Here is a 57671-nt window from a genome sequence, read left to right on the forward strand (position 1 = left end):
CGCAGATCACGCCGGACGGCAATGTCGTGATCGACGTTGACGTCAACAAGGACAGCGTGGGCCAGGAAACCCGTTCTGGCTTTGCCATCGACACCAAGCACGTCAAGACCCAGGTCATGGTCGACAACGGTGGCACGGTGGTGTTGGGCGGCATTTACCAGCAAACCGAACGCAGCACCACCGACAAGGTGCCGCTGCTCGGCGACGTGCCCATCCTGGGCTATCTCTTCCGCAGCAACACCCGCACCAACGACAAGACGGAGCTGCTGGTGTTCATCACGCCCAAGATTGTGGCAGACAAGCTGTCGACGGCGCGGTAATTTGATTCACTTTGAATGAGGTGCGCTTCATGAAAAAAATCATTGGATGGCTGGGCGTGATGGCGTGCGCGGGCCTGCTGGCTGCGTGCGGCGGTGGTGGCGGCTCCCCGGGAACGAATAGCAATGGCCAGGCGCCGTCGAAAGCGGCCAGCGTGACGCTGACGGCCAGTGCCGCCACGATTGCCTCGTCCGGCCTGGATGGCACGGAAGTGACGCTGACGGTCATCGTCAAAGACGGCGGCGGCAATGCCTTGCCCAATGAAACCGTGAACTTCAATGCCAGCTCGGGCACCATCAGCAACCTGAACCGCCTGACCAACACTTCTGGCCAGGTGGTGGAAAAGCTCAGCGTCAAAGGAGACTCCTCGCTGCGCACCATTTCGATTACCGCCAGCGCGGGATCGATCAACTCGAACACCATCACGGTGCAGGTCATCAGTGCGGTGCCGACGCTGACGCTGACGACGGATTCCGGCACGCTGGCGTCGGCCGGCACCACCGGCAACGAGGTCACGGTTAGCGCGCTGGTGCGTGACGCCAACAATACCGTAATGCCGAATGTCACGGTCGACCTGAAGTCCGACTCGGGCGCGCTGACGCTGACCAACCGCGTCACCAATGCGCAAGGCATCGTGACGGAAAAACTGGGGACCGGCGGTGACGCCACCTCGCGCGCGATCAAGATTACCGCTACCGTGCCGGGTGCCGTGCCAGCCACCACGATCGTCAATGTCACGGGTAACCGGCTCACCATCAATGCCGCGCCAACCATCAATGTGGGCGCCAGTGCCGATGTGACGGTGAAGCTGGTGGATTCGGCCGGCAACGCGCTGGTCGGTAAAACGGTGAACTACAGCTCGAATGCGAATGCGTTGACGGTCAAGGGCGGCGGTACGCCGGTGACCAATTCGGGCGGGCAGCTGGTGCTGACCTACACGGCCAGCAGCGGCTCGGCGGACGTGATCACGGTCAAGTCCATGGGCGAGATTGCCTCGGTCGGCATCGCGGTCAATTCCTCCACCTTTGCCATGAAGGCGCTCGATAGCAGCGGCAATCCGGAAACCTCCGCTGCGATCGGCGGTTGCCAGCAGGTGTCCGTCACCAATGCGCCGGGCGCCACGGTGACCATCAGCACCTCGCGCGGCACGATTTATGCCGAATCGACGTGCCGCACCACACTCAGCAGTCCGCTGGCGGTGTCCGGCGGTGCGGCCTCGGCCTATGTGAATGCCACCAGCCCCGGCGTGGCGACGCTGACCGCCAATTCCGGCGGCCTCACCACGCAGACCGACCTGGAATTCGTGGCGCCAGTGACCAATGCCACCACCATTTCGCTGCAAGCCGATCCCGCCGTGATCGGCGTGAATACGGCGGGCAGCACCACCCAGCAAACCACGCTGCGCGCCATCGTGCGGGATGGCACGCCGCTCAACAACCTGGTCAAGAACGCGACCGTGGCGTTCTCCATCATCAGCGACCCGAGCGGCGGCACGCTGACCCAGCCGGCCGTGGTCACCACCGGCGCCGATGGCACAGCCACCACCAGCTTCATTGCCGGCACGGCCGCGACCGCGCTCAACGGCGTGCAGATTCAGGCCAAGCTGATCGGCGGCTCCGGTCCGACCGCCGCTGTCAACCTGACCGTGGCGCAACGCTCGCTGTTCATCAGCGCCGGCACCGGCAATACCGTTGGCGTGCCCAGCACCACGACTTACCAGATGGACTATGCGGTCATCGTTACCGACGCCGCCGGCAATGCCGTGCCCGGCATCAAGCTGACCGCCTCGGTGCTGCCGGTGACGTATTACAAGGGCGTGCAGCAATACACCTTGCCGGCCGGACCGTGGGAACCGGCCAGCCGCACCGCCTGCGCCAATGAGGACCTCAACAGCAACGGCATCCTGGATGCCGGCGAGGATGTCAATGGCAATGGCCGGCTCGACCCTGGCATTCCGGTGACGGTGACGCCGAGCGTGACCACCGACGCCAGCGGCCGCGCCTCGGTGTCGCTGATCTACCCGCGCGACAATGTTTACTGGCTGGATGTGAACCTGACGATACGCGGCCAGGCCAGCGGCACTGAGTCCAGCTACACCTCTCTGGTACACTTGATGGGATTAAGCGCAGATTACGCCATCAAGACCCAGGACCCACCGGGCCGTAGCAGTCCTTATGGTGTCGGTACGCTGTGCAGTAACCCCTTATAGTGGATGTTGAATGCAGAATGTGTTTCTAGTCGGCCTGATGGGGGCGGGAAAAACCACCATCGGCCGCATCCTGGCGCGCAAGCTGGGGCTGAGGTTTATAGATTCTGACCATGAGATCGAGGCCCGTACCGGCGCCTCGATCCCGTGGATCTTTGAAATCGAGGGCGAGGCGAGCTTCCGCCGCCGCGAGGCGGACGTCATCCGCGAGCTGACCGGGCAGGCGGGCATCGTGCTGGCCACTGGCGGCGGCGCCATTCTGAATCCGGACAACCGCGCCTTCCTCAAGGCGCGCGGCACCGTCATCTACCTGCGCGCCAGCGTCAACAGCATCCTGCAACGCACCGCGCATGACAAGAACCGGCCGCTGCTGCAGACCGCCGACCCGCGCAAAAAACTCGTGGAATTGATGGCGGTGCGCGAGCCCTTGTACATGGAAATTGCCGATTTGGTCATCGATACCGGCCGTCCTAACGTACAATCGATGGTTCAGACCATTTTGAACCAGATGGACGCCCTGGCTTGCGAAGCTGCGCCCAACTGCGTCACTCACGCCGAACCATCGATGAACGAACAATCCAACATCCTGTTAAACGTAGATCTGGGCGAGCGCAGCTACCCGATTTCCATTGGTCCCGCACTGCTCAACGACAGCGCGCTGCTGGCCCGCCATGTGAATGGCAGCAAGGTGGCCATCGTCACCAACACCACCGTGGCGCCGCTCTACCTGGAGCGCATCGAGACGGGGTTGCGTGATGCTGGCAAGCAAGTCACTTCGGTGGTGCTGCCGGATGGCGAGGAGTTCAAGAACTGGGCCAGCCTGATGCAGATTTTCGATAAGCTGCTGGAAACCAAGGCCGACCGCAAGACCACGCTGATCGCGCTGGGCGGCGGCGTGATTGGCGACCTGACCGGCTATGCCGCCGCCAGCTATATGCGCGGCGTCGATTTCATCCAGGTGCCGACCACCTTGCTGTCGCAGGTGGATTCGTCGGTGGGCGGCAAGACCGGCATCAACCACCCGCTGGGCAAGAACATGATTGGCGCGTTCTACCAGCCGCGCGCGGTGATTGCCGACACCTCGACCCTGGAAACCCTGCCGGACCGCGAACTGTCGGCCGGCCTGGCGGAAGTGATCAAGCACGGCGCCATCATTGACGCCGCGTTCTTTGACTGGATCGAAGCGAATATCGGCAAGCTGGTGGCGCGCGACAAGGGCGCGCTGGCATATGCGATTGCGCGTTCCTGCGAGATCAAGGCGGACGTGGTGCGCCAGGACGAACGTGAAGGCGGCCTGCGCGCGATCCTGAACTTCGGCCATACCTTCGGCCACGCGATTGAAGCGGGCCTGGGTTATGGCGTCTGGCTGCACGGCGAGGCCGTCGGCTGCGGCATGGTGATGGCGGCCGACCTGTCGCACCGCATGGGCCTGGTCGATGCGGCCACCGTGGTGCGTCTGCGCAACCTGGTCGCCGCAGCCGGCCTGCCGGTGAAGGCGCCGGACCTCGGCACTGCACAGTGGCTGGAGGCGATGGAAGTCGACAAGAAGAACGAGGGCGGCGCCATCAAGTTCATCCTGCTCAATCCGCTCGGCGCACCGAAGATCACCAACGCGCCGCAGGAGCTGCTGCTGGCGACGCTGGCAGCGCATATCTGACGGGGAGGCTGCGATGTCGCCGGAGGAATACCTCGCGCCGTACGCGGCGCATTCTGAAGGCGGCGTCGGCCGCCGCCATCCCGAGACGGCGCATGCGTCGCGCAGCCAGTTCCAGCGCGACCGCGACCGCATCATCCACTCCTCGGCGTTCCGCCGGCTGGAGTACAAGACCCAGGTCTTCCTCAACCATGAAGGCGATTTGTTCCGCACCCGGCTCACGCACAGCCTGGAGGTGGCGCAGATCGGCCGCTCGCTGGCGCGCAATCTGCGGCTCAATGAAGACCTGGTCGAGGCGATTTCGCTGGCGCACGATCTGGGCCACACGCCGTTCGGCCATGTGGGCCAGGACGTGCTCAACGAGTGCATGAAGGATTACGGCGGCTTCGAGCACAATCTGCAAAGCCTGCGTGTGGTCGATGAGCTGGAAGAGCACTACGGCGCGTGGAATGGCCTGAACCTGATGTTTGAAACGCGCGAGGGCATCCTCAAGCACTGCTCGCTGAACAATGCGCGCCTGCTGGGTCCGGTGGCGCAGCGCTTCATCGACCGCACCCAGCCGTCGCTGGAGGCGCAGCTGACCAATCTGGCCGATGAAATCGCCTACAACAGCCATGATATCGATGACGGCTTGCGTTCGGGGCTGATCTCGATTGCGCAGCTGGAGGAAGTCGATTTCTTTGCCCGCCTGTGGCGCGATGTGCAGCTGGCCTTCCCGGGCCTGTCCGGCCGGCGCGCGATTTATGAAACCTTGCGCCGGTTGATCACGGCCTTGGCAGACGACCTGATCGTGACCTCCACCAGCCGCATTGCCGATGCGGCGCCGCAGCATATCGATGACGTGCGCAACGCGCCGCCGCTGATCCGCTTCTCCGATGGCATGCGCAAGGATGCGACCGAACTCAAGCGCTTCCTGCATGCGAATCTCTATCGCCACTACAAGGTCAACCGCATGCGTGTCAAAGCCAGCCGGATTGTGCGTGAACTGTTTGACTCGTTCATGGCGGAGCCGGTGCTGCTGCCGCCGGATTATCAGGACCAGTCCGGCGACGTGAACAAGCAGGCGCGCAAGATCGCCGACTACATTGCCGGCATGACCGACCGCTACGCGATCCGCGAACACCGCCGCCTGTTCTCCCTCGACGAACTCTGATCTGCCTCAAGCTTCACTGTTCATTGCTGAGCTTGACCCACGCAATCGTGCGGCGGATGATGGTTGACAGGAGGCGGCCATGGATCAGCAAATCAGCGAACGGGTCAGTACACTGGAGACCGAGGTTGCCGTCATCCAGTCCACTTACGTGCGCAAGGACGAGCTTGCTGTATTCCGTGAAGAGATGGGCGTCGGATTCGCCAATACCGATACCGGATTTGCCAAAATACAGACAGAGTTCGCCAAAACAGAGACAGGATTCGCCAAAGCCAGTGCCAAGACCGATCTGGTATACGCTGATCTCAGTGGCAAAATTGATCTCGTGCGTACCGAGCTCAACGCCAAGATAGACAGCGTGCATACTGAGCTTAGTGCCAAGATAGACTTCGTGCGTACTGAGCTCAGTGCCAAGATAGACGGCGTGCATACTGAGCTCAGTGCCAAGATAGACGGCGTGCATACTGAGCTCAGTGCCAAGATCGACGTCGGGTTCGCGCAACTCGATACCAAAATTGCGCAATCAACGACTATGTTGCTGAAGTGGATATTCGCCTCCCAGATCAGCGTTGCCGCCATGTTTGTCGCGGCGATCAAGTATCTCTAGAACATCCGCTGCTGCGGCTCGCGGCGGTCGCCTACCAGGTCCAGCAGCAGTTTCTTGACCGGCGCGGGCAGGGCAGCTTCGGCAAGCTTGGCGGCGTCACACCAGACGTAGCCGGCCTCGGCCGCCATGGCCTGGCGGCGTGCCAGCGTGACCTGGTAGGGCGCAATGTGCAGTTTGTAATGCGTGAAGACATGCGTGACTGTCGACAACCGGTCATAGGATTCCAACTCACCGAAGCGGCCCACTGCCTGCGCCAGCGCACCGTGGTCAGCATCGGCGACCTCGTCGTCCTCGGCCGCGACATGGCCCGCCAGCTCCGGCAGCGACAGCAAGCCGCCCCAGATGCCGGTCGGCGGCCGTTGTTCCAGCAGCACCTGTCCGTTATCGACTATCGCCAGCATCACGGTGTGCTTTTCCGGCGTCGCCTTTTTCGGCTTGCGCACCGGCAGGTCCTTGGTACGCTGGGTGGCAAACGCCACGCAGCGCGGCTGCATCGGGCAGCGCTCACACGACGGACTGCTGCGCGTGCACAAGGTCGCGCCCATGTCCATCAGGCCCTGCGTGTACGACTCGATGCCCGTCTCCGGCAACAGCGCTTCCGCGCGCCGCCACATGGCGTCCTCGGTCTTTTTCTCGCCCGGATAGGTGTCGATGCCAAACACGCGTGCAAACACGCGCTTGACATTGCCATCCATGATGGCCGCGCGCCGGCCACTGGAAAACGCTGCAATCGCCGCCGCCGTTGAACGGCCGATGCCAGGCAACTCCGCCAGCAGCACGGGATCGGCAGGGAATACGCCGTCATACTCCGCCACCACGCGCTGCGCGCATTTGTGCAGATTGCGCGCCCGCGTGTAGTAACCCAGGCCGCTCCATTGCGCCATCACGTCCTCCACCGGCGCGGCGGCCAGATCGCGCAGGGTAGGGAAGCGCTCCAGGAAGCGCGCGTAATACCCGAGCACAGCCGACACCTGCGTCTGCTGCAACATGATTTCAGACAGCCAGATCAAATATGCGTCGGTGGTGTTCTGCCACGGCAGGGCGTGACGGCCATGGACTTTTTGCCAGCCGATCAGATCGGCCGAAAAACTGGGATCTGCAAAATTCTCTACTGCGACTACTTTCATCGTGTTCCTAATTAAGCGGCGGCGTCGAGCGCCACAAACTCCGCGTTGATGGCGATGCTGATGGCGCCGGCCAGTTCGTTGAGACGCATCTTCTGCGCTTCCAGCTCCTGCTGGCTGCGTTCAAACGCATCGATTTTCTGTTCCAGGCTGTCGGTCGCATCGTGGATGCGCTGGATCGACGCCAGCCGGTGTTTCAACTGATCCTTATGCTGCCGGATCTGCGCCTCCAGCGGCGCCATGATGACCTTGAGCCACGCTTCCGCATCGTTGTTGGCGGCCTTGAAGCAGCCGCGCACGCGCGAAGCGATGGTGTCGAAGAACTTTTCCATCAGCACCACGCGGCTGGTGGTAATCAGGGTCGCCGTGCCGAAGGTCTTGTAGTAGATTGCCTCGATGCTGGCCATCTCGTCGCGGTACGGCGCCAGCGAGAACGGCATCGGCAATGCCAGCGTCAGGCCGTGCTCGCTGGAGAAGCGGCGGTACATCACGCCCATCATCTCGGTGATCTCGATGGTCTTGCGCTCCGCTGCGTCCAGATTGGCGCGCGTGCGTTCGAAATAGCTGCGCACCGCATCGCGCACGCCGATGAAAAAGCGGCTGCGCTGCATCTCTTCGCGTACCTGCTCGATATCGTCGCGCACGATGTCCATGCCCATGCAGGTGTACAGCTCGGTCGACAGGCGCGTGAAGACCGCGCGCGTCGCCTGCAGCTTGAACAGGCTGGCGTCGAACTCCTTCTTTTCCACATCAATGCGGCGCATCATGTGCGCCACCACGCTGTGGTTCTTGCCGCGCAGGCTCTTCAGCTCGTGCAGCTGCTCGACGATGCCGCGGATGCGCGCGTTCAGCATGCCTTGCTGCGCCGTGCTCAGGGCCTGCAAATCCTCGCTCAGGTGCCGGCGCACGATGTCCTTCTTGGCCGGAATCAGCTCGTTGAACAGCGCACCTTCCAGCGCATGCAGGCGGCTGCGTGCCTGCAGCTCGACATCGTGATTGATCTTGCCCACCAGCGCCTTTTGCGCCGACACGGGAAACACCTGGCGCGGCTCCAGCGACAGGATGTGGGCGACATTGGCCTGCTGGCGTTCAATCTCGGCGTTGACGTCGTCTTCGCTGCGCAGCTCATCCCACATGCTGTCGATTTTATTCAGCACCACCAGGCGGCCCGCACCGGCGCCGATGTGATTGCGCCAGACTTCGATATCGCTCTTGGTCACGCCGGTATCGGCGGCCAGGATGAACAGCACCGCGTGCGCGTTCGGGATCAGGTTCAGCGTCAGCTCGGGCTCGGTGCCGATGGCGTTCAGACCTGGCGTATCCAGGATTACCAGGCCCTGCTTGAGCAGCGGATGCGGGAAATTGATGATCGCATGCCGCCACAGCGAAATTTCCACATGGCCGTTGTCATCCAGCGTGACCGGCATGTCGGGATCGTCCTCGTCGTACAGGCCGTAGCGCTTGGCTTCTTCCACCGGCACATAGCGCGTCTTGCTGACCTGCTTGAACGCCTCGTGAATGTCGGCGCCCGCGTCCAGGTTCAGCGGCAGCACGGTCCACGCGGCAGGCTGGTCGCGGTAATCGCCGGTGGACAGGTTGTCGGCCCGCGTTTCGATCGGCAGCAGGCGGATCGACGGCGCCAGGCTGGCATCCCACAGCAGCTCGGTGGGGCACATGGTGGTGCGGCCGGCGGCGGACGGCAGGATGCGCTGGCCATATTCGGCAAAGAAGATGGCGTTGATCAGTTCCGATTTACCGCGCGAGAATTCCGCCACAAAGGCGACCGACAGCTTGTCATCCGCCAGCCGGGTCAGGGTGCGGACGATGCGCTGCTCGGTGGCGGCATCGGTCAGGGCTGCGCCCGCCATCCACGTCTGATAGTTTTTCAGCGCGTTGACGACGCCCTGCCGCCAGGCGCTGTACTGTTCAAAATCCCTGACCATCATCTGTCTGCCCTTATTTTTGGCAATTTACACAATAGAAGGTAGAACGCTGCCCCTGTTTGATCTGGCGTATCGGCGCCGCGCACACGCGGCACGGCACACCAGTCCGATCATAGACGAAATAGGTCTGCTGGAAATATCCGGACTGCCCATTCACGCTAATAAAATCGCGCAGCGTGCTGCCGCCCTGGACGATGGCCTCGGCCAGGATCTCGCGCACCGCCTGCGCCAGCTTCTCGTAACGGGCCAGGCTGATGCGTCTGGCCGGCGTTTTCGGGTTGATGCCGGCCCGGAACAGGCTTTCCGACGCATAGATATTGCCCACGCCAACCACGATATCGCCCGCCAGCAGCACCTGCTTGACGGGCGCGCTGCGCTGCCGGGTCTGATCGTACAGCAATTTCCCGCTAAAGCCCGCCTCCAGCGGCTCCACGCCCAGTTCACGCAGCAGGATGTGGTGCTCCAGGTCGCCGTCGGCGGCGTCATGCCACAGCACCGCGCCAAAGCGGCGCGGGTCTTTCATGCGCAGCACCTGGCGGCCGTCCGGGCTGTCCACTTCCAGATCGAAATGGTCATGTTTTTCCGGGGCAATGCCGGGCGCCATGACGCGCAAATGGCCCGACATGCCCAGATGGATGATGAGCGTGCCATGCGCGAAGTGCACCAGCAGGTACTTGCCGCGGCGGCCCGTACTCAGCACCTTGCGGCCCGCCAGCAGCTGCGGCAAGGCGGGCGGGAAGGGCCAGCGCAGGCCCGCGCGGCGCAGCACGACCGCGCGCACGGTGCGGCCTTCGATATGGGGCGCGACGCCGCGCCGGGTAACTTCGACTTCTGGTAATTCTGGCATCTGTCTGGCTGGAGTGGAAAGATAGGCTGGGAATCTGGCCGTAGCGGAATATTTGGTTACACTAGTCAAACTCCGCGCGCGATGCGTTCGGCGTAAAATCTGACGTACTTGCTGACTTGCCAGGATTCCCCTTTGAAAAACGCTTTCGCCATTGTAACCCTCTCTGCCTTGCTGTCGGCGTGCGCTATCGCGCCGCAGAAGCAGGCCGAGTCCGCCGCAACGCCGCAGCCCGCCACGCCTGCCGAACCGGAGGCCGCCGCTGCGGTGGCCGAAGCTCCGGCCCCCACACCGGAAGCGCTGCCCAATACCGAGCTGACCGGCGATCTGCTGTTCCGCATCACCAAGGCGGAACTGGAGTTCAAGCAGGGCAACTGGCAGGGACCGTACATCACCATGATGGCGCTGGCGCAGCAGACGCGCGATCCGCGCCTGGCGCGCCGTGCTGCGGAAATGGCCATGACGGCCAAGCAGGGCGGCGAGGCGATGTCGGCCATCCGTCTGTGGCGCAGCCTGGCGCCGGACTCGGACGATGCGATGCAGTACTTCCTCGGTTTTGCCGTGGCCGGCGATGACCTCAGCGAAGCGGAAGCGTTATTCGAGCAGCGTCTCGCCAATGCGCCGCCGGCGGCACGTCCGCTGGCCATGTTCCAGATGCAGCAATACCTGCTGCGCGCCAAGGATAAGGCGGCCGCCTATACACTGCAGCAGCGCGTGCTGGGGCCGTATGACAGCGTGATGGAGTCGCACCTGATCCTGGCCCAGGGCGCATTTGCCCTGAACGATCCCGTCACCGCGCGCGCCGAAGCGGCCAAGGCGCTGGCCATCAAGCCGGATTCCGAACTGGCCATGCTGACCAGCGCACAGGTGTCGGGCGACATCGATTCTGCCGTCAAAGTGCTGACCGGCTTCCTGCAGCAATATCCCAAAGCGAACGAAGTGCGTGCCGCCTACGCCCGCCTGCTGGTGGACAACAAGCAGCTCGACGAGGCGCGCAAGCAATTCCTGGTACTGCTCAAAGAACAACCGGACAACATTGCCACGCTGTTTGCGCTGGGCGTGATCGGCACCCAGACCAACAATCTGGATGAGGCAGAAAAATACTTCAGCCGTTTCATCGCCGAACTGGAAGCCCACCCCAACGATGAGCGCGACCCGTCGAAAGCCCTGATGATCCTGTCGCAGATCGCCGAACAGCGCGGCGATCTGGACGCGGCCTACAACTGGCTGGACAAGGTCGACAACAGCGATGAAAAAATCTATATCGCCGCCCGCATGAAAATGGCGGCGCTGACTGCGCGCAAAGGCAATGTGGACGCAGCGCGCAAGCAGCTGGCTGACCTCAAGCCCAGCGACCCGAACGACCAGGCGCAGGTGTTCCAGACCGACGCCCAGCTGCTGCGCGACGCGGGCGATCACCGGGCCGCGTTCGTGGTGCTGGAAAACGCCATCAAGCGCTATCCGGGCAATCCCGACCTGCTGTACGACTATGCCCTGGTGGCGGAGAAGCTGGGGCAGGTCGAGCTCATGGAGCGGTCGCTGCGCCAGGTGATGATTGCCGCACCAGACAACCAGCACGCCTACAACGCGCTGGGCTACTCGCTGGCCGAGCGCAACGAGCGTCTGCCGGAAGCCTATACGCTGATCGACAAGGCCATGAAAATGGCGCCTGGCGATCCCTTCATCATGGACAGCATGGGCTGGGTGCAGTACCGCATGGGCAACCTGAGCGAAGCGGAGAGCTATCTGCGCCGCGCTTACGCGTTGCGCAGCGATCCGGAAATCGCCGTGCACCTCGGTGAAGTGCTGTTTGCCAAAGGCGATGTCGATGGCGCGCAAAAAATCTGGAAGGAAGCGCGCGCCAAAGATCCCCAAAACGACGCGCTGAAGAGCACACTGGCGCGCCTCAACCAAAGCCTGTAAATGATACGACCACTACTGATTGCTGTTGCCCTGAGCGCGCTGGCCGGCTGCGCCAGCACGCCTTCCACGCCACGTTCCAGCGCCGCTGTCGCGCCCTACCGCGACAGCGTTGACCTGAATGGCCGCATCGCCATCAACTACAGCCGCGACGGCAAGAAGGAATCGCTGAACGGCACCTTCAGCTGGCATCAAAGCCAGGCCAATACCGACGTCAACCTGATTTCACCGACCGGACAGACGGTGGCCGTCATCAACGTGACGCCGCGTTCGGCCACGCTGACGGAAAGCGGCAAGCCGCCGCGCACCGCACCTGACCTGGATACGCTGACGGCGCAAACGCTGGGCTGGACCTTGCCGGTGTCCGGCCTGCGCGACTGGCTGCAAGGTTATGCCACCGACAGCGAGGGCAAGCGCTTTGTCGCCTCGCCGGCCAACGACAACGTCATCACGCGCGATGGCTGGAAGCTGGAGTACATGAGCTGGCAGGACGAGAGCGCCAAGGTGCCGCAGCCCAAGCGCATTGACGTCACGCGCATCGCGCTGGGGCAGGCGGTGGAGGATATGCAAATCCGCATCGTCATCTATCCCGCCGACCAGTAAAATGCACGCATGACTGAACTGAACCACTGCCCGGCGCCCGCCAAGCTCAACTTATTCCTGCACGTGAATGGCCGCCGTGCAGACGGCTATCACCTGCTGCAAACCGTGTTCCAGCTGATCGATCACGGCGACACGCTGCACTTCACGCTGCGCGACGATACGGTGCTGCGCCGCGTGACCGACATGCCGGGCGTGCCGGAACAGAGCGACCTGATGATTCGTGCGGCAACGCTGCTGCAGGCGGAAGTGCTGCGCCGCACGGGCGTGCTGCCGCGCGGCGTCGATATCGCGATTGACAAGGTGCTGCCCATGGGCGGCGGCGTGGGCGGCGGTTCGTCCGATGCGGCCACCACGCTGATGGCGCTGAACAAGTTGTGGAACGCCGGACTGAGCAAACAGGAACTCATGGATCTGGGCCTGCCGCTGGGCGCCGATATCCCGTTTTTCATCTTTGGCGAGACCGCGTTTGCCGAGGGCGTGGGCGAGGCGCTGCAGCCGGTGCAGGCGCCGGATTGCTGGTATGTGGTTATCGAACCTGGTGTCATGGTGCCAACAGCTGCAATTTTTGGCTCAGAACAATTGACAAGGGATACGCCGGTCGTTAATATAGCGGACTTTTCCAGCCACTCCAGAATAGCGGGGTTTGGAAAGAACGACTTGCAACAGGTAGCAACGAAGTTATTCCCGCCGGTAGCAGAAGCGGTAGAATGGCTAGGTGCTTACGGTGATGCCAGGATGACTGGCTCCGGTGCATGTGTGTTCAGTGCGGTAGCATCCGAGGACGACGCCGACGCGGTACTTGAAAAAGTCCCAGCGAAGTGGAAAGCCTGGAAAGCCAAAGCGCTGCAACAGCATCCGATCATCGCGAAGTTGTAGGACGGAAAAAAGAATTTGCGAAGCGTGAAAATGGCTGTATAATATTGGCCTGTAACGACGAGCAGTCAGTTGCGTAGGGGAATCGCCAAGCTGGTTAAGGCACCGGATTTTGATTCCGGCATACCAAGGTTCGAATCCTTGTTCCCCTGCCATTCGTTTGTATCTGGACCCGTCGAGGCGTATGTCTCCGGCCAGATAGAGCAAAAGTGAGGCGCACAATGCGCCTCATTCTACTTGTTTCAGTGCCACGCGGCTTCCGCTGGCTTTCTTCAAAATCTTCTACAACTTCTCTGGGACTCCCATGGCTTACGAAAACCTGATGGTTTTTACCGGCAACGCTAATCCCGCGTTGGCAGAAGGAGTCGCAAAAAATCTCGGCATCCCTCTCGGCAAAGCGAACGTTTCGAAATTCTCGGACGGCGAAGTAATGGTTGAAATTAACGAGAACGTCCGCGGTAAAGACGTCTTCGTTCTGCAATCGACCTGCGCGCCTACCAACGACAACCTGATGGAACTGATCCTGATGGTTGACGCACTGAAACGTGCATCTGCCGGCCGTATCACCGCAGCGATTCCTTACTTCGGCTACGCCCGTCAAGACCGCCGTCCACGTTCCGCACGTGTGGCGATTTCGGCCAAAGTGGTTGCCAACATGCTGGAAGAAGCCGGCGTTGAGCGCGTTCTGATCATGGATCTGCACGCAGACCAGATCCAGGGCTTCTTCGATATCCCGGTTGACAATATTTACGCTTCGCCAATTCTGCTGAGCGATCTGCAGAAGAAGCACAACGAAGACCTGCTGGTGGTATCGCCAGACGTCGGCGGTGTGGTGCGTGCCCGTGCACTGGCAAAACGTCTGGGTTGCGACCTGGCCATCATCGACAAGCGCCGTCCAAAAGCCAATGTCTCCGAAGTGATGAACATCATCGGTGACGTTGAAGGCCGTAACTGCGTGATCATGGATGACATGGTCGACACCGCAGGTACCCTGGTCAAGGCAGCGGAAGTGCTGAAAGAGCGCGGCGCCAAGAAAGTCATCGCTTACTGCACGCACCCGGTGCTGTCCGGTCCGGCAATCGACCGCATCAACAGCTCGTCGCTGGATGAGCTGGTCGTGACCGACACTATTCCGCTGTCGGACGCCGCCAAGCAGTGCACCAAGATCCGTCAACTGACCTGCGCACCACTGCTGGCAGAGACGTTCAAACGCATCATCAAGGGCGATTCCGTGATCTCCCTGTTTGTCGACTAAACGGCAAACGACAAGTCAGTTTTTCAGGCGGCGCGCCCGGTTTTTAGCCGGGCGCGCCGTTTTTCCCGAAGCGCGCCTGGTCGCGGGGCGCTTCATAACACGGGGCGCAAGCCCTGTTATTTATTGGAGTTTCACATGAAAGTAGTTGCATTCAAACGCGAATTGCAAGGTTCCGGAGCGAGCCGCCGCCTGCGCAATTCGGGCCAAACCCCTGGCATCATCTACGGCGGTACCGAAGCACCGGTGACCATCGCCCTGGACCACAACGCCCTGTACCACGCGCTGAAAAAAGAAGCGTTCCACTCGTCGATCCTGGACCTGGAAATTGACGGCAAAGCAGAAAAAGTTCTGCTGCGCGACTTCCAGATGCACGCATTCAAGCAACTGGTACTGCACGCTGACTTCCAGCGCGTTGATGCCAACAAAAAAGTGCACATGAAAGTGGCACTGCACTTCGTCAACGCTGACGTTTCGCCAGCTGTCAAGCTGCACGGCGCAACCATCAGCCACGTTGCCAACGAACTGGAAATCGAATGCCTGCCAGCTGACCTGCCAGAATTCGTGACCGTTGACCTGACCAACGTTGATGTTGGCCACTCGGTCCACGTTGCTGACCTGACCCTGCCAAAAGGCGTGACCGCTGTTACCCACGGCAACAACCTGACCATCGCTACCGCATCGGTACCAGCTGGCCACGTTGCTGCTGAAGCAGCTGCTGCTGAAGAAGCCAAGAAGTAATCTGACTTTTTAGTCGCAAGAACCCGCCCGCGCTAGCGCCGGCGGGTTTTTTTATGCGTAAGCGTTAACCCGCAACCTGGATGCCGGGGTCTGACCCGACGGGTCAGACCCCTCTCAGCCGCATTGCGGGGTAAAAGTTTGCGATAATCGTATTTATTTAACTGAACACTCCCATGGCAATACGCCTCATCGTTGGCCTCGGCAATCCCGGCCCGGAATACGAACAAACCCGCCACAACGCCGGCTTCTGGCTGGTCGACAACCTCGCCAATGACAGCGGCGCCCGCCTGCAGCGCGAAACCAAGTACAACGCCATGTTCGCCAAGGCCTCGATCGCCGGCCAGGAAGTGTATCTGCTGGAACCGCTGACCTTCATGAACCGCTCCGGCCAGTCGGTCGGCGCGCTGTGCCGCTTCTTCAAGATCAGCGCCGATGAAGTGCTGGTCGTGCATGACGAGCTGGACCTCATGCCGGGCACCGCACGCCTGAAAAAGGGTGGCTCCTCGGGCGGCCACAATGGCCTGAAAGACATCACCGCCGCGCTGGGCACGCAGGACTACTGGCGCCTGCGCATCGGCATCGGCCATCCGCGTACACTGAACCTGGCGCAGCAGGTGGCGGACTTTGTGCTGCACCGTCCGCGCCGCGAAGACCAGGAGCTGATCGAACGGGCCATCGAGAAATCACTGCTGGTCCTGCCACAAATCGTCAAAGGCGAATTCCCCGCTGCTACCACCAAGTTGCACACCGACTGAAAGGACGCACCACCGATGAAATTCTTACCGATCGTGGCATTGCTGGCCGCCACTGCTGGCGCCGCCCAGGCGCAGGACGCTGGCACGCTCATCAACGGCATGTATCCGCAACTGGATGCGATCTACAAGGACTTGCACGCACATCCCGAGATCGCTTTCCAGGAGCAGCGCACGGCCGCCAGGCTGGCGGCGGAAATGCGCAAGATCGGTTTTGAAGTCACAGAAAAAGTCGGCAAGACCGGCGTTGTCGCCATCTACAAGAACGGCCCCGGCCCGATGGTGCTGGTGCGGACCGAAATGGACGCGCTGCCGATGGAAGAAAAAACCGGGCTGCCGTACGCGAGCAAGGTTGCTGCGGCCCACAGCTGCGGCCACGATGTCCACATGACGGCATGGCTGGGCGCGGCGCGTGCGCTGGTGGCGCTGAAGGCGCAGTGGAAGGGCACGCTCATGTTCATCGGCCAGCCGGCGGAAGAAACCGTGTCGGGCGCCAAGGCCATGCTGGAAGATGGCCTGTTCAAGCGCTTCGGCAAGCCGGACTATGCCTTCGCGCTGCACTCGTGGCCGCTGGCCTATGGCACCATCGGCTACAACAGCGGCGCCGTGTCATCGAATTCCGATGCGATCGAGATTACCTTCAAGGGCCGCGGCGGCCACGGCTCCGCGCCGGACAAGGCGCTCGACCCCATCGCCATTGCCGCGCGCTTTGTGGTCGATGTGCAGACCGTCATCAGCCGCGAAAAAGATCCGAAGGAATTTGGCGTGGTCACCATCGGCGCCATCAATGGCGGCACGGTTGGCAACATCATTCCCGACACCGTCAAGGTGCGCGGCACCATCCGCACCTACAGCCCGGCGGTGCGCGAAAAAATCCTGGCGGGCGTGCGCCGCATCGCCAATGCTTCCGCCGCGATGGCCGATGCGCCGACGCCGGACGTCGACCTGATTCCGGGTGGCATCGCCATCGACAACAACGAGGCGCTGGTCACGCGCACTGAAGGCGTGCTGAAGCAAGCCTTTGGCGATGCCAATGTCGCACGCATGCCCGCCATGACGGCCAGCGAAGACTTCTCGCAGTTCATCAACCAGGGTGTGCCAGGCATGTTCTTCTTCACCGGCGTCTACGACCCGCAGGCGGTGGCGGAAGCCGAAAAGGGCGGCAAGCCGATCGCCTTCAATCACTCGCCGTACTACGCGCCGGTGCCCGAGCCATCGATCAAGACCGCGGCCCAGGCCATGACGCTGGCGGTCATGAACGTGATGAACGGATCAGGCGCCAAACCATAAAGCCCAGCACGGCCACACCGAGCAGCAGCACGCCCCACAGCAACAGCAGGCGGCGCTGCGCAGCGGAAGCCGCTTCCACGTCGGCGGCCTGATCGCGGGCCTCGCTGCCAGCCTGCTGGCGGGCCGGTCCCACGCTGGCGTATTCCAGCTTTTGCAGCTCGGCTTCCGAAAAGCCGGGCGCCACCTGCTCGATGCTGCTGGCTGCGGGTGTGGCGCGTTCACGGCCCACGGCCAGTTGATATGGTCCATTGCCGTTACCCAGCAACACCAGCGTACCCGGCTGCCAGCTCAGGTGCAGTTGCGGCTGCACGGTGGCCGGCCTGGCGGTGCGCAACACCCATTGCGGTGCATGGACCGGCGCCACGTCGAGATCGCCCGAGGCGCGTACCTGCTCGCCCTGCGTGATGCGGTAGAAGGTGGAATTGAGCACCGGATCAAAACGCCAGCCGGGCTGGCCCACATGGCGCGGCGGCATGTCCCGATAGATGCCAAGCTGGCCCGCCAGCACCACATTCGCTTCGCGGAACTGCAGCCCCGCCTTGTCCGGCGCGATGGCCACCGGCACGGTGTACACCAGGTCTTCAGGCTGCTTGCCAGCGGTTGGCGACAGCAGGATCTGCTCGCTGGCGGGTGGCGTGTCGGTGCGGACCGGCTGTTCGGCAGTGATGGTGGCGAACTGCAGTGGCGTGCCCGCACGCCAGCTCAGGCGCGCGTAGCGGAATGCACGCGGCGCAAAGTCCAGCCGGTCGTTGACCAGCGTTTGCGCCTCACGGTTGACCAGCCAGTTCAGCTCTGCCGCACCCACGGTTTCCCAGCGCTTCATGTCACCGCTGACTTCCAGCCACACTTGCGCGCTGTAGTCGCTTTGATCCGGCGGCAGCGTGAAGCGTAGCGCGGTAATCAGCGGTTGCTCGTCCGCCGCCTTGCCGAGGTCCATCACCAGCGCGGACAGGCGCGCTGGATGGGCGGCATTGTCGCTGGCGTCCGGCTTCACCTTCACCGATAGCAAACGGCCGTCGGTGCTGGTGTTGACGTCCAGGTCGAGTTGCGATGCCGGCCCGCCTTTGCTCATGAGCGGGAACACGGCCAGCGGCAAGTCGCGATGGCTGAGACGCGTCTCCTGCGGCGGCGAGCGTAGCGCAAAGGCCAGCGGTTTGCCGCTGGCATCGAACACGCGCACGTCATCCAGCATGGCTGAGCGCGAGCGCAGATACACCTCTTTCGGCAAACGCACCTGCAGCACGCCCTGCCTGGTGGCGGCGGTCAGCGGCAGGACGTGGGTGTAGTCCTGCGGCGTATCGCCGGGCGCGGCGACGGCCAGTGTGGATACCGCGCAGGCGGCGATCAGAAGATGTTTCATGCGTTCTCCGTTTGCTGCGCAGGGAAGGGCGCGAGATAACCGATGCCCACCATCAGCGCGCCAACGCCGAGGAAGGAAACAATGCGTTCAACGCCGCCGACGTTGGACAGGTCCACCAGGAACAGCTTGGCGACCACGAGTGCCAGCAGGGTGGCGCCGGCGATCCACACCGGGCGCAGCGTGCGGCGCGCGGCATGCCGCATCAGCAGCAGCGCCGTCACGCTCCATACCAGCGACAACATGGCCTGCACGAATTGCGAGGCGAACAGCGCGTCAAAATTGTAGGGCACGCCTAGATAGTGCGACACCGTGCGCAGCAGCGCCAGGTTGAACCAGAAGTAGCCGAACAACGCGATAAACAACGGCTGCGGCGCGATCCAGCGTGGCGGCCAGTTCGTCGGCAATGCTGCCGGATGCAGGCGATAGGCCGCCGCCAGCAGCAGGATGGCGAAGCAGGTGCTCAGGTCCAGCGGGTTGAGCAGCGGGACGTACGGCAACGGCAGCATTGCCCCGTCCTGCGTCAGGTTCCACACGAACACCAGCAGCACCGCCCAGCCGCGCGCGACCGGCAGCAGGCGGCGCTGGTACCAGTCTTCCAGCGGCGCGGCCGGCCAGCCGCCACGCAGGCTGCGCTGCATGAGCCAGGCGACGGCCGCCATCATCAGCCATGAGGGGATGAAGCGCGCCCAGCTTGCGCTGGTGGTCCAGTCGGCGTTGCCCGGCACATCACCGAGCCAGCGCGTGATCCAGTAGGCACCGACGGGCCAGATCATCAGCCATGGGCCGCCGATGCGCAGCGCATGCAAGGCACGCAGCAGGATGCCGCGCATATTCCAGCCTTCTCTCTGCCAGACGCGCAACAGCCAGTTGCCAGGCACCCATAACACGGCGTAGCCGATCCACGCGACCAGGTCCGGCATGCTGCTACCGTCGGTGTACAGCGCGGCCAGCATGGCGATATTGGCGCTCAGCAGTGCGGCCCAGACCGGCGTGACCATCCAGCGCAAGCCCGGCCAGTGCAGGCGGCGTGCCGCATGCACGCTGGCCACGGTGGTCGCCGCCAGCAGGATGGAATAAATACAGAACGCCAGGAAGGGGCTGTCGAATGGCGTACTGTGCGTCAGCGCGACCAGCCAGGCGGTCAAATCGGATGCCGCGATGCAGAACCACCACAGGGCGGCGCAGGTCAGGGTGATGCGGTAGACGCTGTACAGGCTGGTGCCACGCGCAGGCGACTGTTTCTTCAATACCCAGCTGCTGAAGAATGCCGCCGCCACAATGATTAAAGAGCCTAGCAGCGGACGCTGGAGCAGATTCGCGGAGGCGGAGGAGGGTTGGGTAATGAACAGTTCCAGCAGCTTGAGACCGGCCACCGCCTGCACTACCAGTGCGACGGCGCCGGCCAAGGGCCACAGCATGCGCCGGGCGATGATATACAGTGCCGCGACCGCAATCATCGCGCTGAACGCCAATGGCGTGCTCTGGGTTTGCGGCGACAGGCGCAGCAGGATTTCGGCCCACGCCCCGGCCACCAGCCACACGGTGGCGCCGATCAGGAATATGCTGGAGAGCAGACGGTAATGGCTGCCGTCCTGCTGCGCACGGAACCGGGTCGCCATCAGGAACGCGGTAATCGCCAGCAGCAGGAAGCCCAGCCAAAGATTGGAGTTCATGGCGTTTTCCGGCGTCATGCCGGTGGATGCGCCGATGAAGGACAGCCAGGCGCCAGCCTGCACCAGCAGGCCGAACATCCAGGCCAGCTTCTGCTTCTGGCGCAAGCCGATCCAGACGATGCCCGCACCTTCCAGCGCCCACGCGGCCGACGTCCAGCGGCCATCGAGCGCGAATGGAATCGCCAGCGTGCCGAACACGACGCCGAGCGCGAGGAAGGCATCCGACAGCAGCGCGTACTGCGGTTTGCGCCGCAGGGCCGTGGCCAGGGAAATATAGAACAGGCCCAGCGCCAGTGCCGAATAGGCCGCACCGAACGGCATGTCGCGCACCAGCGTGAACTGCAGGCCGAAACCGAGCATGGGCGTGCCGAAGATGAGCGTGCCGTCAACGTAGTTTTTCAGCTTGACTGCCTGCAGGCGCGCATAGGCCAGCGGGATCGAGACGTAGAACGCGAAGAACAGCAGCAGGAACAGCTGCACCGACAGATAGTTCTCCGGCACGTAGCGCAGCACGCCCCATGCGGTGCTGATGGTGAAGGTAAAGGCAAATCCCAGCAGGTTCAGCGGACGCCACGAGCGCAGCAGCGCCAGTGCGAACACGCCGGCATTCAGCAGCGCATAGTAGGAGAACAGCCCGATATGGCTGCCGCCGCCTGTGGATGCCAGGATCGGTGCGGCAAAGCCGCCGGCAATGCCAAAGATGGCCAGCCACATTGCGTCCTGCAGCACCGCCAGCAGGCAGGTGAAGACGGTCAGCACGAACAGCAGGCCGAAGGCCATCGAACCCGGAATCAGGTGGTAGAGGCGGAAAGCGCCAAACGTGACCAGCATGAGCACCGCCAGCGCGGCCCCTTGCACAGGCAGGCTGATGGCAGGGCGCGAGAGGCGGATGCGCCAGCCCCAGGCCAGCAGCGCGATATCGGCCAGGACGATGCCGGCCAGGCGGAATTCGATCGGCACGCTCACGCGCGCGGCCGTGTATTTGAGCAGGAAGCTGACGCCGATAAACAGGATCAGCAGGCCCAGCTTGGCCACCAGGTTGCCGCCAAACAGCCAGGCTTTGGCATTGAGCAGCCATTGCGGGGTGGGCGCGGGTGGGCGGGGCGGAGTGGTTGTCGTGGGTGCGGCGGCGGGCGCGGCCACGGTGCCAATCGCTTCGGCCGGCATGGCGAGATCCGGCGTGCGCGATTCGGCGGCGAGCGGAAGCGGGACTGCGGGCGCCGCCGCCGGCGTTACTGGCACCACCAGCACTGTTTGCTGAGGCGGCGTGCGCCAGGCTTCGTCCGGGTAGGTGTAGTGTGGTGGGGGCGCGGCGGGGACCGGTGCGACTACGGGCGGTGCGATGGTTTCTTCACGCGCGGCGCCTGGCGCTGGCGTCGCGTCCAGCCGTGCGCGCAAGGTGCCCAGCTCAGCGCGCAGATCCCTGATCTGCTGGTGCGCCTGGCGTGCGGCATTGCGCGCCCGCCAGGCGATACCAAAGGTAAATACCGCAAAAACAAATAAAAGGAATTCCATCAAACGGCTCCCTTGAGAATGTGGCAAAGTATCACAAATGCAACATTGCCTCAACCGAAACGCGATAGACGCCCTTTACCTACCTGGCCGCAGAGATCCAGCGGTCGACGCGCTGTTCCAGTATCGGCAACGGTAGCGTGCCGTCGCCAATCACCACCTCGTGGAATTTCTGGTAGCTGAATTTGTCGCCCAGCGCCTGCTGCGCGCGTGCCCGCAGCTCCAGGATTTTCAGCGAGCCGATCTTGTAGCTCAGCGCCTGCGCCGGCATCACCATATAGCGTTCGATCTGGTTGCGCGCGCGCGGCTCGGTCCAGCCCAGCGTGTCCATCAGATAGCTGACTGCCTGCTCGCGCGTCCAGCCCTTGGCGTGGATGCCGGTGTCCACCACCAGCCGCGCGGCGCGCAGCATCTCCGCATTCAGGTGGCCGTAGTAGGCGACCGGATCTTCATACAGGCCCATCTCCTTGCCCAGCGTTTCGGAATACAGCGCCCAGCCTTCCGTGTAGGCCGCGCTGTTGGGATTCTCGGTGCTGAACTTGCGGAAGTCCGGCAGGTCCAGCTCCTTGAGCAGCGCCGCGTGCAGGTGGTGGCCCGGCACGCCTTCGTGCAGGAACAGGCTGACCATGTCAACGCGGCTGTACTGCTTGGGATCGTTCACGACCGGCCAGAACACGCCCGGATGCGAGCCGTCCGCCGCCGATGGCGTGTAGTGGTCCGATGCCGTCGCGCGCGTCAGCTCCGGTTCCAGATGCAGCCCCAGCCTGGCTTTCGGGATCAGGCTGAAATAGGTAGGCAGCTTGGTCTGCACCTGCGCATAGATGGCGCGGTAGGCATCCAGCACCTGCTCGTCGGTGGTGAAGATGTTGAACTTGGTCTGTTCGCGCATCCACTGTGGCAGCTGTTTCTCCGGACCGTCATAGCCCAGCTTTGGTCCCAGCACAGTCAGCTGCTGCTGGATGCGGGCGACTTCTTTCAAGCCGAGTGCGTGCACCTCATCTGCCGACAACGGCAGGTTGGTGCTGTCCTTGATGTGCGCCGCATACCAGGCTGCGCCGTTCGGCAACGCGCTCCAGCCACTGGTGCTGCGGCCCGCCGGCAGGTATTCATTTTCCAGGAAGCTGACCAGACGGTTCAACGCCGGTGCGACCTTGCTGTCCACCGTTTGCAGATAGGCAGCGGTGAGTTTCTTCTTGTCCGCGTCCGAGAACGCGGCCGGGAAGCGCGTAACCGGCGAATAGAACACGCTGGTCTCGGGCGACGCCGCGCGCAGGTTTTGCAGCTGCGGCAGCATGGCGGTGGTGATGGCTTTCGGATGCACCACACCTTTGCGCATGCCGTCGCGCATATTGGCGATGGCCTGGTCTATCCAGGCCGGCAGCTGGTTCAGGCGGCTCAAATAAGCCTGGTACTGCTTGACGGTTTCCAGCGGCTGCGAACCGGTACCGCCGGCATAGTTGGCCAGCGTGCTGGGCACGTTGTCCATCTGGTTCAGCGGCAGCAGATGGTCGGGGAACGACTCCATCTGCATGGCGTTGTTCAGTTCGTAGCTCAGCAGGTCGTAGGTCAGTTGGTCTTGCGCGCCAAGCTGGTCACGGTGCACGCTCATCAACTGCTTTTGCATCGAACGGTACAGTGTGAACTGCGCGGCGCGCACCTTGGGTGAAATCGCCAGGCCGATCTGGTCATCGTAGCGGCTGTCGCCATTCGCGGTGGCGAACAGCAGCGGATCGAATTTGCAGCGCGCGGTGTGGAATGCCGCGGCCAGCTTTGCCAGCTGCTTCTGCGCCTGCGACGGTTTTGCCGCCGTCACCGCAGGCTTGGCCTGCACAGGCAAGGTATAAGCACCAGCCAGCATTAAGCTGGCCACCAGCACAGAAGTACGCAAACGAGACATAAAGATTTCCTGACCTTTAGAGAAGTTGTTCGGGCGCTAAAGCGAATGAGTCTAGCACCAAACAAGCCACCGGCTGCATCAACAATCGTTATCTGTGGCCCGCAGATTGGCGCGCAGATTCTCGACCAGGCGCTTGCGGCTGCTGCGCGGATATTCGATGGGTGAAAACGGCATGGCAGCGGCAGCGTAAGCGTCGATCAGTTCATGCATCTGCGGCAGCTGCTGCGCTGGGTAGGCGATCTAGCTGCCGTTCTCGCTGAGCTGGGTCAGCTTCTCCTGCAATACCTCCTTGTACGCAATGTGCGCCTCCGACACCGGATTGGCGACGCACAAGGCAAATGTGCCGTTCAGGAAGAACGACCAGGCGCTGTCGGTGCGCGCCTGCAGGCCGCCGGGAATCGGCGTGCCATCGTCGTAAAAGCTGTCGCGCAAACGCCAGGTACTCAGATTGAGCGTCGCGAGCGCGGCGGCAAACCGGCTGGTGAAGCGGTCCTTCAGGTGGGCCGAACTATCGCTGGCGATGGCTTGCAGCGCCTGCGCGATCCACACCAGTTGCGATGGGTGGAAATAGCGCCCCGGCTGCGCACCCGGCGCCGCCATCGCACCGAAGACATGCGAACGCAGCTCGCCATTGTCAGTGACGACATAGGCTGGCGTGGGGATCAGCCTGTCGCGGATCAGCGTATCGATTTTTTCAATCGACATCGAACTGGCCCGCGCCAGCTGGTTGTCGTTCAGATAGTGCTTGGCAAGATAAATGTCGAGTTCGGTCATAAGCTTCAAAGAAATAACTGTATTTTTATACAGTATTCTTAAAGCCGGCCGGCGTCAAGCAAGCAATGCAGGTACGGCACGCACCGGGGCGGGAAGGGGCCGCACAGGGTCATGGCGTCTCCGGTTTTTTGAAGTGTGGGGCCAAGAAAGGTACAATGGACCCTTGAACGCTGTAAAAGCAAGAAACAGCAAGAATATCCAAAAACGCCCCCTGCGGCTGTTTTCACCAGCCGCTTGCCGGCAATATTGATAATTTAAAGGTTTTTCATGAGTCTCCAATGCGGCATCGTCGGCCTGCCTAACGTCGGCAAGTCCACCCTGTTCAACGCCCTGACCAAAGCCGGCATCCCGGCCGAGAACTATCCGTTCTGCACCATCGAGCCTAACGTCGGCGTGGTGGAAGTGCCTGATCCGCGCATGGCCGCGCTGGCTGACATCGTCAAGCCTGAGCGCATGGTCAACGCCATCGTTGAATTTGTTGACATCGCCGGTCTGGTGGCGGGCGCGTCGCAGGGCGAAGGTCTGGGCAACCAGTTCCTGTCGCACATCCGCGAAACCGACGCCATCGTCAACGTGGTGCGCTGCTTTGAAGATGACAATGTGATCCACGTGTCGGGCAAAGTCAGCCCGCTGGACGATATCGAAGTGATCCAGACCGAGCTGGCGCTGGCCGACCTGGGCACCGTGGAAAAAGCCATCCACCGCGAAAACAAGAAAGCCCGCTCGGGCGATAAGGAAGCGATCAAGCTGGTGGCCCTGATGGAGCGCCTGGTACCGCACCTGAACGAAGCCAAGCCGGTGCGCGCACTGGGCCTGGACGAAGCCGAAATGGCCCTCATCAAGCCGCTGTGCCTGATCACCGCCAAGCCGGCCATGTACGTGGCCAACGTGTCCGACACCGGCTTCACCAACAACCCGCTGCTGGACCAGCTGACCGCCTACGCTGCCACCCAGAACGCGCCGATCGTGGCCATCTGCGCCGCCATCGAAGCGGAAATCGCCGACCTGGATGACGCCGACAAAGCTGCCTTCCTGGCCGACATGGGCATGGAAGAGCCAGGCCTGGACCGTCTGATCCGCGCCGGCTACAAGCTGCTGGGCCTGCAAACCTACTTCACCGCCGGCGTCAAGGAAGTGCGCGCCTGGACCATCCACGTGGGCGACACCGCGCCACAAGCAGCCGGCGTGATCCACACCGACTTCGAACGCGGCTTCATTCGTGCGCAAACCATCGCCTACGACGACTACATCCAGTACAAGGGTGAAGGCGGCGCCAAGGAAGCGGGCAAGATGCGCGCCGAAGGCAAGGAATACGTGGTCAAGGATGGCGACGTGCTGAACTTCCTGTTCAACGTTTAAATCTCTTCCTCCATCCGGGCGCTTTTTGCGCCCGGTTCGTTCTGACACTCATTCAATACTCCTCATGGCTTCTTCCAACGAAAACGTCAGCATGGCGCTGTTCTGCGATTTTGAGAACGTGGCGCTCGGCGTGCGCGACGCTAACTACGACAAGTTCGATATCAAGCCGGTGCTCGAGCGCCTGCTGCTCAAGGGTAGCATCGTGGTCAAGAAAGCTTATTGCGACTGGGACCGCTACAAGTCCTTCAAGGCATCGATGCACGAGGCGAACTTCGAACTGATCGAGATTCCCCACGTGCGCCAGTCGGGCAAGAACTCGGCCGACATCCGCATGGTGGTCGATGCGCTGGACCTGTGCTACACCAAGTCCCACGTCGATACCTTCGTCATCATTTCCGGCGACTCCGATTTTTCGCCGCTGGTGTCCAAGCTGCGCGAGAACGCCAAGAAGGTGATTGGTGTCGGCGTCAAGCAGTCGACCTCCGATCTGCTGGTGGCCAACTGCGATGAATTCATTTTCTACGACGACCTGGTGCGCGAGAGCCGCCGTGCGCGCCGTGAAACCAGCAACGACAAGCCGCAAGTCAAGCGGACGCCGGAGGAAGAACGCGCACGCCGCGATGAGATGGAGAAGCGCCGCAACCAGGCGGTGGAAATCGCCGTCAATACCTTCGAGGCGCTGGTGCTGGAGCGTGGCGACAGCGGCAAGATCTGGGCCTCGGTGCTGAAGGAAGCGATCAAGCGCCGCAAGCCGGACTTCAGCGAGTCCTACTATGGTTTCCGCACCTTCGGCAATCTGATCGAGGAGTGCAAGGCACGCGGCCATCTGGAATTTGGCCGTGATGAGAAATCGGGCGCGTATGTGTACCGTGGCAGCGGCGTGCCGCAAGCTGCGAGCGAAGCGCCAGCGGCGGCGGATGGCGCCGCACCGGCCGCCTCGGCCACGCCAGCCGACGGCGCCTCGCAGGAATCGCGCCGCAGCCGCAATCGTGGCCGTACTGCCGCGGAACGTTTTGCAGAACGTCAGGCCCAGCGCCTGTCCCAGCATCAGCGTCCTGCGCATGGCGCGGCGGATGGTGCGCCGGCCCAGCCTGCGCCAGCCGAAGCTGGCCCGGTTGACGCTGCGCCGGTCGACACCGCACCGGTGGTGCTGGAAGCGGCAGTCGAACTGCCCGTGCAAGCTGCAAGCACAGAGGCTTCGGCGCCCGCCAAGAAAAAGAATGGCGCCAAGCCGCCAGCACGCAAGATGAAGGATGCTGCCAAGAAGGGCAAGCCGGAAGCACCAGCGACGGCGGAGGCGGTCGCGCCGGCAGTGGTCGTCGAGCCCACCGCGCCTGCGCCTGCGCCGGTGGAAACCGTGGTCGCGGAGGCTGTGCCGGTTGCCGACAAGCCAGCCAAAGCCGCCAAAGGCAAGTCGCAAGCCAAACCGCAAGCGAAGCCGAAAGCCAAGCCTGCGGCCGACAAGCCAGCACGCAAACCTGCAGCACCGCGTGCGCCACGTCCACCGAAAGCGGTCGCGCCTGCCGAGGAATAAGTAATGCCCACGTTGTCCGCCATCACGCTGTATCCGATCAAATCCTGTGCCGGCCTGTCGCTCGAGGAAGCGACGCTGACGCCGCTGGGCGTCATGACCGCGCAGATCTACGATAGGGAATGGATGGTGGTGGACTACAACGGCATGTGCCTGACCCAGCGCGAGCATCCGCGCATGGCGCTGATCAAGCCGGCGCTCAAAGGCACGACGCTGGAAGTGCAGGCGCCGGGCATGCTGCGGCTGGAAATTCCGCTGGGCTTGCCAGATCCGCAAACGGCGCCCACGCTGACCACCAAGGTCTGGGACGACACCGTGCTGGCCTATGACTGCGATGCGCTGACCGCTGAATGGTTCACCAAGGCCATCGGTGTGCCGTGCCGTCTGGCGCGCTTCCACGCCAACGCCGAACGTCCGGTCAGCACCCAGTGGACCAATGGCGTGCAGGTCACCACCATGTTTTCGGACGGCTATCCGGTCCTGGTGGTCGGCAGCGCATCGCTGGACGACCTGAACCAGAAACTGCTGGCTGCCGGCCGTCAGGCGATTCCGATGAACCGTTTCCGTCCCAACCTGGTGATCGACGGTATTGAAGCGTTTGAAGAGGATTACGCCGAATCGTTCCAGATCGGCGAAGTGGTGCTGAAGCCCGTCAAGCCATGCCCGCGGTGCCCGATGCCAGCGATCGATCAGGCCACCGGTACTTACGGGCCGGACCCGATGGACATTATGCAAAGCTACCGCGCCAAGCCGGAAGTGGAGGGCGCATTGTGTTTCGGTATGAATAGCATCTTGACCGCTGGTGAAGACCAGCGCGTGCGCGTGGGCCAGGAAATCGAGGTTACACTGGCTTTTTAAGCAAGCTGGGCATTCCCAAGCGGCGCAACTTGGCGTAATGTGGGAATACGCATGAAATCAGGTGAAGGGCCACTATGACGCAGACCGCAACTGGGAAATTACCGCCTCAGCATGAGCACGCCGAAGCGGCGCATGATCTGGCGGCCGAGAACCGGGCTTTGCGCGCGCGGATGGCCTATCTGCTGGAGCAGGCCGAGCGCAACCATTCCATCATGACCCGGCATCAGGCTTTCGATCTGGAAATAGTCGGCGCCGGCAACTTCCCTGAACTGGTGGGCACCATCTTCCGCGTGCTGCCGGTCATTTCCGAACTCGATAGCGTGACGCTGACGCTGATCGATGAAGACGCCGACATCCGCACCGTCATGGGCAAGCTGGATGTGGTGTTTGAAGATTTCCCCGGACTGATTTTTGTCGAGACGCTGGACGAGCTGGGCTTTGACCTGGGCCGCCGCAACGCCTACTCGCCCACGCCCAAGCCGCTGCTGGGCATGTACGACGCGCAGCGCCATGCGCGCTCGTTCCCGAATGCGCCGGGCGGCCTGCAAAGCGTGGCGCTGGTGCCGCTGCTGCGCAACAAGCGCATCATCGGCAGCCTCAACCTGGGCAGCTGCGACCCCACCCGGTTTACGCCCAGCCTGGGCACGGACTTCATCGAGCACATGGCGTCCATCATTGCCATCTGCCTGGAAAACGTCATCAGTAACGAGATGCTCAAATACATCGGGCTGACGGACTCGCTGACGGGCGTCTACAACCGCCGCTACATCGACCGCCGCCTGCTGGAAGAGATTGCGCGCGCGCGGCGCCAGCAGTATCCGATTTCCTTCATGTACATCGACATCGACCACTTCAAGCGCGTCAACGACACCGTCGGCCACGGCGGCGGCGACGAGGTGCTGCGCGAAGTGGCGGTGCGCATCAAGAACGAGCTGCGCACCTCGGACGCGCTGGCGCGTTTCGGTGGCGAAGAGTTTGTCGTGCTGCTGATAGACGCCAACCTGGAAAGCGCGGCCTTTGTGGCCGAGCGCATCCGCGCCAGCGTGGCAGGCAGCATGATTGTGCTGTCGCCATCGCTGCAATTGTCGGTGACGGTATCGATTGGCGTGGCCTGCCTGGAAGTGGGCACGGCGGAGGGCGAAGCGGAAGTCATCGCGCGTGACCTGATCGCCCGCGCCGACGAGTTGCTGTACGACGCCAAGGAAAACGGCCGCAACCGCGTAGTCAGCACCCGCCAATAAGTTCGGGGTCAGTGCCGACATTCGGACATTTCTTTTGAGAAATGTCCGAATGTCGGCACTGACCCCGAACTGGTTAGCGCGTCAGGCGCTGCTCGGCGCGGTTGACGGCGTCGGCGCCGCCGCGCAGCACCACGACGTCGCCGGCCTGCAAGGTCGTATCCGGCGTGACTTCCACACCGCTCTTGCCGCGCCGGATGCTGGCCACTTCCGCGCCCGATGCATGCACATCCAGCGACCCCAGCGACCGTCCCACGCACGGCGCGTTGCCGTTCAGCGTGACGGAATGCAGGCGTTCCATGTCGGCCTCTTCATCCACATCGCTCATGCCGTGGAAGTAGCCGCGCAGCGAGGCATAGCGCTCCTCGCGCGCCACCTGTACGCGGTGCACCACGCGCCGCAATGGCACGCCCAGCATCACCAGCGCGTGTGAAGCCAGCATCAGGCTGCCTTCCATGAGTTCCGGCACCACTTCGGCGGCGCCAGCCTGTTTCAGAAGGTCGAGGTCGCTGTCGTCATGTGAGCGTACGATGACCGGCAGCGACGGCGTCAGCTCGTGCACCAGGTGCAGCACCTTGAGCGCCGAGCGCGTGTCGGCATAGGTGATGACGATGGCGCTGGCGCGGTAGATGCCGGCCGCGACCAGGCTTTCACGGCGCGCGGCATCGCCATAGGACACTTGGGCGCCGGCAGTCTGCGCTTCCTGCACGCGTTCGGGATCGAGGTCGAGCGCGTGGTAGTCGATTTTTTCTTCGGTCAGCAGGGTTGCCAGGCTCTGGCCGCTGCGGCCGAAACCGCACACGATCACGTGCTTGTTGGTGGACATGGTGCGGCTGGCAATCTTGGTCAGCTGCAGCGATTGCATCATCCACTCGTTGCTGGAGAATTTCATCACGATCTTGTCGGACTGGGCGATGATGAACGGCGCCAGCAGCATCGACAGTACCATCGACGCCAGCACTACCTGCACCACCTGCGAATCCATCAGATTGTGCCCCGCCGCCAGGTTCAGCAGCACGAAGCCGAACTCGCCCGCCTGCGCCAGCGCCAGGCCGGTACGCATGGAGACGCCATCGGAGGCGCCAAACAGCTTGGACAGGCCAGCAATCAGCGCAAACTTCAGCAGCACCGGGCCAGCCAGCAGTACCAGCACCAGCCACCAGTTGGCCATCACCAGCTTGACGTTGAGCAGCATGCCGATGGTGATGAAGAACAGCCCCAGCAGCACGTCGCGGAATGGCTTGATGTCTTCTTCCACCTGGTGCTTGTATTCGGTTTCGGAAATCAGCATGCCGGCCACAAACGCGCCCAGTGCCAGCGACAGGCCGGCGCGCTCGGTGATCCAGGCCGCGCCCAGCGTCACCAGCAGCAGGTTCAGCATGAACAGTTCCTGCGAGCGGCGCTTGACCACGATGGTGAACCAGCTGCGCATCATCTTCTGGCCAAAGAACAGCAGCAGGGCCAGCACGATGATGGCTTTGACGCCGGCCCAGGCCAGCGTTTCGACCAGCGCGTCCGGACGTTCGCCCAGCGACGGAATCAGGATCAGCAGCGGCACCACGGCCAGATCCTGGAACAGCAGGATGCCGATGATTTTGCGGCCGTGTTCGCTTTCGAGTTCCAGCCGCTCGGTGAGCATCTTGACCACGATCGCGGTGGACGACATGGCCAGCGCGCCGCCCAGCGCAAACGAGGCTTGCCAGCTGATGTGCAGGGCAGCGGGCAGCTGGGTGGCGATGGCCCAGCCAAACAGCATGGTGGCAATGATGGTGAACACCACCTGCGCCAGCCCGAGGCCAAACACAATGGTGCGCATGGCCTTGAGTTTGGCCAGCGAGAATTCCAGGCCGATCGAGAACATCAGGAACACCACGCCGAACTCGGCCAGGCCGTCGGTGGTTTCGCTTTGCTCGGCCAGACCCAGCGCGTGGGGGCCGATCAGGATGCCGACGGCCAGGTAGCCGAGCATGGGCGGCAGGTGCATCATGCGGAAGGCGACCACGCCCAGCACGGCGCTGCCCAGTAACAACAGGGTTAATTCCAGAGGTGAAAACGTCATTTCAACATCGCCAGTAAAAAAAGATCGTTGTTTGTGGGCCGTGACCGGCACGATTTTGGCACGCTAGGCGCGTTATGTTATGACTGGCAAGTTTTTTGCTTTCTCAATTCGGCTATACTTGGGCATGAGTGTAACCCATGAAAAAACAATGCTGAAAGCTTTTGATGCAAAAACGGCACTGCGTCTTGCCCGAGACACGCTGCAAAACGAAGCGGATGCCATCAACGCCCTGAACGCGCGTCTGGAAAACGACGACAGCGTGGTGCAGGCCATTTCCGTGCTGCTGAACTGCAAGGGCCGCGTGGTGGTGTCCGGCATCGGCAAATCGGGCCATATCGGCCGCAAGATCGCTGCGACGCTGGCCTCGACCGGCACGCCGGCGCTGTTCGTGCACCCGGCCGAAGCGGCGCATGGCGACCTTGGCATGGTCACGGCCGATGATGCATTTATTGCCATTTCCTACTCCGGCGAAAGCGCGGAACTCATGACCATCCTGCCGGTAGTGAAACGCATGGGCAGCAAGGTGATCTCGATGACCGGCAAGCCGGGCTCCAGCCTGGCCACCATCGCCGACGTCCACCTCAACGTGGCCGTGGCCAAGGAAGCCTGCCCGATGAACCTGGCGCCAACCACCTCGACCACCGTCACGCTGGCGCTGGGCGACGCGCTGGCCGTGGCGCTGCTGGACCTGCGCGGCTTCAAGGAAGAAGATTTTGCCCGCTCGCATCCGGGCGGCGCGCTGGGCCGCCGCCTGCTGACCCATGTGCGCGATGTGATGCGCAGCGGCGATGCGGTGCCGAGCGTGACGGCCGACGTCAAGCTGACCGCTGCGCTGCTGGAAATCACCCAGAAGGGCATGGGCATGACGGCCATCGTCGATGCCGATGGCAAGCCGGTCGGCGTGTTCACCGACGGCGACCTGCGCCGCATGATTGACAAAGTACAGGACTTCACCAAGGTGGTGATCGGTGACGTGATGCACGCCAACCCGCGCACCATCTCGCCGGAGAAAATGGCGGTCGATGCGGTGGCCGTGATGGAGCAGTACCGCATCAACCAGATGCTGGTGACCGATGCTGATGGCAAGCTGGTCGGTGCACTGCACATCCACGACCTGACCCGCGCCAAGGTGATCTGATGACCGAGCTGACTTATGTAGAACGCGCCGCGCGCGTCAAGCTGATGATCTTTGACGTCGACGGCGTGCTGACCGACGGCAGCCTGCACTACGGCGCCGACGGCGAAGCCTTGAAGACGTTCAATGTGCAGGATGGCCTCGGCATCAAGCTGATCCAGGAAGCCGGCATCGACACCGCCATCATCAGCGCGCGCAAGTCGCCGCAGGTGATCAAGCGTGCTGCGGACCTCGGCATCGGCCATCTGCACCAGGGCGGCCACGACAAGCTGACGCCGTTCAACGCGCTGCTGGAAAAGACCGGCCTCACGGCGGAACAGGTCGGCTTTATCGGCGACGATGTGGTGGACTTGCCGATCCTGAAACGCGTGGGCTTTGCCGTGGCGGTACCCAACGGCCGCAAGGAAGTGCTGGAGCGCGCGCATCACGTCACCGTGGCGCAGGGCGGCCGTGGCGCCGTGCGCGAAGTGTGCGAACTGCTGATGCACGCGCAAGGCAGCTACGAGCGCGTGATGGCGCAATTCCTGGTTTAACAAGGACAAGTCATGCGTAAAAGAACAGCACACCGCTGGCAGTTGACGCTGATCATGATGATCGGCCTGTTTGTCGCGCTCGGCAGCTTCTGGCTGGTGCAGGTGGTCAACCAGGCCGGGCAGGAAGCGGAAATCGACAAGTTCCGCGAAGAGCCGGACTACATCATTGACCGCTTCAGCATGGTACGCATGAACAAGGCGGGCCAGCCGGCCTACATCATTTCCGGCGACAAGCTGACCCATCGCCCGGTCGGCGACACCTCGGTGATCGACAAGCCGTATGTGCACAGCCTGTCCGGCGAGCAGCCGCCCATGAATATGCGGGCGCAGACCGCCTATGTCGATCAGGGCAATACGCGCGTCAAGCTCAGTGGTAATGTGGACGTGGTCCGGCCTGCCACCAAGCTCACCCAGGAACTGCGCCTGCAGACCAGCACGCTGACGGTGTACCCGGATGAAGAGCGCATGGAAACCGACGCCAAAGTTGATATGCTGTCGGGCCACTCGACCGCGACCGGCACCGGCATGACCGCCAACAACGCGACCCGCCAGATTACGCTGGGCGGCCGCGGAACGATTACGATGCCGCCACGCGCGGCACATTAAAGGAACGATACATGAAGATGAGCAAACTGATGCTGTCGGCTGCGCTGCTGCTGGCGGCCTTTGCCGCACAGGCCGAGAAGGCCGATTCCAGCAAGCCAACCCAGATCACCTTTGACCAGCTGGACGCCGATGACGTCAAGCAGATCAAGACCTTCACCGGCAACGTGGTGCTGACGCGCGGCACGCTGCTGATGAAGTCGCCCAAAGCGGTGGTGACGGAAGATCCAGAAGGCTACCAGTACGTGGTGCTGAACAGTGGCGGTGGCGTGCAGGCGACCTTCCGCCAGAAGCTTGACGGCGCCGGCGACCAGTGGGTCGAAGGCCAGGCCGACCGCATCGAGTACGACGGCAAGACCGAACTGGTCAAGCTGTTCTCCAAAGCGCAGATCAAGAAACTGGAAGGCAGCAAGAATGCCAGCCAGGTCGATGGTGAATTCATTTCCTACGATAGCCGCAAGGAATTCTTCGCGGTCAAGAACTCGCCGAGCGGCGACAGCAAACCGGGCGGTGGCCGCAGCACCATGGTGATCCAGCCATCGAGCAAGCTGGCCGTGCCTGCAACAGCACCGGCCGCACCTGCCACGCCGAGCAACCAGCCTGCGCCGGGGAAATAAGATGGAAGCATCCTGCGGCAGCACCCTGATTGTCAAAGGCCTGCAAAAGACTTACGGCAAGCGCCAGGTGGTGCATGACGTCTCGCTGCAAGTCGAATGCGGCGAAGTGGTGGGGCTGCTGGGGCCGAACGGCGCCGGCAAGACCACCTCGTTCTACATGATCGTCGGCCTGGTGCCGTCGGACGCCGGCACCATCGATATCAGCGGCACCGACATTTCCTCGCTGCCGATCCACCGCCGCGCTTCGCTGGGCTTGTCCTATCTGCCGCAGGAAGCGTCGGTATTCCGCAAGCTGACGGTGGAAGAAAATATCCGCGCTGTCCTCGAAATTCAAAAGGTCGACGGCAAGCCTTTATCCAAGGCTGACATTGATGAACGGCTCAATACCCTGCTGGCCGATTTGCAAATCGAAAAGCTGCGCGAGAACCAGGCGCTGTCGCTCTCCGGTGGCGAGCGCCGCCGGGTGGAGATCGCGCGCGCACTGGCGACCAATCCGCGCTTCGTGCTGCTCGACGAACCATTCGCCGGGGTCGACCCGATTGCCGTGATTGAGATTCAGCGCATCGTGCGCTTCCTCAAGGAACGCGGCATCGGCGTCCTCATTACCGATCACAATGTGCGCGAGACGCTGGGCATCTGCGACCGCGCTTACATTATCAACCAGGGTACGGTGCTGGCATCTGGCCGTCCGGACGACATCATCGCCAACGAGTCGGTGCGGCGTGTCTACCTGGGTGAACATTTCCGTATGTAAGCCTTCATGAAACAGTCTTTGCAACTGCGCACGTCGCAGCATCTCGCGCTGACGCCCCAGTTGCAGCAGTCGATCCGGCTGCTGCAATTGTCGACGCTGGAGCTGCACCAGGAACTCGAACAGCTGCTGACCGATAACCCGCTGCTGGAGCGCCTCGACGATCCGCTCGACCACTCGCTGCGCCTGCTGGCCGATGGCGCCATCAGCCAGCAGGCGCCGGCATCGGAAGCGCCGGCCGAAGGTCCGCCAGGCGATGCGCCGGCGGCCGAAGCCGACAGCTACGAAGCACCTGCCGCCGACACCGAAAGCACCACGCCCGACGCCGATATGGACTGGGGCGATTCCGGCCGCAGCAAAAATACGGATGACGAGGAATCGCGTCCGCAGCTGGAAGCGCATCACTGCACGCTGCGCGAACATCTGATGGAGCAGATGCGGGTGACGGTGCTGGAAATGCGCGACCGCGCGCTGGTGGAGCTCATCATCGATGCGCTCGACGAGAACGGCTATCTGGAAGAATCGCTGGACGAGATCCACGCGCGCCTGCCCGAAGAACTGGCAGTAGAAATCGAAGAACTGCAGACCGCACTAAGCCTGCTGCAAAGCTTTGATCCGATGGGCGTGGGCGCGCGCAATGCATCCGAATGCCTGGCCCTGCAAATCAAACGCCTGCCGGGCGTGCCTTTGGTGACAAGGCGTATGGCCCTGGCCATCGTGGAAAAACACCTCACGTGGTTTGCGCAGCGCGACTTCAACAAACTGAAAAAAGCGCTGCTGTGCGATGACGAAGACCTGCGTGAAGCGCAGGCCGTGATCCGCCAGTGCAACCCGCATCCGGGCGCCGCGTTTGCGTCGGATGTGTCGGACTATGTGGTGCCCGATGTGATCGTCAAAAAGGCGCGCAATGGCTGGCAGGTCAGCCTCAATAACGACGTCATGCCGCGCCTGCGCGTGAACCAGATGTATGCCAACCTGCTCAAGCAGGGCAAGGGCGAAAGCGCGATGGGCGCGCAGCTGCAGGAGGCCAAGTGGCTGATCAAGAATATGCGCCAGCGCTTCGACACCATCCTGCGTGTCGCCCAGGCAATAGTAGAAAGACAAAAGAACTTTTTCTCGCATGGTGCGGTTGCCATGCGCCCCCTTGTGCTTCGCGAAATAGCTGATACACTGGGTTTACACGAGAGTACTATTTCTCGGGTAACAACTCAAAAATATATGCTGACCCCGCACGGCATGTTTGAGCTGAAATATTTCTTTGGTAGCCATGTCGCCACCGAAGCTGGCGGGGAAGCAAGTTCGACGGCGATACGTGCATTGATAGTGCAACTCACAGGAGCAGAAGACCCGAAAAATCCTTTATCCGATAGTAAGATTGCGGACATGCTGGGAGAACAGGGTATGGTGATTGCGCGACGCACCGTTGCCAAATATCGCGAAGCCCTCAAAATCCCACCAGTCAGTCTCCGCAAGTCTTTGTAGTTACTTGGTTCCTGCGCGCCCGGTAGCAAGGGGTATCGCACCAACCGTTAGAAGCGACTTATCTTTAGGAGTGTGTATGAATCTCACCATCAGTGGACATCATCTCGAAGTGACCGCAGCTATTCGCGAGTACGTGCAGAATAAACTGGAACGGGTCACCCGCCACTTTGATCAAGTGATTGATATTGCTGTCATCCTGACCGTAGATAACCTTAAAGAGAAAGAGAAACGCCAGAAGGCTGAAATCAACCTGCGTATGTCCGGCAAGACCGTCTACGTGGAAAGCCTGTCGCAAGACCTGTACGCCGCCATCGATACCCTGATCGACAAGCTTGACCGGCAGGTCATGAAGTACAAATCCAAAGTTCAATCGCACGGGCACGATGCCATCAAGCATATCCCCGACAGCTACGAACCCGCTGCCTCCGCCTGATTAGCGGTCACAGCACATCAAACAAAGGGCGCTCAAGGACGCCCTTTTTTGCGGTACCATAGTTAAACGTTTAACTTTCCTGGAGAACCATGAAATCTCTGCTGATTGCACTGGCGCTTGCCGCGCCGGCCAGCCATGCCTGCGATGCGCCGCCGCCCGCGCGCAGCGACATCGACGCCAACAGCTATTACTCGGACCAGCATCACTCCGTCATCGATCCGGTGCTGCGGGCCAGGAACATCGCCAACACCAAACCGATCGAGGACTTCCTGTCGCAGGTGGCGCGCGACGCCAATCAGGGGGATGCTGCGTGCGCGCTCACCTGGTTGAACAGCTGGGCCGGGCAGCAAGCCATGCTGGGCAAGATGTCGAGCGAACAGGCCTATTACGTGCGCAAGTGGACCTTGGGCGGCTTGGCGCTGAACTACGCGCGCATCCGGCAGCAGGCAACGCCGGCGCAGCGCGCGGCCATCGAAAGCTGGTTCAAGGCGCTGGCCGACGCCGCCATGGCGCATGCGGATGCCAAGAAGGGCGGCCGCAACAACCACTACTACTGGGAAGGCCTGGCCGTGACAGCGGTGGGCGGCGTCACGGGCGATGCGCGCTATCTGGACTGGGGCCGCAAGGTATTCGAGCATGCGATGGGCCAGATGGCGGCCGACGGTGCGCTGCCTGCGGAAATGGAACGCGCCGGCAAGGCGCTGCACTATCAGGTGTATGCCGCCACGCCGCTGGTGATGATCGCCTCGATACTGGACCTGCACGATGCGCGGCTGGACACGCTGGTGGCGTTCACCGTGGCCAGCTCGGCCGATCCGTCCGGCATCGCCAGGCGCACCGGTGTGGAACAGGAACCGGTGGGCAGCCGCGAGGTGACCATTGTCTACAACCGCCACGAAGGCAAACCGCCGCCACCGGCCGGCAAGGCGCTGTGGCAGCCGCGTCTGGGCGGGGCGCTGGAAGTGCCGAACCCGCTGGAGCATCTGCAGTAGAATATTCGCATGAGCGAATATATCCACACCAGCGTTAGCAACGGCACCGGCCTGATCGTACTGGACCGGCCCAAGGCCCTCAACTCCCTGTCACTGGACATGGTGCGTGCGATCACCCAGGCGCTGCTGGCCTGGCGCGATGATGCGGCGGTGGCTGCCGTCGTCATCCGCAGCAGCAGCGAAAAAGCATTTTGCGCGGGCGGCGACATCCGTTTCTTTTACGATGCAGGCCGTACCACGCCGCAGCACGGCAGCGCGCTGGTGGAGGATTTCTTCACCGAGGAATATTCGCTAAATCATTTAGTTCATTTCTATCCGAAACCCTATATTGCGCTCATGGACGGCGTGGTGATGGGCGGCGGCATGGGCATCGCGCAGGCCGGTCCGGACGCGCGCGTTCGCATCGTGACCGACAAGACCAAAATGGCCATGCCGGAGGTGAATATCGGCCTGTTCCCGGATGTAGGCGGCAGTTATTTCCTGTCGCGCGCGCCGGGGGCGCTGGGCTACTACCTGGGCATTACCGGCGTCACCATCAGCGCAGCGGATGCCTTGTATGCGGGCCTTGCCGATTACTACGCGCCGCTGGCGGACCGCGCGGCGCTGGAGGCGCTGCTGACCGATACGCCGGGCGCAGGACTGGTTGCCGCCATCGCGGCGCACGCTCAGCCGGCCGGCGACAGCGCGCTGGCGGCCGCGCACGCGGCCATCGACCGCCACTTCGGTGCCGGCTCGGTGCCCGCCATCGTCGCCTCGCTCAAGACCGACAGCAGCGAGTTCGCGCAGAAAACGCTGGCCGTCATCGCCACGCGCTCGCCGCTGATGATGTGCGTCACGCACGAACTCATTAAACGCGGTGCAGCGCTGGACGTGGCCGGCTGCCTGCGCATGGAGCGCGCACTGGTGCGCCGCAATTTTGAAAACGGCGAAGTCATTGAAGGCGTGCGCGCGTTGGTCATCGACAAGGACAATGCGCCGCAATGGACGCCGGCCACGCTGGACGCGGTCAGCGACGAGATGGTGCAAGCCATGTTCCAGCCAGTCTGGCCAGACTACGCGCATCCGCTGCGCCATCTGGACTGAGCGCGGTGGAACTGGACCGCATCGACCTGCAGATACTCAACCTGCTGCAGGAGGACGCCACGATACCGCTGCGCCGCCTGGCCGAACAGGTGCATGCTTCCGCCGCCACCTGCCAGCGCCGCATCGCCCAGCTGCGCGCCAGCGGCATCCTGCTCAAGGACGTGGCGCTGGTGGACCGCGTGAAAGTGGGGCGGCCCCTGACCGCCTTCGTCACCGTCCAGCTGGCGCAGCAGAACACCGCGCTGCTCAAAATGTTTGAAGCCTTGATGCGCGAAGAGCCCGACGTCAGCGCGTGCTACGAAGTGGCCGGCGAATACGACTTCATGCTGGTGGTGACTGCCGCCTCGATGGAAGCCTTCCAGGCCTTCACGCGCCGCGTCTTCACGTCCAACAACAACGTCAACAACTACAAGAGCTTGCTGGCGATGAGCTGCGCCAAGTTCGAGACCAAAGTCCCGTTATGAAGATTGAATAAGTTTTGCACCGCACCGGTGCAGAATGAAAATTTGTCTCATGGCGCGTCCGTATGATGGGCTCCTCAACTCTTGGAGAGCATCATGATCGACCACGTATCCATCGGCACGCGCGAACTGCCGCGCGCCACCAATTTCTATAGCGCCTGTTTCGCGCCGCTAGGCTATAGCGTGCAGCACCAGGATGACGGCCAGACCATCTACGGTGCCAATGGCCACTGGAGTTTCGCGCTGTATCCGTCGCCGCAGGGAGAATTGATCGGCGCGCGTACCCACGTCGCCATTGCCGCGCCGAGCCAGCAGGCCGCCCAGGGATTTTTCGAGGCTGCCATCGCCTGCGGCGCTACCGCCTTGCGCGAACCGGGACTGCGCCCGGACATCAACGAGCGCTACTATGGCGCCATGGTGAAAGACCCCGATGGCCACACCATCGAGGTGGTGCACTGGATCAGTTGAATTTCTGCTCGCGGTGGCGCAGGACCACGCGTTCGCTTTCGTTGAAGTAGGCGGCCAGTTTTTCCGCCATGTAGACGGAGCGGTGCTGGCCACCGGTGCAGCCGAGGGCCACCGTCAGGTAGCTGCGGTTGTCGCTCTTGAAGGACGGTAGCCATTTTTCGATGAAGGCGCGGATGTCGTTGAGCATTTCGCCGGCGCTGGCCTGGGCGTCGAGGAAGTTGATCACAGGCAGGTCGCGGCCGGTCAGCGGGCGCAAGGTCAGGTCGTAATACGGGTTGGGCAGCGCGCGCACGTCGAAGACAAAGTCGGCGTCCATCGGCACGCCGAGCTTGAACGCAAACGATTCAAAGAACAGCGTCAACGGCGCACCAGAGATCGCCACCAGGTCCTTGACCCAGGCGCGTAGCTTGTTGGCGCTGAGTTCGGACGTGTCGATCACATGGCCCAGTTTTTCAATGGTGGACAAGCGCTCGCGTTCTTCCAGGATACATTCGATCAGGGTGCGGCGCGCGGCGGGATTCTGCCCTGGACGCAGCTCGTGCGACAGCGGATGGCTGCGGCGCGTCTCGGAAAAGCGCGCCACCAGCGAGTGGGTGTTCGCCGTCAGGAACATCACCTTGACGTCATGTCCCTCTTCACGCAGGCGCTTCACATCGGCCGGCAGCGATGCCAGCGACTCGGCGCTACGCGCATCGACGGCCACCGCCAACGCCTGCAGGCCTTCCTCCATCAAGGTTTTGACCAGGCTGGAAAGCAGGGCGGGCGGCAGGTTGTCGACGCAGTAATGTCCCGTGTCTTCGAGGACATTGAGTGCGACGGATTTGCCAGAACCGGAGATACCAGTGATTATTACGATGCGCATAGCGTCGATGATACCGCAGTAAGACCAGCCTTGCCCATCGCCGCCTCGGGAAATATGATTGAAAACTTTGTCATGAGCAGATCAGTGACGAGCACTGGCGTACACGATTGACAGGATGCAAGCGCCTCAATCGCCGCTCATGGCCTGGCGCTGGCGCTCCATGAATTCCTGCAGCGTGTCGATGCCGCGCAGTTGCAGGATGGTGTTGCGTACGGCGGCCTCCAGCAGCACCGCGATGTTGCGGCCGGCCGCCACAGGAATCACAACCTTGCGGATCGGCAGGCCCAGCACATCTTCGGTCGGGAACTGGAACGGCAGGCGCTCCACTTCTTCATCGGCGGCGCCACGGCGCACCAGGTGCACGATGAGTTTCAGACGCATCTTGCGCCGCACCGCCGTCTCGCCAAAGATGGCCTTGATGTCCAGCAGGCCCAGCCCGCGCACTTCCAGCAGGTTTTGCAGCAGCGCCGGGCAGCGGCCCTCGATCATATTCGGCGCGATGCGCGAGAACTCCACCGCATCGTCCGCCACCAGGCCGTGCGAGCGCGAGATCAGCTCCAGACCCAGCTCGCTCTTGCCGAGGCCGGAGTCGCCGGTAATCAGCACACCCACCCCGAGCACGTCCATGAACACGCCGTGCATGATGATGCGCTGGGCCAGCTTCTTGGACAGGTACACGCGCAGGAAGTCGATCACCTGCGCGGCAGGCAGCGGCGTCGAGAACAGCGGAATATTTTTTTCGTCGCAGATGGCGAGAATGTCGGGCGGCGTTTCCAGCCCTTGCGCGATGATGAGCGCCGGCGGGCCGCCCGCGATCAGCTCGCCAATCACATGGGTGCGCGTGAGCGACTTGAGGCGCTGGTAATAGTTGATCTCTTGATGGCCGAAGACCTGGATGCGGCCCGGGTGGATGGTGTTCAGGTGGCCGACCTGGTCGGCGGCCGAGGCGACGTCGCCGGAAATCAGGCGTTCGCCGCCTGGAAAGCCGGCGAACCAGCCAAGCTGCAAACTTTCGCGATTGTCGTCGTAAAGCCTTTGTATCGTCAGCGGAGTTTGCAGCATGGGGCATTTCACCAGGTTAGTTAATCTAACCCTAGTGTAACCCCATCGCTGCGGCTCAGCCAGCGGCTTGCAGGCTCGGTTGCCAGTTGATGATGCGCGAGTGCACGGATTTTGGATCGGTGTCCGTGCTCAGCGCGGTGCGGAACGCGTCGTCCGAGAACATCTCGGCGATCTCCGACAGGATCTCCAGGTGCTGCTGGGTCACGTGATCCGGGATCAGCAGGAAGAACAGCAGGCTGACCGGCTTGCCGTCCGGCGACTCGAATGGAATCGGTTCGGCCAGACGGACGAACGCTGCCAGCGGCGTCTTCAGGCTCTTCATGCCCTTGATGCGGCCGTGCGGCACGGCGACACCATGGCCCAGGCCGGTCGAACCGAGGCGCTCGCGCGCGAACAGATTGTCCGAGACAGTGGAGCGGGCGATGCCGCAATTGTTTTCGAAGATCAGGCCGGCTTGCTCGAAAGCGCGCTTTTTGCTGGAGACTTCCAGATCCAGCTGCACGTTTTCCAGAGAGAGTATTTTGCTAAGGTTGTTCATAGTACGACGTCAGATGTTGCAACGCACAAAGGTGGCATGCGAGCAGAATTATAGGCTTGTTTCTGTGCCGTGTAACATGAAATCGCTCGCATCACCGTTGCGTTGGCGCCCACCAAGGGCTGGGCTGCACGTTGGTAAAAATGCACCGAAGAAATGAATCGCTATTTCTGGACAGGATTCTTTGAAAACACCGGTATTTGCTTGGAAACCGGGGAGTTTTTCCGTTTTTTTACGCGTTTTTCAGCCGGTCCGGCCGTATGGCGTGTCCATCACGCTGATGACACATCATACGCCGGTTTTTCGATTTTTGATTGAAAAAATAATTACAGTTATTGACGTGCGCCACGCAGATTCAGCGGTTTCTGTGCTGTGCTGAAGTTGCTGCGCCATGGATTGATGTCGAGTCCGCCACGACGCGTGTAGCGCGCGTAGACCGCCAGCTGCTGCGGCTGGCACTGGCGCAGGATGTCGACAAAGATGCGCTCGACGCACTGCTCGTGGAACTCGTTGTGCTCACGGAAGCCGATCAGATAGCGCAGCAGGCTTTCCTGGTCGATTTGCGGACCGGCGTAATGAATCTGCACACTCGCCCAGTCTGGCTGGCCGGTGACCAGGCAGTTGGATTTGAGCAGGTGCGAAACCAGTTTCTCTTCGACCGGTTCTTCATCAAGCGCGGCTTTCAGGATTTCCGGCGACGGGCTGTAATGGTCGACGTCGATGTCCAGGCGGTCCAGCAGCAAGCCGTCCAGCTCGCCCATTTCCACCATGCCGAATTCCTCCGGCTGGGTCAGGATGATGTGGACATTGCCACCGGCGGCGGCCGACAGATCCTGCTGCAGCAAGGCTTTCAGTGCGGCTACGCTGTCGAGCCGGGTCTGATTGAAGGAGTTCAGGTAGAGTTTGAACGACTTCGATTCAATGATGTTGGGCGAATCGGCCGGGAAGGTGATGCGCGCAATGGCCACCTGCGGTTTGCCGCGCTGGTTCAGCCACGAGATTTCATACGCGTTCCAGATATCGACGCCAAAGAACGGCAGGGTGCCCGACAAGCCCAGCTCATCGCGCTTGCCCTGGCGCGGAATCGGGAACAGCAGTTCCGGCGCGTAATCGGTGCGGTAGGCGGAGGTTTTCCCCAGCGGGGACTGGTCGGCGGTATTGGTCATGGCGATATCGGTATTTCAGTGAAGGACGGCATGGTAACGCAAACCACGCCGTCCTGTCCGGGCTAGCCCAGGAACAGTTTATAAACCGGGTTGCTGCTCTCGTCCCAGTAGCGGTAGCCCAGCGTCGCCAGGAATTGCGCGAAGTCGCTCATTTCCTCGGGCGGCACTTGCAGGCCGATCACGATGCGGCCGACGTCGCCGCCCTGGCTGCGGTAATGGCACAGCGAGATATTCCAGTTTGGCGCCATCGAATCGAGGAAACGCATCAGCGCGCCCGGACGTTCCGGGAACTCGAAGCGGTACAGCAGCTCGTTGTCGGCCAGCGCGCTCTTGCCGCCGACCAGATGGCGCAAATGGGTCTTGGCCAGCTCGTCGTGGGTCAGATCCAGCGCCTTGAAACCGTGCTCTTCAAAGCGGCGTGCCAGCGCGCCGGATTCATTGCGGTCGGCGATCTGCACGCCGCAGAACACATGGGCATCGTCCTTGTCGCTGATGCGGTAGGTGAACTCGGTGACATTGCGCGCGCCGACCAGTTTGCACAAGCGCTTGAAGCTGCCGCGCTGCTCAGGCAGCGTGACGGCAAACAGCGCCTCGCGCGCCTCGCCTAGCTCGGCGCGTTCGGCCACGAAACGCAGGCGGTCGAAGTTCATATTGGCGCCGCTGGCAATCGTAATCAGCGTTTCGTTTTTGATCGGGTCCTTGGTCAGCGCGGCGCGCTCGATATAGGCCTTGGCGCCGGCGATGGACAGCGCGCCCGACGGTTCCAGAATGCTGCGCGTGTCGCTGAACACATCCTTGATGGCGGCGCTGATGGCATCGGTATCGACCAGGATGATGTCGTCCACATACTCCTGCACCAGACGGAAAGTTTCCTCGCCAGCCAGGCGCACCGCAGTGCCGTCGGCGAACAGGCCCACATCCGACAGCGTGACGCGCTCGCCCGCTTTGAGGCTGCGCGCCATGGCATCCGAATCGAGCGACTGCACGCCGATGATCTTGATGTCTGGACGGATCTGCTTGACGTAAGCGGCAATCCCGGCAATCAGGCCGCCGCCGCCGATCGGCACAAAAATGGCGTGGATCGGACCGGAGTGCTGGCGCAGGATTTCCATGCCGATGGTGCCCTGGCCGGCGATCACATCCGGATCATCGAACGGGTGGACAAAGGTCAGCTTCTGTTCTTTTTCCAGCGTCAGCGCGTGGTTGTAGGCATCGGTGTAAGACTCGCCATGCAGCACCACCTCAACGTCGGCGCCGCCGCGCGCCTTGACCGCGTCCACCTTCACCTGCGGCGTGGTGGTCGGCATCACAATGACCGCACGGCAGCCCATGCGCGCGGCGGACAGGGCCACGCCTTGCGCGTGGTTGCCGGCCGAGGCGCAAATCACGCCGCGCTTGCGTTGCGCGTCGCTCAGGTGCGCCATCTTGTTGTAGGCGCCGCGAATCTTGAAGCTGAACACGCCCTGCATGTCCTCGCGCTTGAAGTAAATTCGGTTCTCAAAGCGCTGCGACAGCGTCGGCGCGAGTTCCAGCGGGGTTTCATCAGCGACGTCATAGACGCGCGCGGTCAGTACTTTCTTCAGATAGTCGATAGTCATAGTCTGCAAACAAAGAGTTCAACTGCGGGATTACGATGCTAACTATCCGGCTGGTGACCGGGTGGAGCAGGGGCGCTGGTCCTTGGCGGGTAGGCTGGGACCGGACTGTTCAAACGTGCGGTGTGTGACTCATTATAATGGACACCTTTCATTGAACCCAAAGAAACGATGGTCGAATCCGCAATTACCTGGCTGCTGCACGTGCTGGCCGCGCCGGCAGTCGGGCTGACGTCGGTCTTTCTCATCGCGCTGGTGTCCGCCACGCTGGTGCCGCTGGGCTCGGAACCGGCGGTGTTTGCCGTCATCAAGGCCAATCCGGAGATGTTCTGGAGCGCGATTGCGGTCGCCACGGTGGGCAATACCATCGGCGGCGCCATCGATTACTACATGGGCTGGCAGGCCAAGCAGAGTTTTGCCAAGGAGCGCAAAAGCCGCTGGTTCCACTGGCTGGAGCGCTACGGCGCCAAGACCATGCTGCTGGCCTGGCTGCCCGGCATCGGCGATCCGCTGTGCACGCTGGGCGGCTGGCTGCGCCTGCCGTTCTGGCCCAGCGTGGCGTATATGGCCGTCGGCAAGCTGTTGCGCTATCTCACCATGACCACCTTGCTGTTGTACGTGCCGGACGGACTGTGGCATCGGATCGGACAAATGTTGGGCTAAATTGGTGCAACTGATCATATTGCCGCATAAGCTAATGCGTAAATTTCATTCAGTTTGAGTCGTTGTTGAGGCATGTTACTGCTCGCGGCGGCGCATATTTTCGAATTTTTAGCGGGTTTTGCGTCCGGGTAGTATCCATGGGCGGCCTAAGGCTGTTCCCGCGTGGTGCGTTGCAATAGGCTAGAATGGCCCTCCCGGGTACTGTCTATGGTCTGAAACGCACAATGAACGCCCCTGCACAAATTCAAGCTTTGCTGGCGGAAACGCCCCACGGTCCGGAGGCTACGCGCCTGCGGGAAATTCCTTATAACTACACGTCGTTTTCCGATCGCGAGATCGTGATTCGTCTGCTGGGCGAGGAATCGTGGTCATTGCTGGATGCATTGCGCGGCGCGCGCCAGACCGGCCGCTCGGCCCGTATGCTGTACGAAGTGCTGGGCGATATCTGGGCGGTACGCCGTAATCCGTACCTGCAGGATGACCTGCTGGATAACCCGAAACGCCGCCAGGAACTCATCAACGCATTGCATCACCGTCTGGCGGAAGTCGATAAGCGCCGCCTGAATGTGGACGACGCGGAGCAGGATGACGCCTCGCGCGAACGCAGCGTCAATGTGGTCAAGCTGCTGCGCGCTGCCGGCAAGGCGGTGGCGGACTTCGGCGAGGAATTCAAGCAGGTGTATGACCTGCGCAAGCGCACTTACAAGGTGCTGGGCCGCTACACGGACAAGCACAACATCTGCTTCGACGGCATGAAGCGTATCAGCCACGTGACCGATGCGACCGACTGGCGCGTCGAGTATCCGTTCGTGGTGCTGACCCCGGACAGCGAAGAGGAAATGGCCGGCCTGGTCAAGGGCTGTATCGAGCTGGGCCTGACCATCATCCCGCGCGGCGGCGGCACGGGCTACACCGGCGGCGCAATTCCGCTGACGCCGATGTCGGCTGTCATCAACACCGAGAAGCTGCTGAATATGGGCGCGGTCGAGATGAAGGTGCTGCCCGGCCTGGAGCGCGAGTACGCGACCATCTATACCGGCGCGGGCGTGATCACCAACAAGGTGTCGGAAGCGGCCGAGAAAGCGGGCTTTGTGTTTGCAGTGGACCCGACCTCGGCCCACGCATCCTGCATCGGCGGCAATATCGCCATGAACGCCGGTGGCAAGAAGGCTGTGTTGTGGGGCACTGCGCTGGATAACCTGGCGTCGTGGCGCATGGTTGATCCGCAAGGCGACTGGCTGGAAGTCACGCGCCTGGATCACAACCTGTCGAAGATTCACGATACGCCGCTGGCCCGCTTCAAGCTGGAATGGACCCATCCGACTGCGCGCGGCGAAGCCAAGGGCGCGCCGTTCAAGACGGAGATCCTGGAAATTGCCGGACGTGTATTCCGCAAGGAAGGCCTGGGCAAGGACGTTACCGACAAATTCCTGGCCGGCCTGCCGGGCATTCAGAAAGAGGGCACCGACGGCCTCATCACTTCGTCGCGCTGGATTCTGCACAAGATGCCGAAGTTCACCCGCACCGTCTGCCTGGAATTCTTCGGCCAGGCGCGCGATGCGATTCCATCGATCGTGGAAATCAAGGACTACCTGGACGGCCTGCCCGCCAAGGGCGAGCAATTCTCCACGCTGCGCCTTGCCGGCCTGGAGCATCTGGACGAGCGATATCTGCGCGCGGTCGGCTACGCCACCAAATCGAAACGCGGCGTGCTGCCGAAGATGGCGCTGTTTGGCGACATCGTCGGCGATGACGAAAACGCCGTGGCCCAGGCCGCATCGGAAGTGGTGCGTCTGGCCAACACCCGCGTGGGCGAAGGCTTCATCGCGGTGAGCCCGGAAACGCGCAAGAAATTCTGGCTGGACCGCGCCCGTACCGCCGCCATCGCCAAGCACACCAATGCGTTCAAGATCAATGAAGACGTGGTGATTCCGCTCAACCGCATGGGCGAATACACCGACGGCATCGAGCGCATCAACATCGAGCTGTCGATCAAGAACAAGCTGCAACTGGTGGAAGCGCTGCAGGACTTCTTCGCCGCCGGCAATCTGCCGATCGGCAAGAGCGACGATGCGGACGACAGCGTCGGCGATGCCGAAATGCTGGGCGACCGTGCGCTGCAGGCGGAAGCGCTGCTGGCGCAAGTGCACGCGCGCTGGACCTATCTGCTGGCCGGGCTGGACCAGCCGCTGGCCGGCATCACCGCGCAACTGGCGGAACTGGGTCTCGACCGCCTGCTGCCGGTGTTTGAGGAGCGCCTGAAAACGCAGCCGCACGCCACGCTGTTCGACGTGGTGCAGGACCGTACCATCCGCGTGACGTGGAAGCAGGAGCTCCGCGCGCAGCTGCGTCAGATCTTCAACGGCGCCGCCTACAAGCTGATTCTTGACGAAGCCACGGCGATCCACAAGCGCGTGCTGCGCGGCCGTGTGTTTGTGGCGCTGCACATGCACGCTGGCGACGGCAACGTCCACACCAACTTGCCGGTCAACTCGGACCACTACGAGATGCTGCAACTGGCGCACCAGGCCGTCGCGCGCATCATGACGCTGGCGCGTTCGCTGAACGGTGTGATCTCGGGCGAGCACGGCATCGGCATCACCAAGCTGGAATTCCTGCAGGAAGACGAGATCGCGCCGTTCCGCGATTACAAGATGCGCGTCGACCCGGAAGGCCGCTTCAACAAGGGCAAGCTGCTGAATCTGGAAGGCATGGAAGCCGACCTGCGCAACGCTTACACGCCGTCGTTCGGCCTGATGGGGCATGAATCGTTGATCATGCAGCAGAGCGATATCGGCGCGATTGCCAACAGCGTCAAGGACTGCCTGCGCTGCGGCAAATGCAAACCGGTGTGCTCGACCCACGTGCCGCGCGCCAACCTGCTGTACTCGCCGCGTGACAAGATCCTGGCCACCTCGTCGCTGATCGAAGCCTTCCTGTACGAAGAGCAGACCCGCCGCGGCATCTCGATCAAGCACTGGGAAGAATTTGAAGACGTGGCGGACCACTGCACCGTCTGCCACAAATGCGTGACGCCATGTCCGGTCAATATCGACTTCGGCGACGTGTCGATGAATATGCGCAACCTGCTGCGCAAGATGGACAAGAAGTCCTTCAATCCGGGCAAGGCTGCGGCCATGTTCTACCTGAACGCGACCGATCCGGCCACCATCAATGCCACGCGTGCGGCCATGGTGGGCCTGGGTTACAAGGCGCAGCGCCTGGGCAATGACATCCTGAAGAAATTCGCCAAGAAGCAGACCAAGGCGCCGCCGCCAACTGTCGGCAAGCCGCCGGTGCGTGAACAGGTAATCCACTTCATCAACAAGAAGATGCCGGGCAACCTGCCGAAGAAAACCGCGCGTGCACTGCTGGATATTGAAGACGACAAGGTCATCCCAATCATCCGCAATCCAAAGACCACCACGGCTGATACGGAAGCGGTGTTCTACTTCCCGGGTTGTGGTTCGGAGCGGCTGTTCTCGCAAGTGGGCCTGGCAACGCAGGCGATGCTGTGGGAAGTGGGCGTGCAGACGGTGCTGCCGCCGGGTTATCTGTGCTGTGGTTATCCGCAGCGCGGTTCGGGCCAGTACGACAAGGCCGACAAGATGATGACGGATAACCGCGTGCTGTTCCACCGCATGGCCAACACGCTCAACTATCTGGACATCAAGACGGTGCTGGTATCGTGCGGCACTTGCTATGACCAGCTGGCGACCTATGAATTCGAGAAGATTTTCCCGGGCTGCCGCATCATGGATATTCACGAATATCTGAATGAAAAGCAGGTCAAGCTGGAAGGCGTGACGGGCACGCGCTATATGTACCACGAGCCGTGCCATACGCCGATGAAGCTGCAGGAGGCGACCAAGACCGTCAACTCGCTGATCCAGACGCATGACAACGTCAAGATCGAGAAGAACGACCGCTGCTGCGGCGATTCGGGCACGCTGATGGTGGCGCGTCCGGACATTTCGACGCAGGTACGCTTCCGCAAGGAAGAGGAAGTCATCAAGGGCGCGGACAAGCTGCGTGCGGACGGCTTCGATGGCGAGGTCAAGATTCTGACCAGCTGCCCGGCCTGCCTGGGGGGCGTATCGCGCTACAGCGAAGATGCTGGCACCACGGCCGATTACATCGTGGTGGAAATCGCCAAGCATCTGCTGGGTGAGAACTGGATGCCGGACTATGTCAAACGCGCCAATGATGGCGGTATCGAACGGGTATTGGTGTAACGATGGCTTGTGATTTGTGTAATCTGCTGGCGGCGCCGGGTGCGGCGCTGATCTGGGGCGACCATCAGGTGTCGGTGGTGGCGGTGGATGAGGCGGAGTATCCGGGCTTCACGCGCGTGGTGTGGAACGCCCACGTCAAGGAAATGACCGATCTGCCAGTGGCTGACCGCGTACGCATCATGGATGTGGTGTGGGCGGTGGAATCGGCGCAGCGCGAGGTGATGGCGCCGGAAAAAATCAATCTGGCCAGTTTTGGTAATATGACGCCGCACGTGCATTGGCACGTTATCCCGCGTTACCGCGACGATGCGCATTTCCCCAACCCGACCTGGGCTGTGGCGCAGCGTGCATCGTCGGCGGAAGTGCTGGCAGCGCGTCGTGCGCTGTTGCCGGCGCTGCACGCAGCCATCGTCGAGAAAGTGAAAGCATTATGAGCAAACCTGTCCCTACCGGCCTGACGGTCCACAACAAATCGAAAGTGCTGGACGTTGAGTTTAACGACGGCGCATCGTTTTCGATTCCGTTTGAACTGCTGCGCGTGTATTCGCCGTCGGCGGAAGTCATGGGACATGGCCCGGGACAGGAAGTGCTGCAGGTCGGCAAGCGCGACGTGGGTATTGCCGGCATTGAGCCGGTGGGCAACTACGCTGTGCAGCCGACTTTTAGCGATGGCCACAATACCGGCATCTTTACCTGGGAATATCTGTACAAGCTGGGCAGCCAGAAGGATGTGCTGTGGGCGGGCTATATGGACCGTCTGCATGCCTCCGGTTTTGACGGCGATAGCGGCCGTGAACCAGGCGTCTCGCTGACTGGCCCATCCACGCAGGCGCACACTCACGGCGGCGGTTGCGGCAGCGGCGGCTGCAAGCACTAATCGCTGACCTGGTCCCGCATCACATACAATATCCGCGCCCGCGCCCAGGGCGATAGGTCGCGTAAGCCCTCAACGTTGAATGTCAGTGGCTTGTCCGCATCTGGCGGGAGCGGCGCGACCTTCATTTTTGCAATGAAGGGTGCGAGCGGTGAATCGGCTAAACGGCGTTTCCGCTCTTCACGCTCACGGATGCTTGATGTGCGCAGCTCATCGAGCTCGGCTTTGCTTTCAGGGTCTATTTCCGGGATCTCAATGTCATCCGGAATTTTTACGCCACAGAGTTTCATAGCTATTCTCCATTAATTCAAACGGCGTTACTAATTCGGGCAGGGAATATCCTCCGTTATTCACCAGCATTCTCAGCAGCCTCAGCTTTCGTGCATTAGCGATATTCTTGCAATCCCAAGTGAGAAGCACTTCACAGTGATGAAATGCCGCGCAAGCAATATGGTCAGCTGCAGATCGGGGTTGTGCTTTTAGACCACCACCGCCAACTAAAAGTTCACGCACGCTGACCATTTTCTGATGTTCAAACGCGCCTTACTTCGGCTGCCAGGTCCAGACACGGCTGGCGATGTTGACGGCTTTGGGGATCAGCTTCTGCTGGTAGAACAGGTCGGCCACACGCTGCTGATTGGCGACGATGTCAGGCGTCACCGGCGTGGCGCCGAAGCGGGAGCGTTGCATCCACGTGGCGACGATGTCGGCAGGTACGCCGGTCTGCTGCGTCAGCAGGGTGCTGACTTCTTTCTGATGCTCACTTGCCCACTTGCCCGTGAGCTTGACCTGCTCCAGCAGCGCCGACACCAGTTGCGGCGATTGCTCCACGAATTTGCGCGAGGCGAGATAGAAGCCGTTCGCCAACGGCAGGCCGCTGTAATCGCTCAGCACGCGCACCTGGTATGCCTTCTGTGCGGAGGCGAAGTAGGGATCCCATACGACCCACGCGTCAATCCCGCCGCTCACAAACGCTGCACGCGCATCCGATGGCGACAAGTACACCGGTGTGATATCGCTGAACTTCAAGCCCGCCTTCTGCAGCGCGGAGGCCAGCAGGAAGTGCGAGCCGGAGCCTTTCTGGAATGCGATGCGCTTGCCCTTTAAATCCGCGACGCTGCGCGCAGGCGAATCCTTGGGCACAAACAGCGCCTCGCTATTCACCGGTGCAGGCTCCGCGCCGACATACAGCAGATCGATGCCTGCCGCCTGCGCAAACACCGGTGGCGGTGCGCCCGTGCTGCCGAAGTCAATGCTGCCTGCATTAAGCGCCTCCAGCATCTGCGGGCCAGCCGGGAATTCAATCCATTTGATCTGATGGCCCGGCAGCGACTTCTCCACCGAACCCTGCGTCTTCATCATGCTGAGCAAGCCAGCGCTTTTTTGAAAGCCGATGCGTATTTCTGCCGCTTGCGTGAACAAGGGCAGGGCGAGCAGCAAACAAATCCATTTCTTCATCAGTCGTCCTTATGCGCTCTCGCGCTCTATCAATTCGCAGGCCAGCAGGTTCAAGCGGGTGTCCTGGCCGGCGTGGGGGAGTACGCCCAGTTGTTCCAGAATGCGCAGCGCGGCGATCTCGCCGATCTCGCGCCCCGGCGGGCGGATCGTGGTGAGGCTGGGCATCAGCAGCGGCGAGAACGCGTAGTCGCCAAAGCCGACAATCGCGCATTGTTCCGGGATCTTTAGCCCGGCGCGCCGGCCTGCCAGTAAAGCACCGGCAGCCAGGTTGTCGTTGGCGAAGATGATGGCTTCGACCGGCCGTGCGCGGCGGGCTGGCGACAAGGCCAGCGCCTCGATCGCCTGCTTGCCCGCGTCGAACGGCGCTTCTGTAGTCGGCGCGTAGATGATGGGCTCAAGGCCATGCTCGCGCATCACCGCCTCGTAGCCATCGCTGCGGTCCACCGCGCTCAAGTCGCCCGCAAGGCTGTTCTGCACGAAGGCGATGCGGCGATAGCCTTTTGCGTACAAATAGCGCGCTGCCTGCTCGCCAACCGAGTTATTGGAATAGCCCACCTGTATCGGCTTGCGGCGCGGCTGGTAGTCCCATGTCTCCACCACGGGAATGCCGGCGGTGGACAGCATCTTCTCCGTCGCGCGGTTGTGGAAACGGCCCACCACTGCCAGCGCGGCGGGTTTCCAGCCGAGGAACGCCTTTACCGCGTTCTCTTCCTGTTTGGCGGAGAAATAGCTGGACGCCAGCAGCAACTGGTAGCCGTGACGGTTCAGCGTATCGCTGAAGGTCTGGATGGTGTTGGCGAAGATGGGGCCAGAAATGTTCGGGATCACCATGCCCACCACGCGGCCATGCGATGAGGCCAGGCCGCCGGCAAACATGTTCGGCACGTAGCCCAGTTCCTTCACTGCGGCCGCGATGCGCGCACTGAGTTTTGCGGAGACGCGTCCCGGTTCGCTGAAATAGCGTGATGCGGTGATCGATCCGACCTCCGCCAATCGCGCGACATCGTGAATGGTCGCGCGTCCTGATCCCCGGCGTTTTCGTGGTGGTGTTGGTTCGCTCATTTACGCATATTCCGAAAAGACATATCGATGATTTTTTTAATTCTTTGACTTCAAGCCGGGCCGCCACGACACTAAAAAAAGGGTACCGGTACCACTTTTATTGTAGCGAACGACGTGCGGATAACTAAGCTGGTTCTTCGAGAATGAAAGTAGGTTTTACGCATAAAGGTAGGCGGCGCAAGGGGCGCTTTCAAATCAAGGGATCAGGAAATGAAGAGCAATAAGAAAATTTTTGGCGCACTGACCACCGGTGCTTTGCTGGTGGCGACGGCCTATGCCTCCGCGGCGGAGACTGATCCGGGCGCTTCGGTCAAGGACCGCGACGACAGCGCCGCAGTGCCGAGTGTGACTGTCAGCGCCACGCGCCGCAACGCCTCGCTGCAATCCGTGCCAGTCGCAGTCTCGGTTCTGGATGGCGATGCGCTGAACAACGCCAACCGCACCAGCATCGATACCATTGTGCAGGAAGTGCCAAGCGTGACCTTCCGTCAGCAGGGTGGTAACAAGGATACGACCATCTTCGTACGTGGCATCGGTACCATTTCTACCTCGCCTGGCGTGGAGCCGACCGTGTCCACCGTAGTCGATGGCGTGGTGTATGCGCGCCCCGGCCAGGCGACGCTGGATTTGCTGGATATCGAGCACATTGAGATTCTGCGCGGTCCGCAGGGGACGCTGTTTGGCAAGAACGCATCGTCAGGCGTGTTGAATGTGGTGGGCCGCAAATCGTCGCAGGCGACCAGCGGCTTTGTGGATGCGTCCTGGTACGAGGGCAATGAGAAGCGCGTGCGCGCTGGCGTGTCGGGCGCGATTCAGCCGGGCGTGGTGGCAGCCTCGGTGACCGGCCTGTATGCAGACTACGACGGCAATATCGATAACGTCCATGCGGGCGGCAGCAAGCTGAATGGCTATGACCGCAAAGGCGTGCGTGCGCGTGTGGACATCACGCCAATCAAGGATCTGGATATCGCGCTGATTGCCGACTATCTGCGTTCGAATTCCTCGCCGACGTTTACGGCCTATAAGTCGACGGCGGCAGTCTTCAATGCCGGCATCGCGCCTGTGGTGGCGGGTACGGAAAACCGTCAGGTGAATGCGGATATTCCTAGCGATATCCACGACAGGAACAAAGGCTTGTCGGCGCAGGTGGATTACCGCTTTAACGGTTACACGCTGACGTCCATCACGGCGGTGCGCGACTGGGACAACACGCAATACACCAGCACCTCGGCCATCGGCAATGCGGCGGAAGTGGCGCGCATCACGGCGGCGTTCCCTGCTACGCGGGATATCGGCACGGTGGAGTTCAGCCAGGCGTCGCAGGAGCTGCGCCTGGCGTCGCCGAAGGACCAGTTTGTGGAATATGTGGCCGGTGCCTACTACTTGCATGGCAAGGACCGCGAAACCTATCAGCGCATCGTCAACAACGGCGCGGCGACTAATTCCGGCCGCGCGGATTATGGCGTGAAGAATGACAGCTATTCCCTGTTTGGCGAGAGCACGTTGAACTTCTCGCCAGTCTGGCGCGCCATCGCCGGTGCGCGCTGGACCAGGGACGATCTGTCATATGATCATGTACGCACTTCGACGCAGACGGTGGCTTTCCCCGGCGTCCAGCCTGCGGTGCAGAATGCAGGCTCCACCAGCGAGGACGGCTACTCGGGCCGCGTCGGTCTGCAATACGATCTGGCGCGTGATGTGAATACGTATGCGACTTACTCGCGTGGCTACAAAGGCCCGGCCTACAACGTGTTCTTTAATATGCTGAGCCGCGACACGCTGGCGCTGAAACCGGAGACATCGGATTCGTTTGAGCTGGGCCTGAAGGCCAGTGCGTTTGACCGCAAGCTGACTGCCAATGTGGCGGTGTTCAGCACCAAGTACGCGAACTACCAGGCCAACTTCTATGACACGGTGGCTGGCGCCGTCGTCACGCGCCTGATTAACGCTGGCGATGTGTCGACCAAGGGTGTGGAGCTGGATATCAATGCACGGCCAACCCGCGCGCTGACGTTGAGTGCTTCGCTGGCCTACACCGATGCCACCATCGATAGCTTTAACTGCCCTCCGGCCGCTGCGGCATCGTGCAATCTGAATGGCAAACCGTTGCCATTCTCGCCGAAGTGGAAGTCGTTCACGCGCGCTAACTACGCGCTGCCGCTGGAGAATGGCCTGATCGTTGATCTGTCCGCCGACTACAGCTGGCAGGCCAAGACGCAGTTCGATCTGTTCCAGTCGCCGGATGCGATTCAGGGTGCGTATGGCGTAGTCAATGCAGGCATTGCGCTGTCGTCGCCGGTCAGCGGCTGGCGCATTGCGCTGGTTGGCAAGAACCTGGCCAACAAATCGTATGCCGCCAATCTGGTGACGTCGACTGGCTATGTCACCCGCGCTGTGCCGCGTGACGATGAGCGTTATTTCGGCATCACCGCCCGCAAGGAGTTCTGATGCCGCGTCAACTCAGTATTGCTGCATTCATGATGCGTTATGGCCACCACGTCGCGGCGTGGCGGCATCCTGAAACCGATCTGGCGTCAAATCCGTTCAAGGTGTTCCGCGAGCAGGTGCGCAGTGCGGAACGGGCCTGTCTGGACGCGGTGTTTTTTGCGGACAGTGTGGCGTTGACCGGCGCGCCTTCGCTGGAGCCGTTGACGTTGCTGTCGGCGCTTGCCGCGTCCACCGAGCGGATTGGTTTGATTGGCACCGCCACTACCACCTACAACGAACCGTACACGGTGGCACGGCAGTTTGCCTCGCTGGATCTGCTGTCCGATGGCCGCGCGGGCTGGAATCTGGTCACGTCGGATAACGCGGCGGAGGCGGCCAACTTCGGCCGCGACCAGCATGTGGCGCATGCGGACCGCTATGCGCGGGCGCGTGAATTTCATCAGGTTGTCACAGGACTGTGGAATAGTTGGGACCCCGGTGCGCTGGTCGATGACAAGTCGGGCGAGCTGCCGTACGATCCGGCCAGGCTGCACAGGCTGAATCATCGTGGCGAGCATTTTGCTGTTGCTGGACCGCTCAATGTGGTGCGCAGTCCGCAAGGCAGGCCGGTGGTGGTGCAGGCGGGCGGCTCGGAGACGGGGCGCGATCTGGCGGCGGCAACGGCGGAGGTCGTGTTCACCGCGCAGCCGACGCTGGCCAAGGCACAGGCCTTCTACCGCGACATCAAGGACCGCGTGGTAGCCAAGGGCCGCAAGCCGGAGTCGGTGAAGATCATGCCGGGATTGTTTGCCGTCGTCGGCCGCACGCAGGCGGAGGCAGACGAGAAGTTCGCACAGCTGCAAGCGCTGATTGAGCCTAAAGCTGGCCTGGCGCTGCTGGGGCGCATGATCGGCAACTTTGATTTGTCCGCCTATCCGCTGGACGGCCCGCTGCCGGCACTGCCACAGACGCAGGACGGTCAGCGCAGCCGCCAGCAGTTATTGACCGATCTGGCGCAGGGCGAGAATTTGACGATACGCCAGCTGTATGAACGCATTGCCGGTGGCCGCGGACACTTCACCGTGGTCGGCACGGCGGCAAAGGTGGCGGATCAGATGCAGGAATGGTTTGAGCAGGGCGCGGCGGATGGCTTCAATTTCATGGCGCCCGCGCTGCCGGGTGATTTGGACGACTTCCTCACGCTGGTGATTCCTGAGTTGCAGCGACGCGGCTTGTTTCGCACGGCGTACTCGGGCAGCACCTTGCGGGAGCATTTGGATTTATAGGAGATGGCATGAGGTTAGGCAGGATGTTGGTGTTGGCCGTTGCGCTGGCGGCAGGGCAGGCGGGTGCGCAGGAATATTTTGGCGACATGCGCCCCGATGCGCCCGAGCTGGCGGCACGTGGTCCGCTGAAAGTAGGCGTCCGCACGCTGGTGGCTGAGCATCAGGACCAGCTTGACATCTTGCATGCAAACGCAGAACAGCCGAACCCACGCTATACGCGCAAGCTGGTGCTGGAGGTATGGTACCCGGCGCAGTTGGCGGCAGGCCAGAACGAACATACTGTTTATACCGATGTTCTCGGCTCTGGCCCGAATGATCCCAAGCGGCCGAATACGCCGTTCCAGTTCAAT

At 61.9% G+C, this 57671-nt stretch carries 49 protein-coding genes, 1 tRNA gene and 1 pseudogene (2 of these 51 cut by a window edge); 35 read left to right on the plus strand and 16 right to left on the minus strand.

All coding sequences use genetic code 11. From position 1 onward, the window contains the following. The 5 genes from BUA36_RS18785 to BUA36_RS18805 form a co-directional block, all read left to right on the plus strand. A protein-coding gene (locus BUA36_RS18785) for a type IV pilus secretin PilQ (RefSeq protein ID WP_072786855.1) crosses the window boundary here: on the plus strand, nucleotides 1–320 show its 3' end. The gene continues 1855 nt to the left of window position 1, outside the view; 320 of the gene's 2175 nt are visible here — the last part of the coding sequence; the start codon falls outside the window, past its left edge; its stop codon occupies nucleotides 318–320. 29 nt (nucleotides 321–349) lie between these two features. Continuing rightward, nucleotides 350–2527, plus strand: coding sequence for a beta strand repeat-containing protein (locus BUA36_RS18790; RefSeq protein WP_072787072.1), 2178 nt, complete (start codon nucleotides 350–352; stop codon nucleotides 2525–2527). A gap of 10 nt (nucleotides 2528–2537) precedes the next feature. Next, complete coding sequence (aroKB, locus tag BUA36_RS18795) at nucleotides 2538–4181, plus strand: bifunctional shikimate kinase/3-dehydroquinate synthase AroKB (RefSeq protein WP_072786856.1); 1644 nt, start codon at nucleotides 2538–2540, stop codon at nucleotides 4179–4181. 13 nt (nucleotides 4182–4194) lie between these two features. Further along, entirely contained in the window at nucleotides 4195–5331 is a 1137-nt protein-coding gene (locus tag BUA36_RS18800; RefSeq protein ID WP_072786857.1) for a deoxyguanosinetriphosphate triphosphohydrolase, read from the plus strand. A gap of 79 nt (nucleotides 5332–5410) precedes the next feature. Then, nucleotides 5411–5935, plus strand: a complete 525-nt coding sequence (locus BUA36_RS18805) for a hypothetical protein (protein ID WP_072786858.1) — start codon at nucleotides 5411–5413, stop codon at nucleotides 5933–5935. On the opposite strand, the gene mutY is transcribed toward BUA36_RS18805, so the two are convergent. The 3 genes from mutY to mutM are packed head-to-tail and all read right to left on the minus strand — an operon-like array spanning nucleotide 5932 to nucleotide 9849. Further along, complete coding sequence (gene mutY, locus BUA36_RS18810; RefSeq protein WP_072786859.1) at nucleotides 5932–7062, minus strand: A/G-specific adenine glycosylase; 1131 nt, start codon at nucleotides 7060–7062, stop codon at nucleotides 5932–5934. The two genes, BUA36_RS18805 and mutY, sit on opposite strands and share 4 nt — an antisense overlap. A gap of 11 nt (nucleotides 7063–7073) precedes the next feature. Further along, entirely contained in the window at nucleotides 7074–9002 is a 1929-nt protein-coding gene (locus tag BUA36_RS18815; RefSeq protein WP_072787073.1) for a dynamin family protein, read from the minus strand. A gap of 13 nt (nucleotides 9003–9015) precedes the next feature. Then, on the minus strand, nucleotides 9016–9849 hold the full coding sequence (gene mutM, locus BUA36_RS18820) for a bifunctional DNA-formamidopyrimidine glycosylase/DNA-(apurinic or apyrimidinic site) lyase (RefSeq protein ID WP_072786860.1): 834 nt from the start codon (nucleotides 9847–9849) through the stop codon (nucleotides 9016–9018). 132 nt (nucleotides 9850–9981) lie between these two features. On the opposite strand from mutM, the gene BUA36_RS18825 reads away from it, so the two are divergent. From BUA36_RS18825 to BUA36_RS18860, 8 genes are all read left to right on the plus strand, one after another. Then, on the plus strand, nucleotides 9982–11769 hold the full coding sequence (locus BUA36_RS18825; RefSeq protein WP_072786861.1) for a tetratricopeptide repeat protein: 1788 nt from the start codon (nucleotides 9982–9984) through the stop codon (nucleotides 11767–11769). Next, nucleotides 11770–12369 (plus strand): outer membrane lipoprotein LolB, encoded by a 600-nt coding sequence (locus tag BUA36_RS18830; protein WP_072786862.1) that lies wholly within the window; start codon nucleotides 11770–11772, stop codon nucleotides 12367–12369. It begins immediately after the preceding gene. A 9-nt stretch (nucleotides 12370–12378) separates the two neighbouring features. Continuing rightward, entirely contained in the window at nucleotides 12379–13245 is an 867-nt protein-coding gene (gene ispE, locus BUA36_RS18835; RefSeq protein ID WP_072786863.1) for a 4-(cytidine 5'-diphospho)-2-C-methyl-D-erythritol kinase, read from the plus strand. 75 nt (nucleotides 13246–13320) lie between these two features. Beyond that, nucleotides 13321–13397: transfer RNA gene (locus tag BUA36_RS18840), tRNA-Gln, on the plus strand. A gap of 149 nt (nucleotides 13398–13546) precedes the next feature. After that, nucleotides 13547–14497 (plus strand): ribose-phosphate pyrophosphokinase, encoded by a 951-nt coding sequence (locus BUA36_RS18845; protein ID WP_072786864.1) that lies wholly within the window; start codon nucleotides 13547–13549, stop codon nucleotides 14495–14497. Nucleotides 14498–14632: 135 nt separating this feature from the next. After that, a complete protein-coding gene (locus BUA36_RS18850; RefSeq protein ID WP_072786865.1) occupies nucleotides 14633–15235 on the plus strand; it encodes a 50S ribosomal protein L25/general stress protein Ctc in 603 nt (200 codons plus the stop codon). 173 nt (nucleotides 15236–15408) lie between these two features. Continuing rightward, nucleotides 15409–15990, plus strand: a complete 582-nt coding sequence (pth, locus tag BUA36_RS18855; RefSeq protein ID WP_072786866.1) for an aminoacyl-tRNA hydrolase — start codon at nucleotides 15409–15411, stop codon at nucleotides 15988–15990. A gap of 15 nt (nucleotides 15991–16005) precedes the next feature. Further along, a complete protein-coding gene (locus BUA36_RS18860) occupies nucleotides 16006–17277 on the plus strand; it encodes an amidohydrolase (RefSeq protein ID WP_072786867.1) in 1272 nt (423 codons plus the stop codon). On the opposite strand, the gene BUA36_RS18865 is transcribed toward BUA36_RS18860, so the two are convergent. The 4 genes and pseudogenes from BUA36_RS18865 to BUA36_RS18880 form a co-directional block, all read right to left on the minus strand. Beyond that, nucleotides 17240–18637, minus strand: a complete 1398-nt coding sequence (locus tag BUA36_RS18865) for a DUF3999 family protein (protein WP_072786868.1) — start codon at nucleotides 18635–18637, stop codon at nucleotides 17240–17242. The two genes, BUA36_RS18860 and BUA36_RS18865, sit on opposite strands and share 38 nt — an antisense overlap. After that, nucleotides 18634–21825: a DUF2339 domain-containing protein gene (locus BUA36_RS18870; protein ID WP_072786869.1), complete on the minus strand. Its 3192-nt coding sequence runs from the start codon at nucleotides 21823–21825 to the stop codon at nucleotides 18634–18636. The genes BUA36_RS18865 and BUA36_RS18870 overlap by 4 nt, the downstream gene beginning before the upstream one ends. 79 nt (nucleotides 21826–21904) lie before the next feature. Next, nucleotides 21905–23719 carry a DUF885 domain-containing protein gene (locus tag BUA36_RS18875; RefSeq protein ID WP_072786870.1) on the minus strand — a complete coding sequence of 605 codons (1815 nt, stop codon included), beginning with the start codon at nucleotides 23717–23719 and terminating at the stop codon, nucleotides 21905–21907. A gap of 78 nt (nucleotides 23720–23797) precedes the next feature. Beyond that, nucleotides 23798–24493: pseudogene (locus BUA36_RS18880) on the minus strand (DUF6058 family natural product biosynthesis protein). A 267-nt stretch (nucleotides 24494–24760) separates the two neighbouring features. Here BUA36_RS18880 and ychF point away from each other — a divergent pair. The 4 genes from ychF (at nucleotide 24761) to BUA36_RS18900 (ending at nucleotide 29482) form a co-directional block, all read left to right on the plus strand. After that, a complete protein-coding gene (gene ychF, locus BUA36_RS18885) occupies nucleotides 24761–25852 on the plus strand; it encodes a redox-regulated ATPase YchF (protein WP_072786872.1) in 1092 nt (363 codons plus the stop codon). Nucleotides 25853–25916: 64 nt separating this feature from the next. Next, a complete protein-coding gene (locus BUA36_RS18890) occupies nucleotides 25917–27386 on the plus strand; it encodes an NYN domain-containing protein (protein ID WP_072786873.1) in 1470 nt (489 codons plus the stop codon). A 3-nt stretch (nucleotides 27387–27389) separates the two neighbouring features. After that, nucleotides 27390–28241 carry an MOSC domain-containing protein gene (locus BUA36_RS18895; protein ID WP_072786874.1) on the plus strand — a complete coding sequence of 284 codons (852 nt, stop codon included), beginning with the start codon at nucleotides 27390–27392 and terminating at the stop codon, nucleotides 28239–28241. A gap of 74 nt (nucleotides 28242–28315) precedes the next feature. Continuing rightward, nucleotides 28316–29482, plus strand: coding sequence for a GGDEF domain-containing protein (locus tag BUA36_RS18900; RefSeq protein WP_072786875.1), 1167 nt, complete (start codon nucleotides 28316–28318; stop codon nucleotides 29480–29482). 73 nt (nucleotides 29483–29555) lie between these two features. On the opposite strand, the gene BUA36_RS18905 is transcribed toward BUA36_RS18900, so the two are convergent. Further along, complete coding sequence (locus tag BUA36_RS18905; protein WP_072786876.1) at nucleotides 29556–31538, minus strand: monovalent cation:proton antiporter family protein; 1983 nt, start codon at nucleotides 31536–31538, stop codon at nucleotides 29556–29558. Between the two features lie 148 nt (nucleotides 31539–31686). Between BUA36_RS18905 and BUA36_RS18910 the strand changes: the two genes are divergently transcribed. The 11 genes from BUA36_RS18910 (at nucleotide 31687) to BUA36_RS18960 (ending at nucleotide 40096) form a co-directional block, all read left to right on the plus strand. Beyond that, nucleotides 31687–32676, plus strand: coding sequence for a KpsF/GutQ family sugar-phosphate isomerase (locus BUA36_RS18910; RefSeq protein ID WP_084560239.1), 990 nt, complete (start codon nucleotides 31687–31689; stop codon nucleotides 32674–32676). Further along, on the plus strand, nucleotides 32676–33206 hold the full coding sequence (locus tag BUA36_RS18915; RefSeq protein ID WP_072786878.1) for a KdsC family phosphatase: 531 nt from the start codon (nucleotides 32676–32678) through the stop codon (nucleotides 33204–33206). The genes BUA36_RS18910 and BUA36_RS18915 overlap by 1 nt, the downstream gene beginning before the upstream one ends. A 12-nt stretch (nucleotides 33207–33218) precedes the next feature. Further along, nucleotides 33219–33812, plus strand: coding sequence for an LPS export ABC transporter periplasmic protein LptC (lptC, locus tag BUA36_RS18920; RefSeq protein ID WP_072786879.1), 594 nt, complete (start codon nucleotides 33219–33221; stop codon nucleotides 33810–33812). Nucleotides 33813–33829: 17 nt separating this feature from the next. Continuing rightward, nucleotides 33830–34426, plus strand: coding sequence for a lipopolysaccharide transport periplasmic protein LptA (gene lptA, locus BUA36_RS18925; protein ID WP_072787074.1), 597 nt, complete (start codon nucleotides 33830–33832; stop codon nucleotides 34424–34426). A gap of 1 nt (nucleotide 34427) precedes the next feature. Next, nucleotides 34428–35180, plus strand: coding sequence for an LPS export ABC transporter ATP-binding protein (gene lptB / locus BUA36_RS18930; RefSeq protein ID WP_072786880.1), 753 nt, complete (start codon nucleotides 34428–34430; stop codon nucleotides 35178–35180). Between the two features lie 6 nt (nucleotides 35181–35186). Then, entirely contained in the window at nucleotides 35187–36659 is a 1473-nt protein-coding gene (locus tag BUA36_RS18935) for an RNA polymerase factor sigma-54 (RefSeq protein WP_072786881.1), read from the plus strand. Nucleotides 36660–36735: 76 nt separating this feature from the next. Then, nucleotides 36736–37092 carry a ribosome hibernation-promoting factor, HPF/YfiA family gene (gene hpf / locus BUA36_RS18940; protein ID WP_072786882.1) on the plus strand — a complete coding sequence of 119 codons (357 nt, stop codon included), beginning with the start codon at nucleotides 36736–36738 and terminating at the stop codon, nucleotides 37090–37092. Nucleotides 37093–37181: 89 nt separating this feature from the next. Beyond that, complete coding sequence (locus tag BUA36_RS18945; RefSeq protein WP_072786883.1) at nucleotides 37182–38084, plus strand: alginate lyase family protein; 903 nt, start codon at nucleotides 37182–37184, stop codon at nucleotides 38082–38084. 9 nt (nucleotides 38085–38093) lie between these two features. After that, nucleotides 38094–39167, plus strand: coding sequence for an enoyl-CoA hydratase/isomerase family protein (locus tag BUA36_RS18950; RefSeq protein ID WP_072786884.1), 1074 nt, complete (start codon nucleotides 38094–38096; stop codon nucleotides 39165–39167). A 5-nt stretch (nucleotides 39168–39172) separates the two neighbouring features. After that, on the plus strand, nucleotides 39173–39631 hold the full coding sequence (locus BUA36_RS18955; protein WP_072786885.1) for an Lrp/AsnC family transcriptional regulator: 459 nt from the start codon (nucleotides 39173–39175) through the stop codon (nucleotides 39629–39631). Nucleotides 39632–39724: 93 nt separating this feature from the next. After that, nucleotides 39725–40096 carry a VOC family protein gene (locus BUA36_RS18960; protein WP_084560240.1) on the plus strand — a complete coding sequence of 124 codons (372 nt, stop codon included), beginning with the start codon at nucleotides 39725–39727 and terminating at the stop codon, nucleotides 40094–40096. Here the strand turns inward: BUA36_RS18960 and rapZ are convergent. The 5 genes from rapZ to ilvA form a co-directional block, all read right to left on the minus strand. Next, on the minus strand, nucleotides 40089–40958 hold the full coding sequence (rapZ, locus tag BUA36_RS18965) for an RNase adapter RapZ (protein ID WP_072786886.1): 870 nt from the start codon (nucleotides 40956–40958) through the stop codon (nucleotides 40089–40091). The genes BUA36_RS18960 and rapZ overlap by 8 nt on opposite strands. Nucleotides 40959–41084: 126 nt before the next feature. Further along, nucleotides 41085–42020, minus strand: coding sequence for an HPr(Ser) kinase/phosphatase (gene hprK / locus BUA36_RS18970; protein WP_072786887.1), 936 nt, complete (start codon nucleotides 42018–42020; stop codon nucleotides 41085–41087). A gap of 55 nt (nucleotides 42021–42075) precedes the next feature. Further along, the gene (locus tag BUA36_RS18975) at nucleotides 42076–42558 is read right to left on the minus strand and encodes a PTS sugar transporter subunit IIA (protein ID WP_072786888.1); all 483 of its coding nucleotides are present in this window, start codon (nucleotides 42556–42558) and stop codon (nucleotides 42076–42078) included. Nucleotides 42559–42887: 329 nt separating this feature from the next. Next, nucleotides 42888–43721 carry an NADPH-dependent 7-cyano-7-deazaguanine reductase QueF gene (queF, locus tag BUA36_RS18980; protein ID WP_072786889.1) on the minus strand — a complete coding sequence of 278 codons (834 nt, stop codon included), beginning with the start codon at nucleotides 43719–43721 and terminating at the stop codon, nucleotides 42888–42890. A 62-nt stretch (nucleotides 43722–43783) separates the two neighbouring features. Beyond that, nucleotides 43784–45319 carry a threonine ammonia-lyase, biosynthetic gene (gene ilvA / locus BUA36_RS18985; protein ID WP_072786890.1) on the minus strand — a complete coding sequence of 512 codons (1536 nt, stop codon included), beginning with the start codon at nucleotides 45317–45319 and terminating at the stop codon, nucleotides 43784–43786. Nucleotides 45320–45487: 168 nt separating this feature from the next. Between ilvA and BUA36_RS18990 the strand changes: the two genes are divergently transcribed. The 4 genes from BUA36_RS18990 to BUA36_RS19005 all read left to right on the plus strand — a co-directional run bounded on the left by BUA36_RS18990 (nucleotide 45488) and on the right by BUA36_RS19005 (nucleotide 51091). After that, nucleotides 45488–45979, plus strand: a complete 492-nt coding sequence (locus BUA36_RS18990) for a YqaA family protein (RefSeq protein WP_072786891.1) — start codon at nucleotides 45488–45490, stop codon at nucleotides 45977–45979. Between the two features lie 224 nt (nucleotides 45980–46203). Further along, a complete protein-coding gene (locus tag BUA36_RS18995) occupies nucleotides 46204–50214 on the plus strand; it encodes a DUF3683 domain-containing protein (RefSeq protein ID WP_072786892.1) in 4011 nt (1336 codons plus the stop codon). A gap of 2 nt (nucleotides 50215–50216) precedes the next feature. Continuing rightward, nucleotides 50217–50648 (plus strand): HIT family protein, encoded by a 432-nt coding sequence (locus BUA36_RS19000; RefSeq protein ID WP_072786893.1) that lies wholly within the window; start codon nucleotides 50217–50219, stop codon nucleotides 50646–50648. Continuing rightward, the gene (locus BUA36_RS19005) at nucleotides 50645–51091 is read left to right on the plus strand and encodes a gamma-butyrobetaine hydroxylase family protein (protein ID WP_072786894.1); all 447 of its coding nucleotides are present in this window, start codon (nucleotides 50645–50647) and stop codon (nucleotides 51089–51091) included. Before BUA36_RS19000 ends, BUA36_RS19005 begins: the two co-directional genes overlap by 4 nt. Here BUA36_RS19005 and BUA36_RS19010 read toward each other — a convergent pair. From BUA36_RS19010 to BUA36_RS19025, 3 genes are all read right to left on the minus strand, one after another. Further along, nucleotides 51088–51378, minus strand: coding sequence for a hypothetical protein (locus tag BUA36_RS19010; RefSeq protein WP_072786895.1), 291 nt, complete (start codon nucleotides 51376–51378; stop codon nucleotides 51088–51090). The genes BUA36_RS19005 and BUA36_RS19010 overlap by 4 nt on opposite strands. Before the next feature lie 253 nt (nucleotides 51379–51631). Next, nucleotides 51632–52546, minus strand: coding sequence for a sulfonate ABC transporter substrate-binding protein (locus BUA36_RS19020; RefSeq protein ID WP_072786896.1), 915 nt, complete (start codon nucleotides 52544–52546; stop codon nucleotides 51632–51634). Nucleotides 52547–52555: 9 nt separating this feature from the next. Further along, on the minus strand, nucleotides 52556–53608 hold the full coding sequence (locus BUA36_RS19025; protein WP_072786897.1) for a LacI family DNA-binding transcriptional regulator: 1053 nt from the start codon (nucleotides 53606–53608) through the stop codon (nucleotides 52556–52558). 210 nt (nucleotides 53609–53818) lie between these two features. Here BUA36_RS19025 and BUA36_RS19030 point away from each other — a divergent pair, with 210 nt between their 5' ends. The 3 genes in view from BUA36_RS19030 to BUA36_RS19040 are tightly spaced (at most 8 nt apart) and all read left to right on the plus strand, a layout consistent with a single transcriptional unit that may run on beyond the window. Next, nucleotides 53819–56056: a TonB-dependent receptor gene (locus BUA36_RS19030; protein ID WP_072786898.1), complete on the plus strand. Its 2238-nt coding sequence runs from the start codon at nucleotides 53819–53821 to the stop codon at nucleotides 56054–56056. Further along, on the plus strand, nucleotides 56056–57321 hold the full coding sequence (locus BUA36_RS19035; RefSeq protein ID WP_072786899.1) for an LLM class flavin-dependent oxidoreductase: 1266 nt from the start codon (nucleotides 56056–56058) through the stop codon (nucleotides 57319–57321). Before BUA36_RS19030 ends, BUA36_RS19035 begins: the two co-directional genes overlap by 1 nt. An 8-nt stretch (nucleotides 57322–57329) precedes the next feature. After that, nucleotides 57330–57671, plus strand: partial view of an alpha/beta hydrolase family protein gene (locus BUA36_RS19040; protein ID WP_072786900.1) — the start only. The gene runs 936 nt beyond the window's last position; only the first 342 of its 1278 coding nucleotides appear in the window; its start codon is at nucleotides 57330–57332; the stop codon falls past the right edge of the window.

It is taken from the genome of Duganella sacchari, assembly GCF_900143065.1.
Taxonomy (GTDB): Bacteria; Pseudomonadota; Gammaproteobacteria; order Burkholderiales; family Burkholderiaceae_D; genus Rugamonas; species Rugamonas sacchari.

Excerpts from the sequence above, each read along its gene's own strand:
- BUA36_RS18860 (WP_072786867.1), top strand. The coding sequence starts at position 16,006 with ATGAAATTCTTACCGATCGTGGCATTGCTGGCCGCCACTGCTGGCGCC.
- BUA36_RS18830 (WP_072786862.1), top strand. The coding sequence starts at position 11,770 with ATGATACGACCACTACTGATTGCTGTTGCCCTGAGCGCGCTGGCCGGC.
- BUA36_RS18900 (WP_072786875.1), top strand. The coding sequence starts at position 28,316 with ATGACGCAGACCGCAACTGGGAAATTACCGCCTCAGCATGAGCACGCC.
- lptA (WP_072787074.1), top strand. The coding sequence starts at position 33,830 with ATGAGCAAACTGATGCTGTCGGCTGCGCTGCTGCTGGCGGCCTTTGCC.
- BUA36_RS19035 (WP_072786899.1), top strand. The coding sequence starts at position 56,056 with ATGCCGCGTCAACTCAGTATTGCTGCATTCATGATGCGTTATGGCCAC.
- BUA36_RS18945 (WP_072786883.1), top strand. The coding sequence starts at position 37,182 with ATGAAATCTCTGCTGATTGCACTGGCGCTTGCCGCGCCGGCCAGCCAT.
- queF (WP_072786889.1), bottom strand. The coding sequence starts at position 43,721 with ATGACCAATACCGCCGACCAGTCCCCGCTGGGGAAAACCTCCGCCTAC.
- BUA36_RS18950 (WP_072786884.1), top strand. The coding sequence starts at position 38,094 with ATGAGCGAATATATCCACACCAGCGTTAGCAACGGCACCGGCCTGATC.
- BUA36_RS18850 (WP_072786865.1), top strand. The coding sequence starts at position 14,633 with ATGAAAGTAGTTGCATTCAAACGCGAATTGCAAGGTTCCGGAGCGAGC.
- BUA36_RS18915 (WP_072786878.1), top strand. The coding sequence starts at position 32,676 with ATGACCGAGCTGACTTATGTAGAACGCGCCGCGCGCGTCAAGCTGATG.
- ilvA (WP_072786890.1), bottom strand. The coding sequence starts at position 45,319 with ATGACTATCGACTATCTGAAGAAAGTACTGACCGCGCGCGTCTATGAC.
- mutM (WP_072786860.1), bottom strand. The coding sequence starts at position 9,849 with ATGCCAGAATTACCAGAAGTCGAAGTTACCCGGCGCGGCGTCGCGCCC.
- BUA36_RS18805 (WP_072786858.1), top strand. The coding sequence starts at position 5,411 with ATGGATCAGCAAATCAGCGAACGGGTCAGTACACTGGAGACCGAGGTT.
- BUA36_RS18990 (WP_072786891.1), top strand. The coding sequence starts at position 45,488 with ATGGTCGAATCCGCAATTACCTGGCTGCTGCACGTGCTGGCCGCGCCG.
- ychF (WP_072786872.1), top strand. The coding sequence starts at position 24,761 with ATGAGTCTCCAATGCGGCATCGTCGGCCTGCCTAACGTCGGCAAGTCC.
- BUA36_RS19010 (WP_072786895.1), bottom strand. The coding sequence starts at position 51,378 with ATGAAACTCTGTGGCGTAAAAATTCCGGATGACATTGAGATCCCGGAA.
- rapZ (WP_072786886.1), bottom strand. The coding sequence starts at position 40,958 with ATGCGCATCGTAATAATCACTGGTATCTCCGGTTCTGGCAAATCCGTC.
- lptB (WP_072786880.1), top strand. The coding sequence starts at position 34,428 with ATGGAAGCATCCTGCGGCAGCACCCTGATTGTCAAAGGCCTGCAAAAG.
- BUA36_RS18910 (WP_084560239.1), top strand. The coding sequence starts at position 31,687 with ATGCTGAAAGCTTTTGATGCAAAAACGGCACTGCGTCTTGCCCGAGAC.
- BUA36_RS18800 (WP_072786857.1), top strand. The coding sequence starts at position 4,195 with ATGTCGCCGGAGGAATACCTCGCGCCGTACGCGGCGCATTCTGAAGGC.
- BUA36_RS18995 (WP_072786892.1), top strand. The coding sequence starts at position 46,204 with ATGAACGCCCCTGCACAAATTCAAGCTTTGCTGGCGGAAACGCCCCAC.
- ispE (WP_072786863.1), top strand. The coding sequence starts at position 12,379 with ATGACTGAACTGAACCACTGCCCGGCGCCCGCCAAGCTCAACTTATTC.
- BUA36_RS19030 (WP_072786898.1), top strand. The coding sequence starts at position 53,819 with ATGAAGAGCAATAAGAAAATTTTTGGCGCACTGACCACCGGTGCTTTG.
- BUA36_RS18895 (WP_072786874.1), top strand. The coding sequence starts at position 27,390 with ATGCCCACGTTGTCCGCCATCACGCTGTATCCGATCAAATCCTGTGCC.
- BUA36_RS18865 (WP_072786868.1), bottom strand. The coding sequence starts at position 18,637 with ATGAAACATCTTCTGATCGCCGCCTGCGCGGTATCCACACTGGCCGTC.
- lptC (WP_072786879.1), top strand. The coding sequence starts at position 33,219 with ATGCGTAAAAGAACAGCACACCGCTGGCAGTTGACGCTGATCATGATG.
- BUA36_RS18905 (WP_072786876.1), bottom strand. The coding sequence starts at position 31,538 with ATGACGTTTTCACCTCTGGAATTAACCCTGTTGTTACTGGGCAGCGCC.
- BUA36_RS18890 (WP_072786873.1), top strand. The coding sequence starts at position 25,917 with ATGGCTTCTTCCAACGAAAACGTCAGCATGGCGCTGTTCTGCGATTTT.
- BUA36_RS19020 (WP_072786896.1), bottom strand. The coding sequence starts at position 52,546 with ATGAAGAAATGGATTTGTTTGCTGCTCGCCCTGCCCTTGTTCACGCAA.
- BUA36_RS18935 (WP_072786881.1), top strand. The coding sequence starts at position 35,187 with ATGAAACAGTCTTTGCAACTGCGCACGTCGCAGCATCTCGCGCTGACG.
- mutY (WP_072786859.1), bottom strand. The coding sequence starts at position 7,062 with ATGAAAGTAGTCGCAGTAGAGAATTTTGCAGATCCCAGTTTTTCGGCC.
- BUA36_RS18975 (WP_072786888.1), bottom strand. The coding sequence starts at position 42,558 with ATGAACAACCTTAGCAAAATACTCTCTCTGGAAAACGTGCAGCTGGAT.
- BUA36_RS19025 (WP_072786897.1), bottom strand. The coding sequence starts at position 53,608 with ATGAGCGAACCAACACCACCACGAAAACGCCGGGGATCAGGACGCGCG.
- BUA36_RS19000 (WP_072786893.1), top strand. The coding sequence starts at position 50,217 with ATGGCTTGTGATTTGTGTAATCTGCTGGCGGCGCCGGGTGCGGCGCTG.
- BUA36_RS19005 (WP_072786894.1), top strand. The coding sequence starts at position 50,645 with ATGAGCAAACCTGTCCCTACCGGCCTGACGGTCCACAACAAATCGAAA.
- BUA36_RS18870 (WP_072786869.1), bottom strand. The coding sequence starts at position 21,825 with ATGGAATTCCTTTTATTTGTTTTTGCGGTATTTACCTTTGGTATCGCC.
- aroKB (WP_072786856.1), top strand. The coding sequence starts at position 2,538 with ATGCAGAATGTGTTTCTAGTCGGCCTGATGGGGGCGGGAAAAACCACC.
- BUA36_RS18790 (WP_072787072.1), top strand. The coding sequence starts at position 350 with ATGAAAAAAATCATTGGATGGCTGGGCGTGATGGCGTGCGCGGGCCTG.
- BUA36_RS18845 (WP_072786864.1), top strand. The coding sequence starts at position 13,547 with ATGGCTTACGAAAACCTGATGGTTTTTACCGGCAACGCTAATCCCGCG.
- hprK (WP_072786887.1), bottom strand. The coding sequence starts at position 42,020 with ATGCTGCAAACTCCGCTGACGATACAAAGGCTTTACGACGACAATCGC.
- BUA36_RS18875 (WP_072786870.1), bottom strand. The coding sequence starts at position 23,719 with ATGTCTCGTTTGCGTACTTCTGTGCTGGTGGCCAGCTTAATGCTGGCT.
- pth (WP_072786866.1), top strand. The coding sequence starts at position 15,409 with ATGGCAATACGCCTCATCGTTGGCCTCGGCAATCCCGGCCCGGAATAC.
- hpf (WP_072786882.1), top strand. The coding sequence starts at position 36,736 with ATGAATCTCACCATCAGTGGACATCATCTCGAAGTGACCGCAGCTATT.
- BUA36_RS18815 (WP_072787073.1), bottom strand. The coding sequence starts at position 9,002 with ATGGTCAGGGATTTTGAACAGTACAGCGCCTGGCGGCAGGGCGTCGTC.
- BUA36_RS18960 (WP_084560240.1), top strand. The coding sequence starts at position 39,725 with ATGATCGACCACGTATCCATCGGCACGCGCGAACTGCCGCGCGCCACC.